The sequence below is a fragment of the uncultured Bacteroides sp. genome, assembly GCF_910578895.1.
GTDB lineage: Bacteria > Bacteroidota > Bacteroidia > Bacteroidales > Bacteroidaceae > Bacteroides.
Genome location: NZ_CAJTSC010000009.1, coordinates 1 through 57,671 on the forward strand (window position 1 = coordinate 1; position 57,671 = coordinate 57,671).

Annotated in this window: 35 protein-coding genes and 1 riboswitch (1 of these 36 running past the window's edge); of the genes, 13 read left to right on the forward strand and 22 right to left on the reverse strand. The window is 51.7% G+C overall.

Annotated features, from left to right (window positions below; all coding sequences use genetic code 11):
• Positions 1–684: 684 nt before the first annotated feature.
• Complete coding sequence (locus QZ327_RS03735) at positions 685–1,536, reverse strand: mechanosensitive ion channel domain-containing protein (RefSeq protein WP_294617318.1); 852 nt, start codon at positions 1,534–1,536, stop codon at positions 685–687.
• A gap of 122 nt (positions 1,537–1,658) precedes the next feature.
• Positions 1,659–1,755, forward strand: a riboswitch (TPP riboswitch).
• Between the two features lie 39 nt (positions 1,756–1,794).
• On the opposite strand from QZ327_RS03735, the gene QZ327_RS03740 reads away from it, so the two are divergent.
• The 3 genes from QZ327_RS03740 (at position 1,795) to QZ327_RS03750 (ending at position 5,369) form a co-directional block, all read left to right on the forward strand.
• Positions 1,795–4,029, forward strand: coding sequence for a TonB-dependent receptor (locus QZ327_RS03740; protein ID WP_294617237.1), 2,235 nt, complete (start codon positions 1,795–1,797; stop codon positions 4,027–4,029).
• 8 nt (positions 4,030–4,037) lie between these two features.
• Entirely contained in the window at positions 4,038–4,649 is a 612-nt protein-coding gene (gene pnuC, locus QZ327_RS03745; protein ID WP_294617239.1) for a nicotinamide riboside transporter PnuC, read from the forward strand.
• A 96-nt stretch (positions 4,650–4,745) separates the two neighbouring features.
• Entirely contained in the window at positions 4,746–5,369 is a 624-nt protein-coding gene (locus tag QZ327_RS03750) for a thiamine diphosphokinase (protein ID WP_294617240.1), read from the forward strand.
• Between the two features lie 228 nt (positions 5,370–5,597).
• Here QZ327_RS03750 and thrC read toward each other — a convergent pair whose 3' ends face one another.
• From thrC to thrA, 3 genes are read right to left on the reverse strand one after another with little or no spacing between them, the layout of a single operon-like run.
• The gene (gene thrC, locus QZ327_RS03755; RefSeq protein WP_294617242.1) at positions 5,598–6,899 is read right to left on the reverse strand and encodes a threonine synthase; all 1,302 of its coding nucleotides are present in this window, start codon (positions 6,897–6,899) and stop codon (positions 5,598–5,600) included.
• Complete coding sequence (locus tag QZ327_RS03760; protein WP_294617244.1) at positions 6,896–8,212, reverse strand: cofactor-independent phosphoglycerate mutase; 1,317 nt, start codon at positions 8,210–8,212, stop codon at positions 6,896–6,898. Before QZ327_RS03760 ends, thrC begins: the two co-directional genes overlap by 4 nt.
• A gap of 42 nt (positions 8,213–8,254) precedes the next feature.
• Positions 8,255–10,687 carry a bifunctional aspartate kinase/homoserine dehydrogenase I gene (gene thrA, locus QZ327_RS03765; RefSeq protein WP_294617245.1) on the reverse strand — a complete coding sequence of 811 codons (2,433 nt, stop codon included), beginning with the start codon at positions 10,685–10,687 and terminating at the stop codon, positions 8,255–8,257.
• A gap of 450 nt (positions 10,688–11,137) precedes the next feature.
• Between thrA and QZ327_RS03770 the strand changes: the two genes are divergently transcribed.
• The 5 genes from QZ327_RS03770 to QZ327_RS03790 all read left to right on the forward strand — a co-directional run bounded on the left by QZ327_RS03770 (position 11,138) and on the right by QZ327_RS03790 (position 19,020).
• Entirely contained in the window at positions 11,138–12,175 is a 1,038-nt protein-coding gene (locus QZ327_RS03770; protein ID WP_294617247.1) for an asparaginase, read from the forward strand.
• 561 nt (positions 12,176–12,736) lie between these two features.
• The gene (radA, locus tag QZ327_RS03775; RefSeq protein ID WP_294617249.1) at positions 12,737–14,104 is read left to right on the forward strand and encodes a DNA repair protein RadA; all 1,368 of its coding nucleotides are present in this window, start codon (positions 12,737–12,739) and stop codon (positions 14,102–14,104) included.
• A 67-nt stretch (positions 14,105–14,171) separates the two neighbouring features.
• The gene (locus tag QZ327_RS03780) at positions 14,172–15,797 is read left to right on the forward strand and encodes an NAD(P)/FAD-dependent oxidoreductase (protein ID WP_294617251.1); all 1,626 of its coding nucleotides are present in this window, start codon (positions 14,172–14,174) and stop codon (positions 15,795–15,797) included.
• 49 nt (positions 15,798–15,846) lie between these two features.
• Positions 15,847–16,455 (forward strand): response regulator transcription factor, encoded by a 609-nt coding sequence (locus QZ327_RS03785; protein ID WP_294617253.1) that lies wholly within the window; start codon positions 15,847–15,849, stop codon positions 16,453–16,455.
• Between the two features lie 90 nt (positions 16,456–16,545).
• Complete coding sequence (locus QZ327_RS03790) at positions 16,546–19,020, forward strand: TonB-dependent receptor (RefSeq protein WP_294617254.1); 2,475 nt, start codon at positions 16,546–16,548, stop codon at positions 19,018–19,020.
• Between the two features lie 320 nt (positions 19,021–19,340).
• On the opposite strand, the gene QZ327_RS03795 is transcribed toward QZ327_RS03790, so the two are convergent.
• The 3 genes from QZ327_RS03795 to metA all read right to left on the reverse strand — a co-directional run bounded on the left by QZ327_RS03795 (position 19,341) and on the right by metA (position 23,309).
• On the reverse strand, positions 19,341–20,393 hold the full coding sequence (locus QZ327_RS03795) for a hypothetical protein (protein ID WP_294617321.1): 1,053 nt from the start codon (positions 20,391–20,393) through the stop codon (positions 19,341–19,343).
• A gap of 104 nt (positions 20,394–20,497) precedes the next feature.
• On the reverse strand, positions 20,498–22,354 hold the full coding sequence (locus QZ327_RS03800; RefSeq protein ID WP_294617256.1) for a U32 family peptidase: 1,857 nt from the start codon (positions 22,352–22,354) through the stop codon (positions 20,498–20,500).
• Between the two features lie 37 nt (positions 22,355–22,391).
• The gene (gene metA / locus QZ327_RS03805; RefSeq protein ID WP_294617258.1) at positions 22,392–23,309 is read right to left on the reverse strand and encodes a homoserine O-succinyltransferase; all 918 of its coding nucleotides are present in this window, start codon (positions 23,307–23,309) and stop codon (positions 22,392–22,394) included.
• Positions 23,310–23,643: 334 nt separating this feature from the next.
• Here metA and QZ327_RS03810 point away from each other — a divergent pair, with 334 nt between their 5' ends.
• From QZ327_RS03810 to QZ327_RS03830, 5 genes are all read left to right on the forward strand, one after another.
• Positions 23,644–25,569, forward strand: a complete 1,926-nt coding sequence (locus QZ327_RS03810; protein ID WP_294617260.1) for a fimbrillin family protein — start codon at positions 23,644–23,646, stop codon at positions 25,567–25,569.
• A 92-nt stretch (positions 25,570–25,661) separates the two neighbouring features.
• A complete protein-coding gene (metF, locus tag QZ327_RS03815; protein ID WP_294617263.1) occupies positions 25,662–26,615 on the forward strand; it encodes a methylenetetrahydrofolate reductase [NAD(P)H] in 954 nt (317 codons plus the stop codon).
• A gap of 163 nt (positions 26,616–26,778) precedes the next feature.
• On the forward strand, positions 26,779–27,903 hold the full coding sequence (locus QZ327_RS03820) for a DNA polymerase III subunit delta' (RefSeq protein ID WP_294617265.1): 1,125 nt from the start codon (positions 26,779–26,781) through the stop codon (positions 27,901–27,903).
• Positions 27,904–28,014: 111 nt separating this feature from the next.
• Positions 28,015–29,349, forward strand: coding sequence for a regulatory iron-sulfur-containing complex subunit RicT (locus tag QZ327_RS03825; RefSeq protein WP_294617266.1), 1,335 nt, complete (start codon positions 28,015–28,017; stop codon positions 29,347–29,349).
• Entirely contained in the window at positions 29,327–29,812 is a 486-nt protein-coding gene (locus QZ327_RS03830; RefSeq protein ID WP_294617268.1) for a gliding motility lipoprotein GldH, read from the forward strand. The genes QZ327_RS03825 and QZ327_RS03830 overlap by 23 nt, the downstream gene beginning before the upstream one ends.
• A gap of 98 nt (positions 29,813–29,910) precedes the next feature.
• Here QZ327_RS03830 and QZ327_RS03835 read toward each other — a convergent pair whose 3' ends face one another.
• From QZ327_RS03835 to QZ327_RS03905, 15 genes are all read right to left on the reverse strand, one after another.
• Positions 29,911–31,068 (reverse strand): OmpA family protein, encoded by a 1,158-nt coding sequence (locus QZ327_RS03835; RefSeq protein ID WP_294617322.1) that lies wholly within the window; start codon positions 31,066–31,068, stop codon positions 29,911–29,913.
• Between the two features lie 66 nt (positions 31,069–31,134).
• On the reverse strand, positions 31,135–33,858 hold the full coding sequence (locus tag QZ327_RS03840) for a hypothetical protein (protein WP_294617270.1): 2,724 nt from the start codon (positions 33,856–33,858) through the stop codon (positions 31,135–31,137).
• Positions 33,859–34,746: 888 nt separating this feature from the next.
• Positions 34,747–36,204, reverse strand: a complete 1,458-nt coding sequence (gene rodA, locus QZ327_RS03845; protein WP_294617272.1) for a rod shape-determining protein RodA — start codon at positions 36,202–36,204, stop codon at positions 34,747–34,749.
• Between the two features lie 106 nt (positions 36,205–36,310).
• Positions 36,311–38,176 (reverse strand): penicillin-binding protein 2, encoded by a 1,866-nt coding sequence (mrdA, locus tag QZ327_RS03850; RefSeq protein ID WP_294617274.1) that lies wholly within the window; start codon positions 38,174–38,176, stop codon positions 36,311–36,313.
• A gap of 67 nt (positions 38,177–38,243) precedes the next feature.
• Positions 38,244–38,747: a rod shape-determining protein MreD gene (gene mreD / locus QZ327_RS03855; protein WP_294617275.1), complete on the reverse strand. Its 504-nt coding sequence runs from the start codon at positions 38,745–38,747 to the stop codon at positions 38,244–38,246.
• Positions 38,744–39,586: a rod shape-determining protein MreC gene (gene mreC, locus QZ327_RS03860; RefSeq protein WP_294617276.1), complete on the reverse strand. Its 843-nt coding sequence runs from the start codon at positions 39,584–39,586 to the stop codon at positions 38,744–38,746. The genes mreD and mreC overlap by 4 nt, the downstream gene beginning before the upstream one ends.
• 2 nt (positions 39,587–39,588) lie before the next feature.
• A complete protein-coding gene (locus QZ327_RS03865; RefSeq protein ID WP_117712959.1) occupies positions 39,589–40,611 on the reverse strand; it encodes a rod shape-determining protein in 1,023 nt (340 codons plus the stop codon).
• Positions 40,612–40,724: 113 nt separating this feature from the next.
• Positions 40,725–42,248 carry a bifunctional phosphoribosylaminoimidazolecarboxamide formyltransferase/IMP cyclohydrolase gene (gene purH, locus QZ327_RS03870; protein ID WP_294617279.1) on the reverse strand — a complete coding sequence of 508 codons (1,524 nt, stop codon included), beginning with the start codon at positions 42,246–42,248 and terminating at the stop codon, positions 40,725–40,727.
• A gap of 361 nt (positions 42,249–42,609) precedes the next feature.
• Positions 42,610–44,646, reverse strand: coding sequence for a M13 family metallopeptidase (locus tag QZ327_RS03875; RefSeq protein WP_294617280.1), 2,037 nt, complete (start codon positions 44,644–44,646; stop codon positions 42,610–42,612).
• A 19-nt stretch (positions 44,647–44,665) separates the two neighbouring features.
• Positions 44,666–46,636, reverse strand: coding sequence for an ABC-F family ATP-binding cassette domain-containing protein (locus QZ327_RS03880; RefSeq protein WP_294617282.1), 1,971 nt, complete (start codon positions 46,634–46,636; stop codon positions 44,666–44,668).
• A 200-nt stretch (positions 46,637–46,836) separates the two neighbouring features.
• On the reverse strand, positions 46,837–46,974 hold the full coding sequence (locus QZ327_RS03885) for a hypothetical protein (RefSeq protein WP_294617284.1): 138 nt from the start codon (positions 46,972–46,974) through the stop codon (positions 46,837–46,839).
• A gap of 492 nt (positions 46,975–47,466) precedes the next feature.
• Positions 47,467–48,378: a nucleotidyltransferase gene (locus QZ327_RS03890; RefSeq protein WP_294617286.1), complete on the reverse strand. Its 912-nt coding sequence runs from the start codon at positions 48,376–48,378 to the stop codon at positions 47,467–47,469.
• Positions 48,379–48,547: 169 nt separating this feature from the next.
• On the reverse strand, positions 48,548–50,902 hold the full coding sequence (locus QZ327_RS03895; protein WP_294617288.1) for a BamA/TamA family outer membrane protein: 2,355 nt from the start codon (positions 50,900–50,902) through the stop codon (positions 48,548–48,550).
• A gap of 1 nt (position 50,903) precedes the next feature.
• The gene (locus QZ327_RS03900; RefSeq protein ID WP_294617290.1) at positions 50,904–55,445 is read right to left on the reverse strand and encodes a translocation/assembly module TamB domain-containing protein; all 4,542 of its coding nucleotides are present in this window, start codon (positions 55,443–55,445) and stop codon (positions 50,904–50,906) included.
• Between the two features lie 234 nt (positions 55,446–55,679).
• On the reverse strand, positions 55,680–57,671 hold the 3' portion of the coding sequence (locus QZ327_RS03905) for an ATP-binding protein (protein WP_294617292.1). 345 nt of this gene lie beyond the right edge of the window; the window shows 1,992 of its 2,337 coding nt (coding positions 346–2,337); the start codon falls outside the window, past its right edge; the stop codon is at positions 55,680–55,682.

The following is a 57,671-nucleotide window of genomic DNA, read 5'->3' on the forward strand; positions in this document are numbered from 1 at the left end:
GTTCGATATAATTCAGAACAATGACGGAACACTATCCATCTTTTCGCAAAGACAGCTGTTTTGTTTATCATTATTTTTTATCAAAAGAAAGGAATCCCGACGCCCTCTCTCTTACCCCCTCTACAACCCCTTTCCGAGCGGGGTTCTGTCCGGCACCGAGGAACGGGTCGTTCCCCACCGGGGAACACCGCCTTCGGCACCGGGGAACCTTGCCTTCCTCGGTGCCGGACAAAAGGGGGCGGCTACGAGGAAAATGAGGATGTAAAGAAAGAAAACTATAATACATCCATTTATATAGTTTATCAAACAATTATCAGGATAATCTTTAATATTAAATAGTTTAACGTGAGTTCGATTAATGTTGTTATCGCTATGGTCCTAATTTACAAACGAATCAGTTTAGTCCTTATATCCAATTCACGTTAAATAAATCTCGCTAACTTCTGTAAATGAAAAAGCCGTGAAGCCGCATCACCTAAAACATGAAACCACAATGGTGGGAAAACGTTCCCAACAAGCCGGGAACAAACATGACACGCGTGTATGGAAAAAGCCGGCCAGCCATGGCATTCCATAACTGACCGGCTTCCGCCAAATAGCACATCGAACCTGCGCCGATATAAAACAACGAAAGAAGATGGCCGAAAACGAACCGCTCCGAAGAAGAGCGGAACGGCAACTTGATTAATCCTTTGCCTGGTGCACCGTCAACTGCGGGAACGGAAAGCCGATTCCCTCCTCGTTGAACACCGTGTAAATGGTCTTGTTCATATCAAAATAAACTCCCCAATAGTCACCGCTGTTCACCCAAACACGGATAACGATATTCACGCTGCTGGCATCCAAAGCATGAAGGGCGACAAAAGGCTCGGGCGTGTTCAGGATGCGGCTGTCGGCTGCAAGTATGCGGCGCACGGTGCTCTCCACCTTGTCGTAATTCTCGCCATACTCCACTCCGATGACCCAATCCACGCGACGGGTATCTTCACGGCTGTAATTGGTCACAGTGCCGCTGCTCAGAGCGCCGTTGGGAATATAAATCACCTTATTGTCGGCCGTGGTAAGGATGGTATGGAAAATCTGGATTTCACGTACCGTGCCGGACACCCCCTGGCTTTCAATGAAGTCGCCCACCTTGAACGGACGGAACAACAGGACAATGAGTCCGCCTGCAAAGTTCTGCAAGTTTCCGGACAACGCCATACCAATCGCCACACCGGCAGACGCCAGCAAGGCAGCAAACGAGGTAGTCTCAACCCCCAGCTTGCCGATAACGGCAATAATCAGCAATACCGTCAGCAGGATATTCACAAGGCTCTTGACAAAGGTCTGGATACCCGCATCGATGTGCCGCTTCATAAGAAGCTGGGAAACCACCTTCTTGATAAAGGAAATAAGGAAGCGTCCTACCACAAAGATGATAACCGCCCCTATGATACGGCCGCCGGCTCCCACTCCCCAATCTATCAGTTGTTGCATAAGAATCTGAAGCTTGCTGAATCCCTCTTCAGTAGCCTGAATGGCAAATGCCGTCATTAACAATGATGATAACATAATGATTATAGTTTATAAGTTTATGGATGCAAAAGTAACAAATAAATTCATTTTCTGTTCGCATCGCTTGCACCTTTCAACCAAAAGAGATACTTTTGCTGCCGATTTCAACTGAGGGGTGCCCTAATATGACGGGCTGAGATCATACCCATTGACCTGATCTGGTTAGTACCAGCGTAGGGAAAAGAGAAGAAAAGTTCCCCTTTTCTGTATTAATCTTTTAATAAATTAAATTGCAAAATGAAAAAGTATGCAATGACGGCATGCCTGTTTATGGCAGTGCTGAATGTCTGTGCGCAGACAAAGGAAAAGGACAGCCTGCGGGTGATAGGCCTGCAGGAAGTAGAAATTATCTCCACACGTGCCACAGGGACTACCCCGGTGGCTTTTACCAACATCAACAAGGAGCAGCTTCAGAAGCAGAACTTCGGCCAGGACCTGCCGTATCTGCTGAGCATGACACCCTCCGCCATCACCACCAGTGATGCCGGAGCGGGCATCGGTTACACCACACTGAGGGTACGCGGCACAGACGGAACGCGCATCAACGTCACCGCCAACGGCATTCCCGTCAACGATGCCGAGAGCCACAACATGTTTTGGGTGAATCTGCCCGACTTCGCGTCTTCCGTGAAAGACGTACAGATACAGCGCGGCGTCGGAACGTCCACCAACGGAGCGGGCGCTTTCGGAGCCAGCATCAATATGCAGACCGGGGACTTCTCGACAAAGCCGTATGCCGAGTTGAACGCTTCGTACGGCTCGTTCAACACGCACAAGGAGACGGTGAAGGCGGGCACGGGACTTATCGGCAACCATTGGTCTTTCGATGCCCGCCTGTCCAACATCAGCACGGACGGATACATCGACCGCGCATCGGTGGGGCTGAACTCCTACTACCTGCAAGGCGGATACTATAACGAAAACACCTCTGTCAAGCTGATAACCTTCGGCGGCAAAGAACGCACCTACCATGCCTGGAACTATGCCAGCAAGGAGGAGATGGAAAAGTACGGCAGGCGCTACAACTCGTGCGGATATATGTATACCGACGACAACGGCACGGACCACTTCTACGAAGACCAGACGGACAACTACGTGCTGAAGAACTACCAGTTGCTCTTCAACCACAACTTCACCAACGCCTGGAATGTGAACGTAGGCCTGCACTATGCCAAAGGAGACGGTTACTATCAAGAGTATAAGGACGGACGCAAGCTGGCGGAGTATGGTTTGCTCCCCTACGAGCACGACGGCAAAACCATAGACGAAAGCGACCTTGTCCGCAAGAAGGCGATGGACAACTGGTTCGGCGGCGGCATCTTCTCCGTAAATTACAAGGGCGAACGCCTGCACGCATCCCTTGGCGGTGGACTGAACCGCTACGACGGCGACCACTTCGGCAAAGTGCTATGGGTGAAGAACTATATCGGCTCCCTTGACCCCGACAAGGACTACTACCGCAACAATGCCGCAAAGAACGACGGCAACCTGTATCTGAAGGCGGATTATGAACTGTGCCACGGCCTCAACGCATACGCCGACTTGCAGTACCGCCACATCTCCTACAAGATATACGGGCAGAACGACAAGTGGAACAGCGTCACCAACGACGGACTGCAACAACTTGCCATTCACGAGAAGTTCGACTTCTTCAATCCCAAAGCCGGATTGTCGTGGCAAATCGACCGTCATAACCGGCTGTACGGCTCGTTCAGCGTGGCACACAAAGAGCCTACACGCAACAACTATACGGACGGCAAGTTTACCGAACGTCCCAAAGCGGAGCGTTTGTCCGACTACGAGTTGGGCTATACCTTTGCCAATTCTCGGCTGAGCCTCGGTGCCAACCTGTACTATATGGACTACAAAGACCAGCTGGTACTGACCGGCGAGCTGAACGAAATCGGCGAACCCGTAGCCGCCAACGTGCCCGACAGCTACCGCATGGGCGTTGAGCTGATGGCGGGATTGAAGTTGCCTTGCGGTTTCCAATGGGATATCAATGCCACGCTGAGCCGCAACCGGGTAGAGCACTTCACCGAAACGCTTTACGAAAACGAAGATGCCGCAGGCGACAAGTGGAGCACTTATCTGGGCGACACACACATCGCCTTCTCGCCCGACTTCCTGCTGAACAACCGTTTCGGATATACATACAAGGGGCTTGAAGCATCTTTGCAGTCGCAATACGTCAGCAAGCAATATATGAGCAACCTGGATTGCAAAGACCATATCCTGGACGCCTATTTCGTCAGCAACCTGAACGTATCGTACACCTTCGCATTGCCTAAAATCAAGTCGATAACCGTGGGCTGCACCGTCTACAACCTCTTCAACGAGGAGTACGAGAATAACGGTTATGCAGGCAGTGGCTTCTATTACGACAACGGGCAGAAAGTACGCTACAACTACGCAGGATATGCCGCCCAGGCGGGCACCAATGTATTAGGTCATATCTCTTTACGTTTCTAAACCGGTTTATGGAACAAACACTCGAAATTATCGGAACACTTGTCGGACTTCTCTACCTCTGGCTGGAGTACCGGGCAAGTATCTATCTCTGGATAGCGGGCATCATCATGCCCGCTATCTACATCTTCGTCTACTACAACGCGGGGTTGTATGCCGATTTCGGCATCAACATCTATTATCTCGGAGCCGCCGCCTATGGTTGGATGATGTGGAAGTACGGGGCATTCCTGCGCCGGACAATCCTGAGAAGGAGAGCCTCGGATGCGGACAACCGGCAACAGGCGTCATTGCCCATCACCCACATGCCCGTACGCTATGTGCTGCCGCTCGCTGCGGTATTTGCCGTTACTTTCGTCGGCATCGCATGGGTGCTTATTAACTTTACGGACAGTAATGTCCCGTGGCTGGACTCCTTCACCACCGCACTCAGCATCATCGGCATGTGGATGCTGGCACGCAAATATGCAGAACAATGGTGGGCATGGGTGGGCGTAGATGCCATGAGCACGGGGCTATACATATATAAAGGACTCGATTTTACCGCCGCATTATACGGTCTTTACACAATAATCGCTATCTTTGGCTACTTTAAATGGAAGAAAAAGATTTCAGATGTATGATTTCAGTTGCCAGATGCCAAACTGATTACCGGCAGATGACATCCTATCAATCCGAAATCTGAAATCATAAACCTGAAATCCCGAAGTTCATTGATTATGGAAGTGGAAGCTGTGGTTTTAGCAAACGGGGAATACCCTGCCGCCCCCCTGCCCTTGCAGGTATTGGCGGATGCGCCCTACGTGGTCTGTTGCGACGGCGGAGCGGACGAGTATATCCGTAACGGACATGTCCCCAATCTTATTATCGGCGACGGAGACTCTATCAGCAAGGAGAACCGGAAGAAGTACGGACACCTGCTTCAGCGCATCTCCGAACAGGAGACCAACGACCAGACTAAAGCCGTCAGTTACCTGCTGTCGCAAGGCAAACGCCGGATTGCCATTGTAGGCGCCACCGGCAAACGCGAAGACCATACCTTAGGAAACATCAGCCTGCTCATGGACTATATGCGTGCCGGAGCCGAAGTACGCACGTACACGGATTACGGCGTTTTCATCCCCTGCCGGGATACATGCACTTTCGCCTGCCTGCCGGGGCAACAGGTATCCATCATCAACTTCGGCGCCCGCAAACTGCACGGACACGGACTGGCATATCCCCTAAGCGATTTCACCAACTGGTGGCAAGGTACACTCAACGAATGTAACGGAACGGAATTTACGATTGAAGCGGAAGGGGAGTATCTGGTGTTTCTGAATTTCCCCCGGGCAGAGAAATGATATGCAGGAAGACCATCCGTTTTCCGCAGAAAGTAAATTCATCTGTACGCGGCGGTTGCTTTATCAGCTCCGGATTCCAAGAAGAGAAAAAGGGGTGAGAAGAGGAAAGAGGGAAGGATACGGATAAACCTCACATTCTGTCATTCAGAGTTTCATTTCCCCTCTGAAGACAGAATGATAAAGTTATTTTCAATTTTGAGTTTTCATTCCACTGCAACGGATGGGACTTTAAATACCCATCAGATAATGCTTGAAGTCTGCAAAGTCTTTCGACATCGGCAGGCTTTTCTTTTCACCACGCATAAAAGCCTGCAATTTCTCGGGTACCTGCACCGCTTCGCCGATGATATCCTCTACCGTTTCCTTGAACTTGGCGGGATGGGCTGTTTCCAAAAAGACACCCGTCTCGCCCGGCTGCAAGCCCTCTTGCAATGCACGGAAGCCGCAGGCGCCGTGAGGGTCGAGCAGGTAATGGCTGCTCTGCCAAACATCTTTCACGGTTTCGGCAATCTGCCCGTCCGTATAGGTGGCACCGCTTATTTCGGCAGAGATAGCCGCATGGCTGCCGCCATAGAGGTCGAGCACACGGGCAAAGTTGCTCGGGTCACCCACGTCCATAGCGTTGGCAATGGTGGCAATGCTGGGACGCGGTGTATAAACGCCCGTCTGCAAATATTGATAGAAGATATCGTTGCGGTTATTGGACGCGATGAAGCGCTTCACCGGCAAGCCCATACGCTTGCCAAACAAGCCTGCCGTTATATTGCCGAAGTTACCGCTCGGCACACATACCACGGCATCGGACGCCTTTCCTGCCCGCTTCAATTGGGCATAGGCATAGAAATAGTAGAACGCCTGCGGCAGGAAACGCGCCACATTAATGGAGTTGGCACTGGTAAGTTGCAAGTGCCCGTTCAGTTCCTTGTCCATGAAGGCGGCTTTCACCAATGCCTGGCAGTCGTCGAACGTACCGTCCACCTCAAGTGCCGTAATGTTCCGCCCCAACGTGGTAAACTGCTTCTCCTGGATTTCGCTGACCTTGCCTTTCGGATAGAGCACATATACATGGATACCTTCCACTCCAAGGAAGCCGTTCGCCACGGCACTGCCCGTATCGCCCGAAGTGGCAACCAATACGTTGACCTGCTTCTTGCCCTCTTTCTTGATGAAATAGCCCAGCAGGCGCGCCATGAAACGCCCACCCACATCCTTAAAGGCAAGCGTAGGTCCGTGGAACAGTTCGAGGGAGTAGATGTTCTCCGTCACTTTCACCAAAGGGACATCAAAGTTCAACGTGTCGTACACAATCTGCTTCAATGTATCCGCGGGAACATCTTCGCCGAAGAAGGCATCCGCCACCCGGTAGGCTATCTCCTGGAAACCGAGCGTGTCAATCGTGTCGTAAAACTCCTGCGGCAACGGTTTGATAGCAAAGGGCATGAAAAGCCCTTTGTCCGCTGCAAGCCCTTTCACCACGGCTTCTTCGAGGGTGGCGTCGGGGGCTTGTTTGTTGGTACTGTAATATTTCATAACTCTTTCATAAATTCATTTATAAACTCATCTTCTTTCATCAGACCGTAGCTGCCGTTGCAGGCGGCAACCTCATCGAAGGTCTGTACCCCGTCCGGCTCGATGCTCGGATACCAAATGAGGAAAGGTACCGGTTCGTTGGTATGCGTACGAAGCTCGCAGGGAGTGGGATGGTCGGGCAATACGGCAATGGAAACCGGCTCTTCCCAATCTTTCACCGCCTCATAAATCGGACCTACGGCACGGCTGTCCAGGTTTTCAATGGTCCGCATCTTCAAGGCGATGTCGCCTTCATGGCCCGCCTCATCGCTGGCTTCGATATGCAGATAGACGAAATCGTCCGTCCGCAGTGCATCGAGGGCGGCGGCAACTTTATTCTCATAATTGGTGTCGTACAGTCCGGTGGCACCTTCCACCGTCAGGCGGCGTAGTCCGGCATAATAGCCGATGCCGTTAATCAGGTCCACGGCAGAGATAACAGCGCCTTGCCTTACTTGGGGGAACTTATCCGAGAGCTTTTCCATCTGCGGACGATAACCCGGGCTCCACGGCCAGATACTGTTTGCGGGGTCTTTGCCTTCGGCTATGCGTTTGTTATTGACGGGATGCGCTTTCAGCAGCTCCTGCGAGCGCATTATCAGGTCATTAATCAGGTCGGCGGTCTGTTGCGGGGTCATGTCGGCTTCTCCCTCGGGAGCGGTGATATGCTCCGTGCCCGCCATAGGCTTCACCAGCAACGGGCGGTAGGGTTGCAGCGGAACATCGTGCGGGGGAGTGCAATCTATGCGCTTGTCTCCGCCTTTTATTACCAGCAGATGCCGGTATTGCACGCCGGTATGAAAGCGCACGCGCTCATCTCCCAACTGCTCTTGCAGATATCGGACCAGCACATCGGCTTCTTCGGTGGTGATATGTCCTGCCGAATGATTCTTTATCACATCGCCTTCGATGCAGATGATGTTACAGCGCATCGCCATCTCGCCCGGTTTCAGGTCCACACCGATGCTTGCCGCTTCCAAGGGACCGCGTCCTTCATAGACCTTCGGCAGGTCGTAGCCCAAAACGGACATATTGGCAACCTCGCTGCCCGGATGAAAACCGTCGGCAACCGTTTTCAGTCTGCCTACACGCCCCATTCGGGCGAGCTTGTCCATATAGGGGGTTGCAGCGGCTTGCAGCAGGGTCTTTCCACCCAAAGAGGGGACTTGCCAGTCTGCCATGCCGTCGCCTAAGATGATGAGGTGCTTGGTTCTCCTCCTTGCCTTCTCCCTCGCAGGAAGGGGAGATAAGTTGATATTTGTCTCTATCTTCATATTCTAACTACCGATAACCGATTATTTGTTTCAGAAAGGCTTTTATACATTCGCAATGCTCATAATATCCGCAAACACTCCCGCAGCCGTCACACCCGCACCGGCTCCGTAACCTTGTATCATCATCGGATACTCCTTATAACGTTCGGTTGTCAGCAAGATGATGTTGTTGCTGCCTTCCAGTCCATAGAACGGATGATTGACGCCGACTTCCTGCAATCCCACGGATGCCTTGCCGTTCTCCAACTTTGCCACGAAACGCCAATGCTTGTTTTCGGCTTCCAACACCCGGCGGCGTGCCTCAAAACCGGCATCAAGCCCCGGCACTTTCTTCCAGAAATCGTCCAACGAACCTTCAAAGAAATCATCGGGCACAAAGAGGTTCTTCTCCACATCGCTCTGTTCGAGACGGTAGCCCGCCTCACGCGCCAGAATCACCAACTTACGGATGACATCCTTTCCGCTCAGGTCGATACGCGGGTCGGGTTCGGAATAACGCTCTTCCTGCGCCATCCTGATGGTCTTGCTGAAAGGAATGTCCGCACTGATTTTGTTGAAGATGTAATTCAGCGTACCGCTCAGCACGGCTTCAATCTTCAGTATCTTGTCGCCGCTATGGATAAGGTCGTTGATGGTATTGATGATAGGCAGGCCTGCACCGACGTTCGTCTCAAACAGATACTTCACACCACGCTGGCGTGCTATCTGCTTCAACTCACGGTAGTTCTCGTATTCCGAAGAAGCCGCAATCTTATTGGCGGCAACAACCGATACATTGTGCATCAACAGGTCTTTATAGAGCGAAGCGACACCCGCATTGGCGGTACAATCCACAAATACGGAGTTGAAGATATTCATACCGATAATCTCGTCACGGAGGGTATCGAGCGAGCTGGGCTTTCCTTTCTCCGCCAGTTCCTCACGGAAGTGCCCCAAGTCGAAACCTTCCCGACTGAACATGGCTTTGGAAGCATCGGCAATGCCCACCACATTCAGTTGCAGACCGTTCTCCTGCATCAGTTTCTGGCGCTGGCTGTGGATTTGCTCTATCAGGCTGCCGCCTACCGTGCCTATGCCGCAGATAAAGAGGTTCAGCACCTGGTATTCCGACAGGAAGAAAGAGTCGTGAATAACGTTCAGCGACTTGCGCAACGACTTTCTGTCCACCACAAACGAGATATTTGTTTCCGACGCACCCTGCGCGCAGGCAATCACGTTGATACCGTTGCGCCCCAGCGTACCGAACAGTTTGCCGGCAATACCCGGCGTATGCTTCATGTTCTCGCCTACGATTGCCACCGTAGCCAAGTCCTTTTCCGCCTGTATGGGCGAAATCTCTCCCATTTCAATCTCTTTGGCAAACTCCTCGTTCAGTACTTCGCAAGCCAGGTCGGCGTCGGCATTGCGCACACCGATAGAGGTGGAGTTCTCCGAAGACGCCTGCGACACGAGGAACACGCTGATGCCGTTCTTCGCCAACGCTTTGAAGATGCGGTAATTTACACCGATTACACCCACCATGCCAAGTCCCTGCACCGTTATCAGGCTCGTATCGTTGATGGACGAGATACCTTTAATCGCCTTGCTCTGCGGATTGGACACTTCCTGCTTGATAACCGTGCCTGCCCCCTCCGGGTTGAAAGTGTTCTTTATTATAATAGGTATATTCTTGTGGCACACCGGATAGATGGTAGGCGGATACACCACCTTAGCCCCGAAGTTGCAAAGCTCGGTAGCCTCCACATAGCTCAGTTCGTTGATGGTATAAGCGGTGGAAATCACACGCGGGTCGGCAGTCATGAAGCCGTCCACGTCCGTCCATATCTCCAGCGCATCGGCATCCAGCGCTGCGGCAATAATGGCAGCCGTATAGTCGGAACCGCCGCGACCGAGGTTGGTGACTTCACCCGTAGTCTTATCCGTAGCGATAAATCCCGGCACCAATACACGTTTGGGCAACTCCTTGAATGTCTCACGGATTAGGGATGCGGTAAGTTCCGCATCCAGCACATGTTTGGAGTGTTTCTTCTCCGTTTTGATGAAGCGGCGCGAATCGAACCACTCGGCATCCGTCAGTTGCGCCGCAATGATGGACGAAAGGCGTTCGCCGTAGCTCACAATCGTATCGGATGTCTTCTGCGATAGGTCCTTTATCAGATAAATACCCTGGAAGATATCTTTCAACTCATTAAGCAACTCTCCCACCCGCCGCTGCAACGACACTTGCGCCTCGCCTGCCGGAATTACCTCCTTTATCATTTCCACATGGCGATAGACAATCTCACGAAACTCGTTTTCGTAAGAGGAATCTCCGGATGCCGCCATTTTCGAAGTATTGATCAGCTTGTCCGTAATGCCGCCCAGCGCGGATACTACCACTATCAGAGGTTCATTGACGGCTTCTACAATTCTCTTTACGCTTAAAATGCTGTTCGCGGAACCTACGGATGTGCCGCCGAATTTTATTACTTTCATTTCTTTTTATCGGATTGAAACGGTTGATACAATAATGTCGGAAACAGGCTGCCATCGCCCGCACTGACTTTAATTAAAGAAGAAAAACTGCTGAAAACTGGTGTAACACGTAGAAACACAAAATACTATCCCCAACCCCTAAGGGTCATGGTGCACATGGATGTGACTGTATGTTGATAGTACTTCTTCATAGTCTCTTATTGCTATCGTTCATGATAAGTGTTGCAAAAGTAACAATAAAAACATACAATCTATCACTTTTTGCGACTTTTTTGCGATAAAAACACATTCCCGCCCTGTAAAGGAGAGAAATATGTCCATGCCCCGACTGACATTTTCATGCTTTTTGCTGCGAGCAGGCAGGCAAGCGCACGCTATTTCATAACATTTTGCTATTATTTCAGAGATATATTACTATCTTTGCAGGGTAATGATGTAAGAATTGAGCGTATGTCCCCAAATAATACTTCCGTTTTGTTAATTTACACCGGTGGCACTATCGGCATGATAGAGAATGCAGACACCGGGGCTTTGGAAAACTTCAACTTCGAACAGTTACAGAAGCATGTGCCCGAGCTTCAGAAGTTCGCGTTCCGCATCGACACCTATCAGTTCGACCCGCCTATGGACTCTTCGGATATGGACCCGGATGCCTGGCGCAAACTCGTGCGCATCATCAGCGACAACTACGACCGGTATACCGGCTTTGTCATCCTGCACGGCACGGACACCATGGCATACACGGCATCCGCCCTTAGCTTTATGCTCGAATGCCTCAACAAACCCGTCATCCTCACCGGTTCACAACTTCCCATCGGCGTGCTCCGCACCGACGGCAAGGAAAATCTGCTGACAAGCATTGAAATAGCCGCCGCCCGGCATCCCAACGGACGTCCCATCGTGCCCGAAGTATCCATCTTCTTTGAGAACCATCTGATGCGCGGCAACCGTACCACCAAGATAAATGCCGAAAACTTCAATGCTTTCCGTTCATACAATTATCCCGTGCTTGCTTCCGCCGGCATACACATTAAATACAACCATGTACTGATACATCCGGAGAACCCGCAAGGGAAACTACGCCCGCACTACCTTCTGGACACGAACATAGCCATATTAAAACTGTTCCCCGGCATCCAGGAGAACGTAGTAAACGCCATTCTCTCCATAAAAGGACTGAAAGCCGTGGTACTGGAAACATACGGTTCGGGGAACGCACCCCGGAAGGAGTGGTTTCTCCGCCGCCTGCACGATGCTTGCCGGCAGGGCATCGTCATTGTAAACGTCACCCAATGCAGCGCCGGCACGGTAGAGATGGAGCGTTACGAAACGGGTTACCGGCTGATGCAGGCGGGCGTGGTATGCGGATACGACAGCACCACGGAGTCTGCCGTGACCAAACTGATGTTCCTGCTGGGACACAACTACCCGCCCGAAGAAGTACGCGAACTGATGAGCCGCCCCATTGCAGGCGAAATCACCCTATAACAAGCGTATCCGGCAACGAAAAGCCATGCGGCAAGTACGGCTTTTTCATTTACAGGAGTTAGAGGAAGCCGTCCTTCCCCCTCTGGCTCCTGATAATTCCCGTAAATAAAAGCCCCGTAACTGACAGCTTCTTTTTCTTCCGATGTTCCCACTTAATTGGGAACGTGTTCCCAGCAAGTTGGGAACATATTCCCTGTACGCTGGGAACACATTCCCTGCGGGCTGGGAATAAAGTTCCACCAAGCAGAAAACGACTGGCACTCATATATCACTGATAATAAGCGCTTGGCGGGAATATTTCGCCAACCTGTTCTTATCCGTTTGTTCTTCACCGGTTCGTTTCCGTTTGTCCGCTTCCGCCTGTCTGTTTGTGCGGTCTCTCCGGCCGTATGCCCCGGTATAGTTGCCGGCTTCTAACTCCTATCCCGAAGGGAGATAACTCCCTTTAGCTCCTGTAAATGAAAAAGCCGTGCGGCTCTCCCAAAAAACTTTGCGGCATACCATCGGTCCTGAAACGAAAAGTCGTACCTTTGGGCAATCATTCTAAAGGAAGTTCTTTTTATGGCAAAAGAAAAGACGGTATATGTATGCAGCAACTGCGGACAGGACTCGCCCAAATGGGTAGGCAAATGTCCGTCGTGCGGAGCGTGGAACACCTACGTGGAAGAAGTGGTGCGGAAGGAAACCGTGAACAAACGCCCCGTATCGGGCATTGAGACCACCAAGGCGAAGCCGCTGACACTGAACGAGATTACCGCCGGAGACGAACCCCGAATCGACCTGCACGACGCGGAACTGAACCGCGTGCTGGGTGGCGGACTGGTGCAAGGCTCGCTTGTACTGATAGGCGGCGAACCGGGCATCGGCAAATCGACCCTGGTGTTGCAAACCATACTCCGGATACCGGAGAAACGCATCCTCTACGTATCCGGCGAAGAGAGCGCCCGGCAATTGAAACTGCGTGCCGACCGCCTGTCCGGCACATCGGGCGACTGCCTGATTGTCTGCGAGACCTCATTGGAGCAGATTTACGTACACATCAAGAACACACATCCCGACCTGGTCATCATAGACTCCATACAAACCATATCGACAGAGACGCTCGAGTCGTCGCCCGGCAGCATCGCCCAAGTCAGGGAGTGCTCCGCCTCCATCCTGCGCTTCGCCAAAGAGACGCATACGGCGGTCATCCTCATCGGGCATATCAACAAAGAAGGGAGCATCGCCGGTCCTAAGGTGCTGGAACACATCGTAGACACCGTGCTCCAGTTCGAAGGCGACCAGCACTATATGTACCGCATCCTGCGCAGCATCAAGAACCGCTTCGGAAGCACTGCCGAACTGGGCATTTACGAAATGCGGCAAGACGGGCTGCGGCAGGTAAGCAACCCTTCGGAACTGCTTCTCAGCCAAGACCACGAGGGAATGAGCGGCATCGCCATCGCCTCCGCCATAGAGGGCGTACGCCCGTTCCTGATAGAGACGCAGGCACTCGTGAGCAGCGCCGTATACGGAAACCCGCAACGTTCCGCCACCGGCTTCGACATCCGCAGAATGAATATGCTGCTGGCAGTACTGGAGAAGCGCGTCGGCTTCAAGCTTGCCCAAAAGGACGTTTTCCTGAACATTGCCGGCGGACTGAAAGTAAACGACCCCGCCATCGACCTGGCAGTCATCAGCGCCATTCTGTCCAGCAACATGGACACTGACATCGAACCGGAAATCTGCATGGCGGGCGAGATAGGGCTGTCCGGCGAAATCCGCCCCGTAAACCGGATTGAACAGCGTATCGGCGAAGCTGAAAAGCTGGGCTTCAAACGGTTCATATTGCCTAAATATAATCTGCAGGGACTGAACACCTCCAAACTGAAAATCGAGCTGATACCGGTAAGGAAAGTGGAAGAGGCTTTCCGGACGCTGTTCGGATAAGGACAAGAGCAGACCGAATAAGATATGGACATACTTCAAGCACTTACTTAGCACAGAAAGAAGACCAATGATACAAGAATACCAACTGCGCGTACTGCCCGAGGTTGCAGCCAACGAGCAACGCATCAAAGAGTACCTCATACAGGAAAAAGGAGTGAACGCACGCGACATTACAGCCACGCGCGTGCTGAAACGCAGCATCGACGCACGCCAACGCACTATCTTCGTGAACCTGACCGTGCGCGCCTACCTCAATGAGCAGCCGAAAGAGAAGGAGTATCGGGAGACTATATATAATAATGTGTCGGAGCGTCCGCAAGTGGTGGTCGTGGGAGCCGGTCCCGGCGGACTGTTTGCCGCCTTGCGCCTGATAGAACTCGGGCTGCGCCCCATTGTAGTGGAGCGCGGGAAAAATGTGCGCGACCGCAAGAAAGACCTCGCCCTGATAGGGCGCGAACAGAGCGTCAACCCGGAGTCCAATTACAGCTTCGGAGAAGGGGGCGCGGGGGCATACTCGGACGGCAAGCTCTATACCCGCAGCAAGAAACGGGGAAACACGGACAAGATACTGAACGTATTCTGCCAGCACGGCGCCTCGCCTTCCATACTTGTAGACGCGCATCCCCACATCGGAACAGACAAACTGCCACGCGTGATAGAGAATATGCGGAACACCATCATCAACTGTGGCGGCGAAGTGCACTTCGAAACACGCATGGACGCCCTGATTATCGGACATGACGAGGTGAAAGGCATCGAGACCAATACCGGAAAGACGTTCCTCGGTCCCGTGATACTCGCCACCGGACACTCCGCACGCGATGTGTATCGCTGGCTGGCAGCCAACCGGGTGGAGATAGAAGCCAAAGGCATCGCCGTAGGCGTTCGTCTGGAGCATCCCGCCCTGCTGATAGACCAGATACAATATCACAACCGCAACGGGCGCGGCAAGTACCTGCCCGCCGCCGAATACAGTTTCGTGACCCAAGTGGACGGAAGAGGGGTCTACAGCTTCTGCATGTGTCCAGGCGGGTTTGTAGTCCCGGCAGCCAGCGGTCCACGGCAAATCGTAGTCAACGGCATGAGCCCCAGCAACCGGGGTTCGCGCTGGAGCAATTCGGGAATGGTGGTGGAGTTGCGTCCGGAAGACCTTGAAACAATCGACATCGGCGAACCGACTGTCGGCAATCCCGAAGAGTATTCGGCAAAGGACGGAGATTGCGCAGCTGCCAACAGCCAACTGAGAATGCTCTACTTTCAGGAAGCCCTGGAGCAACTTTGCTGGCAGCAAGGCAACATGAAGCAGACGGCACCCGCACAACGCATGGCGGACTTTACCAAGAAAAAGCTCAGCTACGACCTGCCCGAGAGCTCGTATGCGCCGGGATTGGTCTCCTCGCCCCTGCACTTCTGGATGCCGCCATTCATCGCAAACCGGCTGGGCAAAGGTTTCCAGCAGTTCGGGAAATACGCCCACGGCTTCCTGACCAACGAAGCCACCATGATTGGGGTGGAAACCCGCACGTCCGCCCCGGTCCGCATCGTCCGGGATAAGGACACGCTGCAACATATCCGCCTGAAAGGGTTGTTCCCCTGCGGTGAAGGAGCGGGATATGCGGGCGGCATCGTCTCGGCAGGCATTGACGGAGAAAGATGTGCTGAAGCCGCAGCCAACCTGTTGCTGGGCATGTGACGGATTACCAAAAATAATCCTTACTTTTGCAGACAAACCCCGCAGTTTTATGACAGCTCCCGAAATAGCAATCGTCTCGCCCGACACCCTCGCCTCGTTGGGATTGCAGCATCTCCTGCAAGAGATTATCCCGATGGCTACCATCCGTGCGTTCCGTTCCTTTGCCGAACTCATGGATGATACGCCCGACATGTATGCACATTACTTTATCTCTTCACAGATTTATTTCGAGCACACCTCGTTCTTCCTGCCCCGCAAGCCCAAAACCATCGTGCTAGCAGGCGGCGACAACCAGCCCCAGCTATCGGGAGTGCCCACCCTGAACATCTACCAGGACGAGAAAAGCCTTGTAAAAGACATCCTCCGGCTGCACCGTCACGGACACCACCACGGACATCCCGGCAAGCAACCGGACGATTCCCGTCCCGCCACGCCGCCTTATGCCGACAGCCACGACCTTTCCGCCCGCGAAATAGAAGTGCTGGTGCTTCTCACCAAAGGGCTTATCAACAAGGAGATTGCCGACAAGCTGAACATCAGCCTTACCACCGTCATCACCCACCGGAAGAACATCGTAGAGAAACTGGGCATCAAGTCCGTATCGGGACTGACAATCTACGCCGTGATGCACGGCTATGTCGATGCGGACAGGATATAAGGAATCATCGGGAGTTAGAATAATCCTCATTAATTAGGATTGCACAGACTGGAGATTTCGCATTACTTTGCAGCCGAAATAAAACCAGTTATGAGACAAAACAAGATTATCACCCTGATTCTGACGCTCCTCACTGCCGGCAATGCACTTGCGGCAGAGGCGGACACCCTGAAAGTAGTAGACGTGGAAGAGGTGCTCGTCATTGCGGCACCCAAAGAGAACCGCAAGTTGCGCGAGCTGCCCGCAGCCGTCACCCTGCTGTCGCAACAAGACATGCAGGCAGCCCAAGTAAATTCCATCAAGAACCTGACAGGGCTTGTCCCCAACATGTTCATCCCCGACTACGGTTCACGCCTGACCTCTGCCGTCTACATCCGCGGCATCGGTTCGCGCATCAACACGCCGTCCATCGGGCTGTATGTAAACAACATCCCCTACATCGACAAGTCCGCCTTCGATTTCGACTACTCCGACATCGAGCGCATCGACGTATTGCGCGGTCCGCAAGGCACACTGTACGGACGGAACGCGATGGGCGGCCTGATTAAAATCCACACCCGCTCTCCCTTCTCCTACCAAGGCACGGACTTCCGCATAGGTGCAGGCACGCACAACACTTACAATGCCTCGCTGACGCACTACCACCGCGCATCCGAACGCTTCGCGTTCTCTACCAGCGGCTTCTACGACTACGAAGGCGGTTTCTTCCGCAATGCGGCGCTCGGCAACAAGAAGATAGACAAGACCCGGGCTACCGGCGGACGCTTCCGCGGCATCTACCTGCCTTCCGAAGACTGGAAAGTAGACTTGAACGTAAGCTACGAATACAGCGACCAGGGCGGCTATCCGTACTATTATACGGGCAGCGTCAATCCCGCCGCCCAAAGCGAAGAGCTAAAACCCTACATCGGCACCATTTCCAACAACCGCGAGAGCAACTACAACCGCAACCTGATGAACACAGGGCTGAACCTCGAATACCAGGCGCAACGCTTCACGCTGAGCGCCGTCACGGGCTACCAATTCCTGAAAGACCGCATGTTCATCGACCAGGACTTTACGGCAAAAGACATCTATACGCTTGAACAAAGGCAGCGCATCCACACCCTGAGCGAGGAGATTGTGATGAAAAGCAAGGGCAACGGCAGTTGGCAGTGGACCACAGGCGTCTTCGGCTTCTACCAATGGCTGAAAACCGATGCACCGGTAGTGTTCAGGGAAGACGGCATGAGCATGTTGCAGCAGATGCTGGGCGGCGTAATCCCTGCCAAGATAGAAATCCCCATGGGACCGGGCATGGGGCTCAACATTCTGCCATCCCTGCGGCTGGGCAGCAGCAACCTGCTTATCAACGGCAATTTCGACACGCCGCTGCTGAACGGGGCGCTGTTCCACCAATCCACCTTCAAAGACCTGTTCGGCGTGGCGGGCCTCTCTTTCACTGCCGGACTGCGACTGGATTACGAGAAGATAAAGATGGACTACGACTCAGGCACGGCAATGGACTATACGGTAGGCATCAAGGGAGAAATGACGCGGGGCGGACAGGTAATCCGTGAAATGGAGATGATGCCCGAAACGGCGCTCACCGTACACTCGCGCTATCAAGGTTCCATCGACAAAGACTACCTGCAACTGCTGCCCAAGTTCGCCCTTCAATACGACTTCAAGAACAACCGGGGCAATGTCTATGCCACCGTCAGCAAGGGCTACCGCTCGGGCGGATACAACATCCAGATGTTCTCCGACCTGTTGCAGTACAGCCTGCAGAACGACATGAAGCGGCAGACGAAAGAAGAGGTGCTGAAAGCCATAGAGAACTCTCCCGGCGCAGCCTATAAGGACATGATTAGCGGCAAGTTCCCCGACGCAGGCGAGAACCCCGATGCCCGCTCCGCCACCGAATACAGGCCGGAGCAAACCTGGAGCTACGAAGCCGGAACCCACCTGAACCTGTTCGGCAACCGCCTGCATGCCGATGCCGCCATGTTCTGGCTGGAGACGCGCGACCAGCAAATCTCACGCTTTGCAGGAGCAAGCGGCTTAGGACGCGAAACGGTGAACGCAGGTAAAAGCCGCAGCTTCGGCGCCGAACTCGCCCTGGCAGCCGCCCTCACCACCGACTTCACGCTGAACGCCAGCTACGGCTATACGTATGCCACCTTCAAGGACTACGTAACCAACGCCCGCGTAAACGGCGAACTTCAGGAGATCAGCTACAACGGCAACTACGTGCCCTTCGTGCCCAAACACACATTGACCGTAGGCGGGCAGTACATCTTCCGCATCAATCCGGGGCACTGGCTGGAACGCATCCAACTGAATGCCGGATACACCGGTGCCGGACGTATCTACTGGACGGAAGGAAACAACATCAGCCAGGCTTTCTACGGCACGCTGAACGGACGCATCAGCTTCCAGAAAGGCCGCGGACAGGTAGACCTTTGGGTGCGTAATGCCTTGGACAAGGATTATGCCGCCTTCTACTTCGAGAGCATGGGCAACGGCTTCATGCAGAAAGGACGCCCCATCCAGGCAGGAGTCGAACTGCGTTGCAGATTCTAAGTAATAGAGCCCGCCGCCATTCCGCAAACCGGGAAGGCTATGTGGCGCGTTTGTTCCCAGCTTGTTGGGAACGTATTCCCTGCCCTTTGGGAAAACGTTCCCGGCAAGCTGGGAATACTTTCCCAACAAGGAGGGAACAAATGGAACACCGTAGTGTTACGTTTCAGGCGGGGTGCTCCTTGAACTTGCCTGCAAGCACGGTCGCCCCCGGTCAAGTACAAAACAGATTGAAAAGAAATCCGAGAAGAAACTGAAGATAAACTTCTTGAAAAAAATTCAAACAGCCCCCGTACACTGCATGGCATTCCTGCCGGCAACGCCTATTCGTTGATTGCCCCGCAATGCGGGCAGGCGCCTTTCGACCCTATCTTCCGCCCGCAATTGCCGCAACGGTAGCGGGATGCGGCCAGCGATGAGCGCAGTTTCCTGAAGAACACCCACACCAATACGGCAAGAAACAGATAGCCGACGTATATCTGCGTAGTCAATATAAAGAAGAAGTAACAGAAGATGCAGCAGGAAGCCAGCCCCAACAGATAGAATACGGCTGCTTCCGGAGCGAGCAGGCGGAACAGGTCGTCGAGCACCGCCAGCAGCACGATGACAAACAGCCAGAGACTCATAAGGAAAACCGAAAGCACCGGCGGCACCCTGAACGGCGAGAGCGTGGGGTTGAAGTAGAAGTGTTGCCACGTTTCGGGCACAAACACCTGCATGGACTCGTACACAGTGGCGCTGAACGCCAGCAACAGGCACAGCAGCAGCGGATAGACGCTGTCTATATCATTGAAGCAGACCATCTGCAACTGTTTGCGCCGGAACGCGCGGAACAGCCATACCGCCACAAACAATGCAAAGATAACGATGAAGTAGGAAGCATGCGTCTCGCTGAACAGGTAAATGGCTTGCGAAACACTGTCCGTAGGTACAAAAGCCCGCATCATGTCCTTCTCCCGAAGCCAGCCCTGCACCTCTTGGGAATGGGCAAGCTTCACCCACACGCTGTCCACACTGTCTGCCGGATGAATGGCAAATTCCGCTACCACCACCCTGTCTCCCCGATACAGCGTATTGTAGCGGTCCTTCACGGGCAGGCAGGCTATCGCGACCGAATCATCCTCCACCTCGAGGTTCGTATTCCATGTGTAATGACGCTCGTAGAGATAGGCAAGCGAGTCGCGGGTCTTTGCCGGCAGGTTCTCGTCTTCCAAATCGGGACGGGGATAATGGCAAGAGGAAAGAACGAGGAGCGCGAATATAAAGCACAAGGCACAGCGGACGGGGAATGAAGCGCGTGTCGCACCCGGCAGAGTGACGTTGCGCTTACGACGACATATATGCAGTTTCTTCTTATTCTTATCCATATCCCACATTCCAACAGGCTCCAAGTGCTGATGATTGCTTCTCTTACACTCTCCGCCTTATGCTTTATAACTTATATCCTATGTCTTACAACTTACATCTTATACCTTATGCTTTATAATTCATACCTCACTTTCATCTGGCAGTTCTTGCAGTCGAAATCCAGGCGGAAGCGTTTGCCGTCCGTACCTATCAGGTAATAAGGCTCCCGGTACGGGGAATGCCCCTTCTGATGCGTAGGACACCACCCCATGCTATAGCGCAGGCAATGCTTGCAGAACATAAGCACGGCTTCCGGCACCGCCTGTTTCTCGTATGCCGGTTCCACGGAAGCCACTCCGTGGTCGTGGTAAAAACTGCGGGCGGCACTATTCATCACATTGCCCAGATAGGTAAGGGATGATGCCGGAAAACGGTGGCGGGTAGGTTGCCACACATGCAACTCGCGACGGTAAGTGATGCGGCGGGCGGCAATCAGCCTGTCTATTGTCCGGCGGCGCCAGTCGGCTATTGCCGAAGCCGGTATGAACCAATTCTGCGACAGGTTGACGGCAATGGCGGGACTGTCTTCCGATGGAACGTCCATAACCTCGAAAGGAGTATTCCCTAACTTGCCAAGCTGGGTGCGCAGGTTTTCCTGTTGCGGGGTGCGGGCAAGCTCTTTCGCACAGGCAAAAGACATGGTTACGCGGTTGCCGTCTTCATCGGCTGCCGTCAGGGCAAATCCCGAAGGGATGTCCGCCAACTCCCACTTGATGCCGATTTTACGCTCGGCAGACTTACGGGCAAGGAGACGTTCGAACTCCTGGTCGAAATTGCGGTACAGGCGGGTGCGCGGTCGGATGCGGGGCATATCGCCTGCCGGATAGAGTTTGTTGCCGTCCACGCGGTTGATGCGGAAACCCTGCAAACGCCCCTGCTCGTCGAGGAAGCAGACACCGTCTCCGTTGTGGAAAGGTTTCACTCCTGCCACGGTAAGGAAGTTGCCGCGCTGCTCCTTCATCGTGCCCATCTCCTCTCCCAAGGATTTCGGCGTGTCGAAAGAGGAGATTTCCCGTTCGCGCCCCTGCAGGAAGTAATGGGTGAAGCCACGGCTGAAACTCTTGTCCAATTGGGGAACGAAGTCGAAACGGCACGTGCCCGAAGAGGCGCGTACATACTCCTTGCGGCGGGCAAAGAGGGCATCCAGTTTCCAGCGGTAAGCGGCTGTGACGTTCTTCACATAGGAGACATCCTTCAACCTTCCCTCTATCTTCAGGGAGGAAGCGCCTGCATCCAGCAGTTGCTCCAATACCTCGCTTTGGTTCAGGTCTTTCAGGGAGAGCAGGTGCTTGTCGCGGACGATGGTTTTTCCATCGGCATCCACCATGCTGAACGGCAGGCGGCAAAACTGGGCGCACTCGCCCCGGTTGGCACTTCTGCCGAAACACGCCTGGCTGACGTAGCACTGCCCGCTGTAGCCTACGCAAAGCGCTCCATGCACAAAGACTTCCAAAGGAGTCTCCGGACATGCTTCATGGATGGCGCGTATCTGCTGCAAGGAGAGTTCGCGCGCCAGCACCACTTGGCGGAAACCGGCATCTGCCAGGAAGCGTACTTTCTCCGGCGTGCGGTTGTCCATCTGCGTACTACCGTGCAAAGGTATGGGTGGCAGGTTCAAGCGGGTGATGCCCATGTCTTGCACAATCAGCGCATCTACCCCGATGCGGTACAGTTGCCAAATCATCTTTTCCGTTTCGGCAAGCTCTTCCTCTTTCAGAATGGTATTTACCGTGACGTAGATGCGCACATTGTACAAATGGGCATACGACACCAAGGCGGCGATGTCTTCCAAAGAATTAACCGCAGCAGCGCGTGCGCCGAACTTCGGCGCTCCTATATATACGGCATCGGCACCGTGGTTGACCGCCTCGATGCCACACTCCAGGTTCCTGGCAGGAGCCAACAGTTCTATTTTTCGTTGTTTTATCATTGTTTCAGTCAGGAGTTATGAACTACGGGGTTGCGACTTATCTTATCTCTTCAATATTGAACGGCGTTTCCTGATATACAAAGTAGTTCAGCCAATTGGAGAACAGCAGGTTGGCATGCGCCCGCCAACGCACCGACACGCCCTTGTCCGGATTATCGTCCACATAATAGTTGCGGGGCATTGCGATAGGGAGTCCCTTGTCCAGGTCGCGGCGATATTCCGTGTCGAGCGTCAGGGGAGAGTACTCGGAATGGCCGGTCACAAAGAACTCGCGTCCGCCACGCGCCATCACCATATACACCCCCGCATCGTCCGACTCCGAAAGCATCGTCAGCGCGGGAACTTTCAGGATATCCGCCTTGCGCACTTCCGTATGGCGGCTGTGGGGTACATGGAACATATCGTCAAAGCCACGGAAGATGGGATGCAAAGGTTGCAGGACACGATGCTCGAATATGCCGAACATCTTCTCGGCAAGCGGATATTTGGGCACGCCGTAATGGTGGTAAAGCCCGGCTTGTGCCGCCCAGCAGATATAAAGCGTGGACGTCACGTGCGTACGCGCCCAATCGAAAATGGCGGTTATCTCGTCCCAATAGGTCACTTCCTCAAAATCCATCTGCTCCACAGGGGCGCCGGTGATAATCATGCCGTCGTACTTCTCGTCGCGCATCTTGTCGAAATCCGTATAGAAAGCCTTCATGTGCTCTATCGGGGTATTCTTGGAGGTATGGCTCTTTATTTTCATAAACGAAATCTCCACCTGCAACGGAGTGTTGGAGAGCAGACGGACCAAATCGGTCTCGGTGGTAATCTTCAACGGCATCAGATTCAGTATGGCAATGCGCAGCGGGCGGATATCCTGCCGGGCTGCCCGTGAGTTGTCAATGACAAAGATATTTTCCTCTTTCAGCAGCTCTATCGCGGGAAGTTTGTCGGGTAAGTTTAAAGGCATAAGTTCTGTGCTATGGTTTAACTGATTATTGTTTACGATTTTAGCGTGTAAAGTTAGGCAAAAATCAGAGTGGTGTGAACAATTTGCGGAAGTTTTTGTCGAATTGGCACAGGTAATACGAAATATCTGCCTACTTTTGCGCTATATACAGATATACAAATAAGAGAAGACAAAACGCCAAGTTGCCAAGCGTGGCAACCCAACAATAGGAATCTGGAAGCATCATAACTTTCTCATGACATTTGCGGCTCTGCTCCATCTGATATATCAATATGTGAGCCTTTAAATCGAACCAAAGGCGAAGATTGCTTCGCCTTTTTAAAATTATTATAACATGAATAGTATGAGAAACACCCTCGCAAGGGTAAGTAATGCACTGTACCTGTTCCTTGTTGTTGTGTCGGGTACATCTTGCGTAAACAAACTAAACGACGAAAACGATGAAGTCAAGGAGAGTGACATCCCCATCTCCTTCTCCGTGAAAACGGAGAAGAACACCACCAAAGTAACCCGGAACACGTTCGAAATCGGAGACAGAAGCGGAGTGTTCGCCATGCTGACGGGCAACACGCCGGACAAACAACGGTATATTGACAATCTGCTTTTAGAGTGTGGAGAGAACAACACACTGATACCTCAAAAAGAGGTCTACTATCCGGAAGGAGACGCCACACTGGACTTCATAAGTTACTATCCGTACCAGCCCGAAGGGGCATCCAAAGGAAGCGCCTTGCTGAATGTCCGGGTGCAAACCGACCAAAGCAAAGCCGATGCCTACAGCCTGTCCAACTTCATGACCGCCCGCACCGGACGCGTGTCCAACAGCGAGAAAACCGTAAAACTGGAATACAAGCACCAGTTTGCCAAAATAAAACTGACCCTTATGCCCGAAGAGGGAGAAAATGCGGACGACATGCTCAACGCAAATCCCAGGATTATAGCTACCGGCTTCAAGACACAAGCCGCATACGACCTGCAAACGGACCGGATAACCGAAGTTGACGACGCAAGCGAAACGGACATCATTCCTTTCGGCACATGGAAGAAAGAGGGCAATACGCTATCCGGCAAGGAGTTTATAGTCATTCCGCAAACGCATTCGGACAGCGGACAGGCTTTCACCCTGGAATGGAACGGCAAAATCTATACCTGCCCTCTCCCATTTGCCGACATCAAGGAAGATACGGAACTGGAGATTTGCATCAGCGCATTGCAAAGCACCAGCGAAACCCTGAGCGGAATCATTGCCAGCATCAAGGAATGGGGTTTCAGCGAACAGGGAGAAAGTGAAAACAGATACGACATCACCACCGTCCATACCGCCTCGCTGTCATTCAAGACATCGGATGTATACAGGATATACCATCAAGGCAAGCCTGTGGCGGAAGTGTGCCGGGAGTATCTTTACACCAATGCCGCCGATGCCGTTGCCACCAAAGCGATTGTGGCATACTCCGTGCAAGAGGACGAGCAAACGGACCTCACGGACGGGCTTGTCTTGCAGCTGCCGGACAAAACCGCCACGATACACGGCGGCAGGGTAAGCTGGAACAAAGCGGACAACTCGCTGACCTACATTGCCGGAAACTCGCTGCCCATCGAAACATTCTACATCGACGAAAACAAGAAGATTAGCACCGGAAAACCCGGTGCCGCAGCACTCGCCATCAATGTCAGCAGCTACGAAATCAGGGACATACGGAACGGGATATTACATACCTATCCCATCGTAAAGATAGGGGCGCAGTACTGGATGAAGGAAGATTTACGCGCCACTTGCTATAACGACAGCAAAAGCATACCGCTCAAGAAAACCCTGGAAAAAGGTGCCGGCTATTTCCACTGGGCGGATAAGGATACCTATCTCTACAACGGCGATGCCGTCCTTAGCGGGAAGTTGGCCCCGGCAGCGTGGAGACTACCGACGGAAAACGACTGGAACAGACTGACAGAATATGTCGGCAATAACGCTTCCGTACTCAAAAAAACGGCTGCATGGAGTTCCGATGCCTATCCCGCAACCAATGAAACCGGCTTCGGCGTCCTGCCCCAAGGGTTACTTTTGGAAAGAGAAGGCAAAACAACTTTAGTGAATGCCAACTTCTCTACCGCCTATTGGGTATATGACGGCACACAAGAACAAGTGGACAAAGTCGTGATGTTTGCGAACAGCAACAACGACATCGATTTTAAAACCAGCGTCAAGCCGGACGGCAAAGATTACTATAACGCGTTTTCCGTCCGCTGCCTAAAAGAATAGCCCGCCGAAAAACAGCATTTCTCATTTCTTTTTCGTATTTTTGTTCCCAATGTGCAGGCTTTTGCCAATAAGACAAAGACAACGAAGAAGAAATGAGAGTCATCGACCTGATAAACAGTAACGAAAAAACAGCTTTTTCTTTCGAAATATTGCCTCCTCTGAAAGGTACGGGCATTGAAAAGTTGTATGAAACGATAGATACGTTACGGGAATTCGACCCTAAATACATCAATATCACCACCCACCGCAGCGAATACGTCTACAAAGACCTGGGCAACGGGCTGTTTCAACGGAACCGGCTTCGCCGCCGTCCGGGAACCGTATCCGTGGCGGCAGCCATCCAAAACAAATACAACATAACGGTGGTGCCGCACATCCTTTGCAGCGGCTTCAGCCGGGAGGATACCGAATATGTATTGCTCGACCTGCAATTCCTGAACATCACCGACCTTTTGGTGCTGCGCGGAGACAAGGCAAAACATGAGTCCGCCTTCACTCCCGAGGGTAACGGCTATCACCATGCCATCGAACTGCAAGAGCAAATCAACCAATTCAATAAAGGTATCTTCGTAGACGGTTCCGAAATGAAGATTACCAATACGCCTTTTTCGTACGGGGTAGCCTGCTATCCGGAAAAGCACGAAGAGGCTCCTAACATTGATACGGACATCTATTGGCTGAAAAAAAAGATGGAGAGCGGTGCGGAATATGCCGTAACCCAGCTCTTCTACGACAACCGGAAATACTTCGACTTCGTAGAACGTGCCCGCAAAGCGGGAGTCACTATCCCTATCATACCGGGCATCAAGCCTTTCAAGAAACTGTCGCAACTCAGCATGATACCCAAAACGTTCAAAGTGGACTTGCCCGAGGAATTGACAAAGGAAGTATTGAAATGCAAGACCGATGCCGAAGCGCAGCAGGTAGGCATCGAATGGTGCGTGCAGCAATGCAGGGAACTGATGGAGCACCACATTCCCAGTATCCACTTCTACTCCATAGGTGCGGTAGACAGCATCAAGGAAGTGGCAAAACAGATTTATTGACGCATAACAGAGGCAATTCATGAGATGCCCATTCGGTATAAGAATGTATATGCAACGGTTTATATAGCCGTAAAACAGTCCTGTCAAGTGCTGTAATATTATTTATTAATAAGACCGAGACAACAGCCAAACGCTGTTCCTCGCCAAACCAAATAACGAGACCGTGTTTTTCAAAGATGTAATCGGGCAGGAAGAAGCCAAACAGCGATTGATACAAGAAGTGCAGGAAGGACGCATTCCGCATGCGCAACTGTTCTGCGGTCCGGCAGGAGTAGGAAAACTTCCGCTGGCTATGGCATACGCCCGTTACCTTTGTTGCCCGAACCGCACGGAAACCGATGCCTGCGGCACGTGCCCCTCGTGTGTGAAGTGGAACAAACTGGTACATCCGGACGTACACTTCGTATTCCCCATTGTGAAAAGCGCCAAAGGGAAGAAAGAAGTGTGCGACGACTACATAGCCGACTGGAGACATTTTGTACTGGGCACCCCCTATTTTTCATTGAATCATTGGCTGAACGAAATGGGAGCTGAAAACGGCCAAGCGATTATCTACGCGAAAGAAAGCGATGAAATTACCCGCAAGCTCAGCCTGAAATCCAGTGAAGGCGGATACAAAGTGAGCATCGTATGGCTGCCGGAAAAGATGCACGAAGTATGTGCCAACAAATTGCTGAAACTATTGGAAGAACCGCCCGAGAAAACAATCTTCCTGTTGGTTTCCGAAGCTCCCGAAATGATATTGTCTACCATACTGAGCCGCACGCAACGTTTCAACATCCGTAAGATAGAGGAAGCGGACATGGCAAATGCGCTGCAACAGAAGTACGGCGTACAGCCGATAGATAGCCAAACTATCGCGCATCTGGCAAACGGAAACTTCATCAAGGCATTGGAAACCATCCATCTGAACGAAGAGAACGAACTATTTTTCAATCTGTTCGTCAGCCTGATGCGCTTGTCTTATCAACGGAAGATACGGGAAATGAAACAATGGAGCGAGCAACTTGCAGCCATGGGACGCGAACGACAGAAAAACTTCCTGGAATATTGCCAGCGCATGATACGGGAAAACTTCATCTACAACCTGCACCGGAAAGAGATGAACTACATGACGTTGCCCGAACAGAACTTCGCCACCCGTTTTGCCCCTTTCGTCAACGAACGTAACGTGATGGGTATTATGAACGAGCTCAGCGAAGCACAGATACATATCGAGCAAAATGTGAATGCCCGTATGGTTTTCTTCGACTTTTCACTGAAAATGATTGTACTGCTGAAACAGTGAAAAAGGAGTTATCGCAGGACGGCAGTAATGCCGGACGATGAGACAAAAAGACCAAAGAATAAGATTAAGATAAAGAGAGAAAGAGAATTTGAATTATAAAGAAATAAAGATATGGAATTTAAACTACATAACGGAAGCGGTGGTCTCTGCTGCAAAAGTTGCGGCAGGCAAGACAAGCAACTGAACACCTACGACTGGCTTGCCGACATACCCGGCAATGCCGAAGAATCGGATATGGTGGAAGTTCAGTTCAAGAATACCCGCAAGGGATATTTCCGCAACAGCAACAAAATTCCTTTGGAAAAAGGTGACATAGTGGCGGTGGAAGCCACCCCCGGACATGACATAGGCGTAGTGACCCTCACGGGACGGCTTGTCCCGCTACAGATGCGTAAAGCCAATATCAAGTCGGAAGCGGACATCAAGCGTATCTACCGCAAAGCAAAACAGGTGGATATGGACAAGTATAATGAAGCAAAAGCACGTGAACACAGCACGATGATCCGTGCCCGCCAAATAGCCCTCGACCTCAATCTGAACATGAAAATCGGAGATGTGGAGTATCAGGGAGACGGTAACAAGGCAATCTTCTACTACATTGCCGATGAACGTGTGGACTTCCGCCAACTGATCAAGGTACTTGCCGATGCCTTCCATGTACGCATCGAAATGAAACAAATCGGCGCACGTCAGGAAGCCGGCCGTATCGGCGGTATCGGTCCCTGCGGTCGCGAACTGTGCTGCGCCACCTGGATGACATCGTTTGTCTCCGTTTCAACCAGCGCCGCACGTTTTCAGGATATCTCATTGAACCCGCAAAAGCTTGCCGGGCAATGTGCCAAACTGAAATGTTGCCTCAACTACGAGGTAGACTGCTATGTAGAAGCACAAAAACGGTTGCCTTCCAAAGAGATTGAATTGGAAACCAAAGACGGTGTTTTCTACTTCTTCAAAGCCGATATCCTCAGCAACCAGATAACCTACTCCACGGACAAGAGCATTCCTGCCAATCTGATTACAATCAGCGGAAGACGGGCTTTCGAAGTCATCGGTCTGAACAAGAAAGGTATCAAACCGGAAAGCTTGCAGGAAGATGCCCGCCGCACCGAGCCCAAAAAACCGGTAGACTTGCTGGAACAGGAAAGCCTGACCCGTTTCGACCGTAACCGTAAGAACAAAAACAGTGGCGAGGGAAACAACGGCAACAATGGCGGCAACCGCAACAAGAAGAAGAAAAAGAGTCCGAACAACCGGCCGCAGCAAGGTGGCGAACAGCCTGCCGCTCCGCAGCAGCCCAAGCAACCTAAGCAGCAGGGAGACGACAAACGTCCGCAAGGAGAAGAGAGACGCCCGCAACGGAACAACAACCGTAAGCGTCCTCAGAACAATAAACCCAAATCCCAAGGCGATAAACCTGTTCAAAATGACAAACCGGTTCGAGAATAAAATAGCGTTCCTGAAATCTATCATACTGCTGTTTATCGTAGGCGCAATGGGTGCTTGCGATAAACAGACCGTATATCACACGTTTCAATCCGTCCCGCAGGGGGGATGGAAACGGCAGGACACGCTGTTTTTCCATGTCATGGTCCCCGATTCGCAAACTTACTACAAACTGACCGTAGAAATCCGTAACCGTAACACCTATCCTTATCAGAATATTAACTTATCCGTTGGCTACGATGGTCCGGGAGTGAAAAAAACGCAGGCGGACACACTAAAAGCAGTGCTGGCGAATGAAGAAGGCGTCTGGCAAGGAGACGGTTGGGGCGGATTATACCAATCTGCATTCTCCGCCGGCAGCGTCAAAATAGAGCAACCCGGGGAGTACCTCTTCAAAGTGGCATACACACTGCCCGATGACACGCTGCCCGGCATCAACGATGTGGGAATCAAATTGCAGCGATAGCATTAATCCAAGTAACAAGATATAATAACCAAGACTTGTTCTGACAGTTCCATACTATCGTACAAGAAACTGCCAAAATAAATCTTGGCTATCACAGTTTACGGAATATAGTTCCAATAATCCGTATTAGTAATTACTTCAACTATAATTTTCCGGTCACCTCTTCTTATTTGGTCGGATGCGGTCTCCGACGCATACGAGATTTTCTTGCCCACTCCTCTGGATTTTAAGACAGCTGCCGGAACTCCTTTCTTAATCAGCGCGTCAACCACCGCTGCCGCACGTTTCTCCGACAGTCTATGATTGTATTCGGACGAACCTTTCGCATCAGCATAGCCGGTTATCAGAAATTTGCACGAGCTATTGTCTTTCATTAACCTTGCTATTTTATCAATGACTGCCATAGATTCCGTTGTAAGTGTCCACTTATCGAAGTCGAATGAAATGTCATCAAACAATCTCCATTGATTCCTGTCCGGAGTTGTCTTCTCCACCACCTTTTCTATGACGACAGGCTTTTCCACAATATTCTCTACGGTTCTTTCCCGATACAGGATTTCCGGTTGTGGCTTTTTCGACTTACCTCCTATGCGCCACATCAGACGTACACTTCCTTGCCAGGCATTGGCGACATGCCTGTAAGGCATGACCAGATAATCTGCTTGCAGCCCCAGCCCGAAACGGTCATTCAGCCACATATTTACACCCGCTCCTAATGAAACCGGTATCAGATGTTTCTTGTCCGCTCCGTCTTTGTTATAGTCATTGGTAAAATTCCAGCCCATCTCTTCCTCATCGAACTTTTCAAGACCATTGTAGGCAATCGAAAAATTCTTGTACATGTAATTGACACCGACCCGCAGGAAAGGATCAATATAGGGTGAGTGGAAATATTCGCCGAGCCTCCATTGCAGCCCTATCCCCGCCATGCCTATCCACCGGGATTCCTTACCGTTATATACCGGATCTCTCGCATATTGCACTTCTCCCTGCATATCCAGGTAGAAATGTTCGTTCAATTCACGTGCGGCATAAAGCTGTCCGCCGAAAAGCATTTCTTTCATACTCGTTTCCACATTATATCCGCCTTTGCTGTTTTTATAAAACCCTATCACGTTAAAACGAGTCATCTGCAATCCCGTCACACCGATTCCTATTTCCCATGCTTTTTTCTCATGTATTCCACGGGAACCGTTTCCATCTCCGGAAATCCCGAGAGTTTCCTGGGCATGAATGCACGTTTCTCCACATGTCATAAGCCCCAAAAACATCACAAATGATATATAAACAATTCTTGTTTTCATTATTTCTATTCTTTATAGTTAAGGTTCGTAAATAACATTGGGTATCGCGAAAGTCGTATCACCGTTGTATCTTTCAATATAGAAGGCGTTCGTTCCTCCGGCTTTCGCCTTTAAAGTTCCTATTTTCAATTCGTTGTAAAAAACATAGGCATTGGAAGAAGCAGTCTCTATTGTAATCACCGCATTCAGGAACGGACCCAGCACCCTATATGCCGGTTCATTAAAAGACGATGACTTGTTTGAGCTTGTAGCTTCCTGGCTTCCCTGTGAGGAGGAATATTTGAACTTGACATACGCAACCTTCAGCGGTTCCATTTCAGCTTCCGTATACAATGCCGCTTCCACATATTCCGGCTTATCCGTATCCTTTACTGTTGTAAAACTGTTTGACTTATAGATTTTAGCCATATCTACGTTCGAATAGTCCAGCTCCCCTTCCGCATAGGAGAAAGAAGGCTCATCGCCCCCGATAAACGTTTTCAGCTTGATTGTTTTGAGCGTAGGTCCCATCTGATAAGGAGGCAGAAAGGCAGTACCGTTCCATAAGATAGACTCTCCGTAGTAGGATGCCGCACTCTTCACCGTATAGTAGACATTGCTTCCGTCCCAGAAATTATCCCAATTGTTCTTGTAGTTGCCATTATTCCGTATTACGGGGCGATATGTTTCCAAACAGATATAGGAATATACATTCCCACTGGTGGAAACACCTGTGTTTCCATTTATTTTTTTGTCAGTAAGAATACTTGCGGGATTTTCCTTGTCCCTCACCTGATAGGCTTCTAACGTTCTGACGAAGTTAGGCAGATAAGTCGGCAGTTGTTTCCATTCATCATCCGGATTCATCTTCCTTTGAATATCAAAATAAATCCTTTGATAACCATAATTCAGATATGACCCGTATTTACTAAGCTTGATTCTCATGCGGATACGGTTGGGCACATACGTGTTCATTGCCGACTCTTTGGGAGTTCCGCCGGCTATGGTGACACTTTTTGTCTTTCCCCACCGTGCATCCACTGCCTGAATTTCCGGCAAATCTTCTTTGGGAACAATAAACTTGCCTTCGCTGTCTGCCGTGTATTCCTTTTCCGGAGCAATACCCGGCATTCCCTTTACCACCGCTCCCGGTGCAACCTGCCCCTTCTCGTCATATACGGTATAACGTACGCCACCATCGGTCGTGCGGACATATTCCCCAAATTCCGGTTGGGAATATTCAGCGATTACATTCGGAACACCATAGACGACCGTGACTTCCACCCCCGGCTTTCCCGGTTCACCGGGTTTTCCGTCAGTCCCGTCCGTGCCGTCTTCGCCGTCCTTTCCGCGCAGATAACTGTAAAAGTCATCCAGGGTATTTTTATCACAATCCCATTTTCCTCCTGTTTTGTAATCCAATATCGGATTATCCGTACCACAACGTTTCGCGAGGTCCTCTTTCCAAAGTTGGTATGCCGATAACCCGTCTGTGCCGTCTTCTCCGTCATCACCTGCCAGGAAACTGTAGAAATCAAGTTCCGAGACTTTATCTGAAGGCCATTTTTCACCGGGTTTGTGCGGATTGTCCAATTGTCCTGTTACCGCTGTCGATTTCCACAAGTCATAGGCAGACTGTCCGTTTTTACCATCATCTCCCGACAAGTAGTCGTAGAAGTCCGACATGGTGATTTTATCCGTTGGCCATGCAGTTCCGTCCTTGCCGGTAATTTTCCCGGCTTTTACATCCTCCAGCCACAATTCATACGCTGAAGCACCTGCCGAACCGTCTTTTCCACTCGTTCCTTTTGCCGGGACATTCGTGTCCGTATCTCCTAACCACCAATTACCGTTTTCACCAATATAGGGTGACTCTCCCGACAAGCCGTCATCGCCCTTTTCTCCTTGCGCCTTTACACCGGTGTTGGTTTCGCCAATCCACCAGTAACCATCCTTGATGCTCGGGGTTACGCCATCTTCACCCTTATCTCCTTTTTCTCCTTGTGCGGCAATGCCTGTATCGGTTTCGCCAATCCACCAATTACCGTCTTTTATGACCGGTGTCTCTCCATCTTTTCCTTTTGCCGGTATTTGGGTATCTGTGTCTCCCAACCACCAGTTGCCGTTGTTTCCGACATAAGGAGTAAGACCGTCATCACCTTTTTCACCCTTGGCTGACACTCCCGTATCTGTAGAACCGACATACCAGTTTCCATTAGCACCTACATGGGGTGTTATTCCGTCTACGCCGTCCTTTCCCTTGAGGTACATAAAGAAGTCGCTCTGAGTTATCTGGTCTTTCGGCCAGTCTACTTCTTCTTGTGCCACCATCTGTTTCCAAAGTTCATAAGCGGACATGCCGTCCTTACCGTCAAGACCGTCCCTGCCGGCTGCCTTTATTCCGGTATCCTGGTTGCCAATCCACCAATTGCCGTTTTCGCCGACATGAGGAGTTTGCCCGTCCCTGCCGGTAAGAAAGTCCCAGAAATCTTTTTCCGAATTTTTGGAAGCAGGCCATGTCTGTTCGGGGTTGTGCGGATCAGCCACATCCCCGTTTGCAATGAACTCTTTCCACAATTGATAGGATGAGAGACCGTCTTCTCCCTTATCTCCTTTTTCACCCTTGATGTAAACAAGGAAATCCGTCAGTTCGGTTTTATCTTTTGGCCAATCAATATTTCCCGCCACTACTTCTTCTTTCCACAAGTCGTATGCGGATTTGCCATCGTCTCCTTTAGGTCCTTTCGGTAATTCAAAGTTCATGTCACTACATGAGATTACTAATAGCCACGACAGCATTAGTAAAAAACAGGTATTTATTCTTTTAAGGTTCATATACGCTAAATGTTAATTGAATTGTGAATCTTTAAGTATCGGTTAAAATAAGCGGCTTGCAAAACACAGCCGTTGCAGATAACACCCCCAAACGGAGTATGAACATTTCCTTGCCATATTCATCCGTGGGTAATTCTTGCGATAAGTAAAAATGATACACGGATGATTGGTACGAACAACAAAAAACATTTTCATTATTATTACAAGGAATTGTGTAAAATAGTACTCGAAGCCTTTAGAAATACATATACTTCGATTACCCGTCTATACCGTTTCTTGACATAAGAACGAAAAACAACACGTGTCATGACAAAAAACAACTGTACATTTTAAAAAGTTTGGCACTCAATATCGCCGTTCAGATTGGCAGAAGCAATTAATGTTAAAACACCCACATACTGCAATATCAGCATAATATGTTTTTGGCTTATATGGGAAAATAACGAAAGACATGGTTGTATCGATTATTACAATGCATAATCGGTCTTTGCCTGCCGTTCCAGACCTGACAGGCACGAACCGAAGCGAGCAACCGAAACAAAGGCTACCGGTATATAATTAATATAATAGATATCAATATATTGAATAAACCGGAACGTGCGTACCGGATATCTATATGAATGTGAAAGAAGATATTCTTATAAGAAAACAATAGTCGATAGGAAAATGATTTATTGTCAAAATACCGAAAGCAGCCACACATGAATTCCGAAAAATGCAATCCGTTCCTGACGATTTGCACTTCTTCTCCCTTGTTGACGTTTTTTTATATTGAAAATCAACCGTCAACCCAACTACAACAAGCTAAGAGACATATTATGCCAACCTTCTGTTTCTCCCCGCATCGATGCGCAAGAAGATAAACAGCAGTATCGTGAATCCCCACAACGAAGAACCGCCATAGCTGAAGAAAGGCAACGGAATACCGATAACAGGCGTCAGTCCGAGCACCATCCCTATATTGATGAAGAGATGGAACAGGAAGATACTAAGCACCGAATATCCGTATACCCTACCGAATGCGGACTGCTGCCGTTCTGCCAGTGCTATCAGGCGAAGTATCAGAACCAGGAACAAGAGCAGCACTGCCGTCGAACCGATGAACCCCTCCTCTTCGCCCACGGTACAGAAGATAAAGTCCGTATCCTGCTCGGGCACATATTTAAGCTTGGTCTGCGTACCGTTCAGGAAGCCTTTTCCGGTCAGCCCGCCCGACCCGATAGCAATCTTCGATTGATTGACGTTATAGCCTGCTCCCGCCAAATCTTCTTCCATACCAAGCACAACCTTGATGCGGATCTGCTGGTGGGGTTCCAATACCTTATTGAAGAAATAGTCGCTGGAATAGAGAAAACCGATGGAACCGACGGCAAACAAGCCTATGAGAAGATAGTTCCAACGACGTTCGCTCAGGGAGAGGAAAAGCAGATAGCCCGTTACCACCACACACAGTCCCCATTGCACCCACACCAAATTAAAAGGAACGATATATTCCGAAACAAGATAGGCAACAAGCAACGCCGCAAAAGAACCGCCGATGATGTTACGCACAGGCTCCCATTTCCTGTCATACACCCACACCATTCCACCGGCAAAAAGCAACACCATCGACAGGACGGCAAACTCCCCGATAGGGGTCGGAGTGTCTGCTATGAAAACCTGATCGAAACGAATGCCTACCACAAAATATACCACCGCGCAAATGCCCGAGAAGAGCACTACCCCGGGCATACCCTCGCGATAGAGCATCAGAAAGAAAGCCATATAAACCAATGCCGACCCCGTCTCCCGCTGAAGGATAATCAGCAGCATCGGCAGCAAAATAAGGAAAGCCAGCATCGATGCACTCTTCCAGTTTTTCATGGTGAAGGAATAGGCACTCATATACTTCGCCAACGCCAATGCCGTGGCGAACTTGGCAAACTCGGCAGGTTGCAGGCTCACAGGTCCCAAAATCAGCCATGAACGAGAGCCTTTCGTATCGGGGGCAATGAAAATGGTCACAACCAACAAGAGGATAAGCCCTATATATATAATGTAAGAGAACATATCATAGAGCGTGTCTTCCAGCATCAGCAGAACAAATCCCAACCCGAATGAACAGACAATCCACATGAATTGCTTGCCGGAACGGGTGGAGAAATCCAGAAAGTCGCGGTCGCCATAGTCGTAACTTGCCCCGCAGACGCTGAACCAGCCGAACACAATCAACATCAGGTAGACTACAATCGTCACCCAATCCAATGATTTCCATATATTGTCTCTTCTTACCATCTATATTGCCAATATCAGCCTGTTTGTCAGCCTATTTACTTATTCGTTCATTTGTCTCCTCGTTCACCCGCATACTTATTCACCCGTATACCTGTTTTCCGGTTTCCTACCTCTCCTCGTCTCCGTACAGAATGACGCGGTTGCTGAACTCTTCCGCACGCAACTCGTTCTCCGGCGACAATTTGCCATGCAGGTACTGGTCCATCATCATCGCACCGATAGGAACACCATACGTAGCACCGAAACCGCCATTTTCCACATATACCGCGATGGCAATCTTCGGATCGTTCATCGGTGCAAATCCCATAAACACCGAATGGTCTTTGCCACGGTTCTGTGCCGTACCGGTCTTGCCACACGCCTCCACACCCGGCAGGATGGTACCCACCATACGGCAGGTGGCGCTACCCGTACTTCCCGTGACGGCGGCACGCATGCCCGCCACCACTTCATCATAATACTCCCTGCCTATCGAGGTGACACGCGGAGTACGATAGAGGCTGTCCAGTTCATTGTCCTGTATCTCCTTCACAATATGCGGAGTTATGAAATGCCCCCGGTTGGCAATGGTCGCACCTAAATTGGCTATCTGCAACGGGGTTGTAAGAATTTCTCCCTGCCCGATAGAGATACTAATCACCGTAAGCCCGTTCCATGAACCCCGGTAAGCTTTATCGTAAAATTTGGCATTGGGAATCAGCCCGCGCTGCTCTCCCGGAAGGTCGATACCGAGACGATAACCGAACCCTTGCGATACCATGTGGTCTTTCCACACGGTAATGGCATTTTGAGGAGAACCGTATTTCTTGTCGCCGAACATACGGAACAGCCCCCAGCAAAAGTATGAGTTGCACGAGGTGGCAATCGCCGGAATCAATGGCAAGGGAGAAGCATGGCCGTGGCAACCCACGTGCAGACTTCCATAATTGAAACCGTGCGCACAAGGGTAGGTAGGATAATCTTCATGGATAATTCCCTCTTGCAGGAACGTCAATGCCTGTGCAGTCTTGAAAGTAGACCCCGGCGGATATGCTCCCATGATTGCACGGTTCAGGAGCGGTTTCCGTTTGTCTCCCTGCAGTGTCCGGTGATTCTTTCCGCGTTGACGCCCAATCATCAGATGAGGGTCGAACGTAGGGGAAGAAACCATGCAAAGTATCTCGCCCGTAGCAGGCTCAATGGCTACGATAGCCCCGATTTTATGTTGCAGCAAACGCTCGCCCAACTGTTGCAATTCAATGTCGATACCCAGCGTAAGGTTCTTGCCGGGCACGGAAGTCCGGTCGAGCTTTCCATCCATGTAATGTCCCTGGATACGCCCGTGCGCGTCACGAAGCAGAATCTCCACCCCTTTCTCTCCACGGAGATACTTCTCGTACGACTTTTCAATACCCTGCTTGCCTATATAGTCCCCACGGATGTAATAGTTGTCCGCTTCAATGTCTTTCTTCGACACTTCGCCGATATCGCCCAACGCGTGTCCCGCAGCATCGTAAGTATATTGCCGGATGGTGCGCCGCTGAATATAGAAACCGGGAAACTTGAACAGTTTCTCCTGAAACACGCCACACTCCTCTGCCGAAAGCTGTGTCATGAACACCTGATGCGTATATTTGGAATAACCGGGGTTCATCCAGCGGTTCTTCACATCCTTCATCCGCTTTTGAAACTGATCGAGCGTGATGTTCAGCGCACGGCAGAAGTCAAGTGTATCAAGTTCGGTCACTTCGCGGGGCACGAACGTGATGTCATACGCCGGCTGGTTAAAAACCAGCAGCTTTCCGTTGCGATCGTAAATAGCGCCACGCGAAGGATATTGGATTTTATTCAAAAAGGCATTGCTGTCCGCATTCTTCTTGTAATCATCCGTCATGATTTGCAAGTCGAACAGGCGAGTCACGTAGATAAGCACAATGACGACAGCCGCCATGCCTATCACATATTTTCGTTTCTCCAGCGTATAATCCTTCATTGAAAGTTATGAGTTATGAGTGATTAGTGATTGATGATTGGGAATTGGGGATGGTCTTTACCCGCGCCTATTCCTTCTTCCTTATCCCCTCTACCGCCATGATGCAACTTACGGTCAGCAAAGTGCTCGTTGCAATTCTCAACAATAGCGTACCGAAATGGGCAAATGAGAAAAACTCAAGGGTAAGCAACATGCCATGATGCACCAGAACACTGACAACCAGATATTTCAGGAAAGGGAAAAAGCCCATCGTACGGACTGCCGGCACCAACGTATCCAGCGTATCGCGCGGCACAAACAGACGCAAGAACACGGGACGCAGAAATGCCAGCAACACCGTGGCGCCCGCATTCATTCCCGGAGTATCGGAAAACACATCAACCGTCAGTCCAAGAAAGAACGCCCATACCATCAGCGCATTACGGGACACATCCGACTCGAACTTCAATACCATATATATATATAAAAACGGAGTGGCATATCCGGCAATATGCACATTATTCAGTATCAACACTTGCAACAGTATCAAACCGGCAAACCATCCTATCTTATGCAAATAATTGATTATCATCTTTCTCCCTCTATTTCCAACATTTTCTGCTCTTCTTGTCCGCTGCGCGAAATGACGCGCACATTGCTCACCTTCCCGAAATCGGTGGCGAGTTTTATCTTCAACAGGTACGAAAGCCCGTCGTGAGAATCGGACATGTCGTCAACCGTCCCTACCATGACCCCTTCGGGAAACACCGTAGAATAGCCGCTGGTCACCACCGTATCGCCCAGATTAAATTCCGCATGACGAGGCAAATCTTTCAAATAGGCAAAACGCGAATCTCCGCCCTCCCACTTCAGATAACCGAAGTAATCGCTGCCCACAATCTTGCAACTGATACTCGACTTGCTGTTCAGCAACGGAATAACCACCGAATAGCGAGAAGAGGTCTTATATACAATGCCCACCACGCCGTTGGCATCCACCACGCCCATCTCCGGACGGATACTGTCTGCCGAACCGCGGTCCAGCGTTATATAGTTATCCGCCTTATTCAGACTGTTCTTGATGACATTCGCCTTGAATATACGGTAATCGGCAGGTGCAAGACGCTCCAAACTATACAGTTTTACGGAATCCAGCCCCCGTTCTTGCAGGCTTTTCTCGAGCAAGGCGACTCGTTGTTCCAGCCACATGTTCCGGTCGAGCAGGTCTTCGTTGACCGATTTCAGGTGGAAATATGAACTGACACCTCCCGAAACCTCATAAACTTTCCCCGCCACTCCGTTTGCCGAAGTAAAATACACACTCTGCTGGTAATGGTTGAAACGGAATAATAAAACAAAACTGGTAACCTCCAACAGCAGAAAGAGGAACCAGTAATTGTATTTAATAAGAAAGTTCAGTAAATTCCGCATACCTATCTCATCAGGAACGAGAAGCGGTCAACGTTCTTCAATGCAACGCCCGTACCTTTGGCAACGGCATGCAAGGGGTCTTCCGCAATGTGGAACGGTATGTTGATTTTATCGGTCAGACGCTTGTCCAGTCCGCGCAGCAAAGCACCGCCACCTGCCAGGTAGATACCGTTGTGCACGATGTCGGCATACAGTTCGGGCGGCGTATTCTCCAATGCGCTCAAGATGGCGGTTTCAATCTTGGAGATTGATTTCTCCAGACAGTGCGCCACTTCCTGATAGCATACGGGCACTTCCATAGGAAGCGCAGTGATACGGTTCGGGCCATGAACGATGTAGTCTTCGGGGGCATCCTCGCCCAGTTCGGTCAAGGCTGCGCCAACGTTAATCTTGATACGTTCCGCCATACGCTCGCTGACCTTCACGTTGTGCTGGCGACTCATGTACTCCTGGATATCGGCAGTCAGGTCGTCACCGGCAATACGTATGGAGTTGTTGGAAACGATACCGCCCAGTGAGATAACGGCAATCTCCGTAGAACCGCCCCCTATGTCAACAATCATATTGCCTTCCGGCGCTTCCACATCAATACCGATACCGATAGCAGCGGCCATCGGTTCGAATATCAGGTAGACGTCACGCCCGCCGGCATGCTCGGCAGAGTCGCGCACGGCACGAAGCTCCACTTCCGTACTGCCCGAAGGGACACCTATCACCATACGCAGTGAAGGAGAGAACAGGCGGTTGCGGTTGTTTACCATCTTGATAAGCCCGCGTATCATCTGCTCGCAGGCATAGAAGTCGGCAATCACCCCATCGCGGAGCGGACGGATAGTACGTATGTTCTCGTGGGTCTTTTCGTGCATCATCTTTGCCTTCTCGCCCACGGCAATCATCTTGTCCGTGCGACGGTCCAAAGCCACCACCGAAGGCTCGTCCACTACTATCTTACCGTTTGTGGTAATGATGGTATTGGCAGTGCCGAGGTCCATCGCTATTTCTTGTGTAAAAGAGAATAATCCCATTTGTTCGAATTTTGAATTATGAATTTTGAATTGCGAACTGTGAATCATGAATTCCGAATGACCTGCCATCCCTTCCATTCATAATTCAAAATTCACAATTCAAAATTAAAAAATTAATGTTTAAAGTGCCGGAACCCTGTTATCACCATTGCGATGTCGTGTTCATTGCAATAGTTGAACGAGAGTTCGTCCTTGATACTTCCGCCCGGCTGGATAACAGCCTTGACACCTTCATTGCCCGCAATCTCCACACAATCGGGGAAGGGGAAGAAAGCATCGCTCGCCATTACGGCGCCGTTCAGGTCGAAACCGAAGTTCTTCGCCTTCTCGATGGCTTGCTTCAAGGCATCCACACGGCTGGTCTGGCCCACACCGCTTGCCAGCAGTTGCTTACCCTTCGCCAATACGATGGCGTTAGACTTGCTGTTCTTCACAATCTTGTTGGCGAAAAGCATATCCTCCACCTCTTCGGCAGTAGGAGCCTTGGTGGTTACCGTCTTCAAATCCTCGGATGTTTCCACTTTCAGGTCACGGTCCTGCACCAACACGCCGTTGAGCAACGAGCGGAACTGCTTCTTGGGCAGAGCAGCCTGCTTGCGGACCAAGATGATGCGGTTCTTCTTCTGACCGAGGATTTCCAATGCGTCCACATCATAATCGGGAGCGATAATCACCTCGAAGAATATCTTGTTGATTTCCTCGGCAGCCTCCTTGTCGATTACGGAATTTGTGATGAGCACACCGCCGAATGCGGAAACCGGATCGCCGGCAAGCGCATCTTTCCAAGCCTCCAACACAGTGGGGCGCGAAGCCAGGCCACAGGCATTGTTATGCTTCAGGATGGCGAAAGTGGTATCCGTAAATTCATCGATCAGGTCAACGGCAGCGTTGATGTCGAGCAGGTTGTTATAAGAGATTTCCTTACCGTGGATCTGGTCGAACATGGCATCAATGTTACCGTAGAAGTATCCTTTCTGGTGCGGGTTCTCACCATAGCGCAACGTCTTCTGGTTGTTGGCAGACTGACGGAAAGCAGAACCTTCTTCACCATCGAAGTGGTTGAAGATAGCCGAATCGTAATGCGAAGAGACGGCAAACGCCTCTTTGGCAAACCAGCGGCGCTCTTCGAGCGAAGTGGTGGCTCCATGCTCCATAAGCATGTCGCGGAGCGGCTGGTACTGAGCCTGTGAAGCAACGATTACCACATCGTTGTAGTTCTTGGCTGCGGCACGTATCAGGGAGATTCCGCCTATGTCGATTTTCTCGATGATAGCCGATTCTTCGGCACCGCTCGCCACGGTTGCCTCAAACGGATACAAGTCAACGATGACAAGGTCTATTTCGGGAATTTCATATTTCTCAATCTGTTGCATGTCTTGTTCCAACCCGCGACGGCAAAGGATACCGCCAAACACCTTCGGGTGCAAAGTCTTTACGCGTCCGCCCAGAATGGAAGGATAAGTCGTAAGATCCTCCACTGCCTTGCAGGGATAACCCAAAGATTCGATAAACTGACGAGTTCCACCGGTTGACAGGAACTCTACACCTTCTTCATGCAGTTTGGTGATGATTTCGTCCAAACCTTCTTTATGGTAAACGGATACCAGAGCTGTTTTAATTCTTTTTGTTTCAGACATGGATTTGCGTATTAAAATAATGCGTATATTATACTGTTCAATGGTGCAAAGTTACGAATTTTGTTTATTCACACATACATTCATATACAATAAATTAGGTATAATTAAAAAAGGAACTTATTATTAATCATCCGTTAGCGAAACCGGCGCCTGTTTCACCCTGCCGAAAAGCACTCCTCCCGGCAAACGCCCGCCACCGGCACGATGATGGCGAAACGGCAGAAACATAGAAGCGGAAGGAAGATGCCAAAACACCCCCAAATACACCAATCACCCCTGCCACAGATATCTGCGACAGGGGTGATTTTGTTAATAAGAGAGTTTTGACAACCCTCCCGTCTATTCCATATCGTGCGTTCCGTTACCAGATAGAAACCCGTTCCTCCACCGGCACAAACATCGGATCGTTTTCAGTAATGCCGTAAGCCTCGTACCAAGCACCGATTTGCGGCAGGGCACCGTTCACACGCCACTTGCCCAATGAGTGGACATCGCTCTTGGTGCGGTTCAGCACCTCTTCGGGACGGATGTTGTTGCCCCATACGCCTGCATAAGCCAGGAAGAAGCGCTGTTCGGGAGTGAAGCCGTCCAGTACCGGCAGCGGAGCGGCAGCCGTGGCTTTCCTGAATGCCTGATAAGCAACCTGCAAGCCACCGTGGTCGGCAATATTCTCGCCCAACGTCATGCGGCCGTTGCCATGCACGCCCGGAGCAACCTCGATGCTGTCGAACACGTTCACCATAACCTGGGCACGTTCGTCGAAACGTTTGGAGTCTTCCTCGGTCCACCAGTCTTTCAGGTTGCCGTCCTTGTCGTACTGGCGGCCCTGGTCGTCGAATCCGTGCGTCATCTCATGACCGATTACCACACCGATAGCGCCGTAGTTGAACGCATCGTCCGCATTCATGTCGAAGAACGGATATTGCAGGATACCGGCAGGGAAGCAGATTTCGTTCGTAGTCGGATTGTAGTAAGCATTCACGGTCTGCGGAGTCATCAGCCACTCTTCCTTATCTACCGGCTTGCCGGCTTTCGCCACCATTTCGGCATGTTGCCACTCGTTGGCGCGCTCCATATTCGCCCAGTAAGAGTCGTTTTTGATTTCCAGGGTCGAGTAATCCTTCCAGGTATCGGGATAACCTATTTTCACATGGAAAGCAGCCAGTTTCTCCAGCGCCTTCACCTTTGTGGAGTCGCCCATCCAGGCAAGGTTCTTGATACGCTCGCCCAGGCTCTCCTGCAAATTCTTCACCAGAGTCACCATGCGCTCCTTGGCGGCGGCAGGGAAATATTTCTCCACATACATCTGCCCTACAGCCTCGCCCAGCGCAGAACTTACCGTGCCTACCGCACGCTTCCAGCGGGGTTGCATCTCTTGCGTACCGCTCATGGTGCGCTGGTAGAAGTCGAAGTTCTGTTCCGCCATCGCGTCATTCAGCATGCCGGCGGCAGCGTCAATCAGCTTCCATTGCAGGTAAAGCGCCTGTTGCCCTACGGGCAGGGTGTCCAGGATGTCGGCGGCGGCTTTCAAGGAAGCGGGCTGACCCACGATAATCTCCTTCACATCTTTCAGGTCCATGGCAGAGAGATAAGCGTCCCAGTCGAAAGTAGGATAATTCTTATTCAGCTCTTCCATGCTCATCTTATTGTAGTTGGCACGCGGGTTGCGCAGCTCCGTACGCGAGCGGTAAGCCTTTGCCAGGCGCGTCTCCACATCCATCACCACTTCCATGCCTTTCTTGGCGGCAGCTTCGTCGAAGCCCGCCAGCCCGAACATCTTCTGCACATGCGTGCGGAACGCTTCGCGGATTTTGGCGGTAGCCTCATCGTCCTCCAGATAATATTCGCGCTCGCCCATGCTCAAACCTGCCTGATAGGTCTGTGCGGCGTTCATGCTGCTGTTCATCTCGTCGGCACCTACATACAGGATATTGTAAGCCACGATGCCCTTCTTCTGCATCTCGCCCAGCAACGCATACAACTCTTTTTTGTCCTTCAATGCGCCCAAACGGTCGAGTTCCGCCCGGATAGGAGCGATACCGTCGTTGTTCAGCTTCACGCTATCCATTACAATCTTGTACAAATCGCCCACTTTCTGCGCCACGCTGCCGGCTTCGTGCTGCGTGGCAGCCAGTTCCTCGATAAGTCCCTGTATCTGCTTGCGGTTGTTTTCAGCAAGAACGGTAAAGGAACCATACTGCGAGTACTCGGCAGGAATGGGATTGTTCTTCATCCAGCCTCCGCAAGCGTACTGGTAGAAATCCGTTCCGGGCAAAGCCGTTGTGTCAAGGTCGGCAAGCCGGACGCCCGCCGTAAGTCCGGGCTGCTGCTTGCCTGTGCTGCAGGCACCTGCCATCAGGCAGAATGCCGCAATGGGTAAAAAATAAGATACTTTCATGCTTATATTAAAATAAATGTTACTGTCCTCTTGCTTCCTCCAGTTCCATCGAAGCCGCGTCCCACTCTTCCATTACACGGTCGAGCTGTTCCTTCAGCTTCCGGTGCTGTTCGTAGAGCGCCATGTCCGAAGCTCCCTCCGGCGTTGTCATCTTGGCTTCAAGGATAGAGATAGCCGACTCCGTCTGCTCTATCTCCGCCTCGCAGTCCGCCACGCGGCGTTCCATCTTCTTGAGCCGCTTGTTGAGCTCCTTCTGCTCCTCGTAAGAGAGTTTTGCGGCAGAAGGCTGCGCCGTCGTTCCGGCATTGCCGCCGGCAACCGCCTTTCCCGCAACGGGAGAGGGCGACAATGAAGGAGACTTCTGCAAGTCGTTCAGGTTCTCTATCTGCTTCTTCTGCAAGAAATCGTAGATGCCTCCAAGGTGCTCCCTCACCAATCCGCCGCCAAATTCATATACCTTAGTCGCAAGACCGTCCAGAAAATCACGGTCGTGGCTCACAATTATCACCGTACCGTCAAAATCGCGGATTGCCTCTTTCAGCACATCCTTCGAGCGCATGTCAAGATGGTTGGTCGGTTCGTCAAGGATAAGGAAGTTCACCGGTTCCAGCAGCAATTTAATCATGGCAAGGCGGGTACGCTCTCCGCCGCTGAGCACTTTCACTTTCTTGTCCGAAGCCTCTCCGCCGAACATGAACGCTCCCAGGATATCGCGTATCTTCAGCCGGATGTCGCCCACCGCCACACGGTCGATGGTGTCGAACACCGTCCGGTCCTCGTCCAGCAGTTGCGCCTGGTTCTGCGCAAAGTAGCCAATCTGCACGTTGTGTCCCAGCGTAAGCTTGCCGGCATAGTCCGTAATCTCGTCCATGATGCACTTGACGAGCGTGGACTTGCCTTCACCGTTCTTGCCCACAAACGCCACCTTGTCGCCACGGTTGATGGTGAGGTTTACGTCGTGGAAGACGACATGGTTGCCGTATGCCTTCGCCACATCCTCGCAGATGACCGGATAGTTGCCGCTGCGGCTGCTGCAGACGAACTTCAACCGCAGCGAGGAGTTGTCTTCCTCGTCCACTTCGATGCGTTCTATCTTCTCCAGCTGCTTGATGCGGCTCTGCACCTGCACGGCTTTGGTGGCTTTGTAGCGGAAGCGTTCGATGAACTCTTCCGTGTCCTGTATCTGCTTCTGCTGGTTTTCGTAGGCACGCAGTTGCTGTTCGCGGCGTTCCGCGCGGAGTTGCACAAACTCATCGTACTTCACCTTATAGTCGTAGATGCGCCCGCAGGTTATCTCGATGGTGCGCGTGGTGACGTTGTTCAGGAAGGCGCGGTCGTGGCTGACCAGCACCACAGCATTGGCGCGGGTGGCGAGGAAATTCTCCAGCCACTGGATGCTCTCGATGTCGAGGTGGTTCGTGGGCTCGTCGAGCAGCAGCACGTCGGGACGGCGGAGCAGCAGTTTGGCAAGCTCGATACGCATGCGCCAGCCACCGGAGAACTCGCTCGTGGGGCGGTCGAAATCGGCACGGCAGAAACCCAACCCCTGAAGCGTGCGTTCTATTTCGGCACGGTAGTTGGTACCGCCCATCATCAGGAAGCGTTCGTTCTCGTGGGTGAAGCGGTCTATCAGTTTCTGATACTCCTCGCTGTCGTAATCGGTGCGTTCGGCAAGCTGCCGGTTCATGCGCTCGATGTCCGCCTGCATCTCGAAGATGTGCTCAAAGGCAAGTTCCGCCTCCTGCATCACGGTGCGCTCGTCACTGAGTATCATCACCTGCGGCAGGTAGCCGATGGTGCACTCGCGGGGAACGGCGACAACGCCGGAAGCGGGTTGCTGGATGCCTGCCAATATCTTGAGCATGGTGGACTTGCCCGCGCCGTTCTTGCCGACAAGGGCTATGCGGTCTTTCTTGTTGATGACATAGGAAACGTCTTCGAACAGGGGGGTGGCATTGAACTCCACCTTCAGTCCTTCTACAGCTATCATAGTGTCAATGGATTAATCGTTTAAGGCTGCAAAGGTAGCGATATTATTTTTATTTACGCGCAATCGCACACCCAAAGCTTTTGCGGCGGCAACGGCTCTTTCACTTTCTGACAATCTGTATTTTCCGGTGCCGCAGAATCGCTTGTTTCCGCCCCGATGTGCTGCCGGCGGAAAAAAACGGAACGGAAAGCAGTTATCTTTCACACATACAGCGCAATAGCAAAATCCTTACAAACTAACCGGCGCGGAAAAGCGCCGGAAATGCCGCGTACGGGCATCCCGTTTGCCGGATATCGGTGTTTGCGGCGAGCGGCATTAATGCCGCTCGTGATGGACATTAGTGTCTATCGCGACAGACATTAATGTCCATCACGTCAGACATTAACATCCCTCGGCCGAAACACTGGTGTCCAACGGAAGAAAAAACGGATTTCTGCATAAACGGTGCATTTTTATCGAAAAAAGAAGCATATCCATCCGCGGTTTATGCAGGACGCTTCTATTTCGGAAGCAAGGCGCAGGGGCGGAAGTAAGCAAAAAGGCGGTTCCGTTGCCTTTTTGTCACGAAAACGCGCCTAAATGGAAAGTCCGTGATAATAGCCGGGCACGGATTGCACGGAACCCACAGGTCTTTCTTTTATCAATCCGTGTATTCCATGCAATCCGTGCCTGAAAGGGAGAGGTGTGCGGAAACGCTCTTATCAAAAAAATCGTCCCTGCCACGGACATCTGTGGCAGGGACGATTTATATATTCGGGGTATTTTGACACACCCTCAAGGAGAAGAGGGAATGTGCTTTACAGGAGAGCCGCCGTGCGGCAGTCCGTTTTTTAGAACAATTTGGCGGGATACTCGCCTGCGTCTACCAGCGCCTTAATCTTGTCGACTACGCTCTGGCGGTCTTCGGGATAGGTCACGCCGAACCATTTGCTGTTCGTGTCGAGCACCTCGACCGTCGCCGTGCCGTCGTTAATCAGCTTGTCTACCATCAAAGGGATAAAGAACTCGCTCTTCAGGTTCTCCATGTTCTTCGGGTCGCTGAGGAAAGTCTTGAAGAACTCCCGGCTGTATGCGAAGTAATCGGGGGTAAAGCCCCAGAAGTTCATGCTGACGGGGGTAGTGTCGGGAGTGGCTGTCCACTCGCCGTTGTCATCGATGTATTTCACTTCGCCGTCCATACGTTGGATTTTGGTGCGCTCCACAACGGAAGTCAGCAGGTGGTTGTTGTCCGTGCCGCAAAGACCGCGAGACACGGTGCCGCTCTCGCTCAACGTATTTCCGATGCGGAAACCTACCATGGAATATACGTTCTCGGAGCCTTCGGGAAGTTCGGACAGGAACTTGCCCATCACCCGGAAAGAGTCGCAGCCATAGAAGTCGTCGCAGTTGATAACGGCAAACGGCTCTTTTATCACATCGGCACCCATCATCACGGCATGGTTGGTGCCCCACGGTTTGGTACGCTCTGCCGGGCAGGTAAAGCCTTCGGGAAGCGCATCCAGTCCCTGAAACACCAGTTCGCACGGGATGTGTCCTTCGTATTTGGAGATGATTTTGTCGCGGAAATCTTGTTCAAAGTCTTTGCGGATGACGAAAACGAGCTTGCCGAAACCTGCCTTGATAGCATCGTAGATAGAGTAATCCATAATAGTTTCGCCGTTGGGACCCAGTCCGTCCAACTGCTTCAAGCCACCGTAACGGCTGCCCATACCGGCCGCCAGTAAGAATAAAGTTGGTTTCATATTAGTTTTTATTTAAAAAGGTTAGTGTATCATGGTTGATAACAGACGCAAAAATAGGAAAAATTAGCACAGGAAAGGGAAGATATCAATTCAATATTTGCCATTATCGTACAAAATCATTGTTTCAAGAACCGTCTCCGCACTCACGGCAACTTCCCCAAGGCAATCCCTAAAACGGATAGCCGATGGCAAAATGCAGGGCAAGGCTGTCCTTGAACTTGGGTATGTTGTAGTAGCCCGGCTTACCGGTATCATACGGGTTGTGCAGCCCTATTCCGCAATCCAGGCGGAACACCAGGAAGTCCATATCGTAGCGCAAACCCGCTCCCGTGCCCAAAGCCACCTGTCCGGCAAAATTCTTCAGCGTGAACTCACCGCCGGGACGGGAGTCGTCCTTACGCATCAGCCACACGTTGCCGGCATCCAGGAACACCGCTCCGTGCAAATCGCTGATGATGCGGAAACGGTACTCGATGTTGGCTTCCATGCGTATGTCGCCCACATGGTTGATGAAGGAGTATTTGCTCTCCTTGTCCGGGATATATCCGCCCGGACCGATGTTGCGGGCAGAGAAAGCACGCACGCTGTTTGCCCCGCCGATATAGAACTGCTCGGTATAAGGAGCCGACAACGCATTTCCGTACGACCATATCACTCCACCGGCAATGCGGGTGGCGATTGTCTGGTTCTTGTCTATCTTGTAATGGTAGCGGAACTCACTGTTCACTTTCAGGAACTGGGCAAAAGGCACGCCCAGCAGTTTCTTGTCCTTCTCGCCAAACGATTTTCCGAAAGCGCTATAAATACACGAGGTCAGGTTGCCTGCCGAGCTCACCGTTGTCTGCCACCAGATGGGATTACGCACACGTGCCAAAGAGGCGTTATCGTAGGTGTACATATATTCCATGACAGGGATAAACTGGTCGCGCAGGCTGACATAGAGCGCCGGATTCTCCGCCTGCAGTTCCTTAAAGGCTTCCGTAGGGTTGCGAAGCACATTAAACGTCAATTTGAACGGCGTGAAACTGTGCTTGCTGGTACGCTGCGGCTGAAAGTCGTACGTGGCGTTTCCGCCAAACGCCAGGAGCTTATAGTACTTGGCGCGGTTCAGCTGGTTGATGTACAACTTGAACGTGGTGGTTGCCGGAAAGTCATACTCCCTGTCGCCGAAACGGGGAAAGACCACACGCGGGAACATAAGCGAAGTGGAGAGCCCCATTTCGTAGCTGTTCATCAACGAAGAGCGGTTCTTGCCCGTCTGCCACTCATACGAACCGTCCAGCTTGACGTTCCAGGACTCACCGCCGCCAAACACATTGTTTTTTGTCACGGTAAACGAAGCTCCCGGTCCGGTCTGGTTGTTGCTTTTCATCTTTATGTTGAAATCCAGTTCGGCATCGTAAGGCTTGTCGAGTGACGCGTGGATATTCACGTCCAGCGTGTCGCATACGAATGTCGTATCGCGCGGCGTGTACTGCATCTCAAGGTAACGGAAGATGCCCACATTGTTCAAACGCTCCTGCACACGGGTCTGGCGATACAGACTGTAAAGGTTCTGCATGGATTGCCTGCGGGAGATACCCGTACTGTCCTGCACCTGACGTTTCTGGCGGTATGCCTGGTAGTTCAGCCATCTGTAAATCATGTTGGGGCGTACCCGCAGTTTATCGTGATAGTAGATGCGCATTCCCTTGTAGTCCGTACTGTCATTGGGGGCTTGCCCCTGCTTGCCATACAGGTAAAACGACCGCTTGCCCACGAAAAAAGGTTTCTCGGCAACCGAAGGCATGCCGGAAGCCGGCACCATGCGCATGGCTACGTGGCCACCGGGCACCAAAGTCGTATCCGCCTGATAAGTCAGATAGTCGGGACGGAAATAGTAGCACCCCACATTACGCAGCAAAGTACTGATACGGGTGCGCTCTCCATCGAGGTCGGTCACATTGAACTGCTCTCCCGGACTGATGAGCGAGCGGCGGCGGCTCATGTTCATGATACGCATAGTGCGTTCGCTGAAACCGTGATAATAGACCGTATCTATGAAATAGGGATTGCGCATATCTACCGTATATTGCAGCTTCGCCTTCAGCGAATCTTTCGGGTCGGTGAAGGTCTTATAGCTGACCGTGCCGTTGAAGTAACCGTAGTCGCGCAACAAATTGGCAGCGGCCTTCTGCCGGATATCGGGATTGACGGACGACATCAGCACCGGATTTGCCGCAAAGCGGTTGAATATCCACTTGCCAAGGCCTTTCTCGTATTTCACAAACCCGTTGTAAATCCATAATCCCATCGGGAACGGTATGCGGATAGTGGAACTGCCCAGCAAAGAGTTGTTCGGAGCAGTGGCGAGCGCCGCTTCAACCTCTTCCATGGCAGTCTCTCCTACCGGAGTGGTACTGCGGTTCTCGACAATCATCGGTTTCTGTCCCGTATACAAGATTTCACCTTCCGGCAAATGCTTGGTTGTGGAACATCCTGCCAGAAACAGCACACCTGCCATATACAATATCAGTCGTTTCATATCATTCTACAGTTTGTTTCTTCTTTTTCTTGAAGATGAAGAGTTCGCCCAGACGGTCCATCTTACGGCGAAGCACAAGTCCGACTCCGGTTTCCGTTATTTCCCCATCAAGCACACTCTCATAATTCTTGGCATGGAACACACGGACATAGCGCGTGCCGGACGTATCCAGCCTATATTCCAGTGAGATATTATCAATAAACGATTCCGCATTGTTCGTGGCGTTGGCACCGGTAGTCACCTTGCCGCCGATGACAATCTGTACGCGGTCGTTGAAAAGGCGTTGCGAATAGCGGAAGCTATAATCCGTCTGCTTGTCGCCCGTTTCGGCAGCGGTACGGTCTTCCATGCCCATCGTGAAACTTGCATTGATGCTTTGAAAAGCCGAACCCGCCAACGAATTGATTTGGCTTTGGATAACGCTGTTCAAGGCGCTGCCCATCGTCAGTCCGCCGCCTTTTACACCGCTATTCATGTAAACGCCGGTTGCCAGCATGGCAATCGCCTGTTTGCTGCGCTCCTCGGCACCCATCGCCTGCAACTCGTTCTCGATGGTAGCATCATCCGGTGCAGTAATGTCGAAAATCAGTTCGGGAGCATCAAGGCGGTTCTTTATGGCTATGGACACATCGAAGTTCACCACACGCGAACCGCCGTTATCACCGTCTGCCACCGAAGCACGCATACGCTCCGTCGCTTTCAGGCTCAATGTCGGGTTCATGGGGTCGCCACGCCAGTCCACATAGCTTCCGTTGTTAATCTGGAACTCTTTCAGCGGAATGATAGGAAGCGAGTACTTCATGATTCCGCCCGAAAGCGTATAGCGTCCGGTAAGGCTGATATCACCTTGCGGGGTATATTGCATGTTCAGGTCGCCGCCGCCTTCCAGTTCGATAAACTTGCTGCGGTCGGGACTCAGGTCGGCACGCAGGCGTACGGCATTGTCGATATGTACGGACATAACCATGTCCATGCCGCCTAAAGACATGGCGGGAGCCTCATCGGCATTCACCGAAGTCGTGTCGGCAAAGGAAGTGAAAGTAACCAGCCCGTCAAGGCGGTCTTCCACCGTAAGCGGCGAGTCGGTCAGCACGTAGGTGACATCCGTGTTTCCCAACAAATTCATGTTGCCACGCATGGTCAAGGCGTTCAAAGGTCCCCGTACCGTGGCGTTCAGGTCGACAAACACCTTGCCGTATATAAGGCTTTCGCGGGTGCGCGGCGCATCCAGCAGTGTATAGTTCTCCGCCAACAGCTTCAGCTCCGCCGTAGGGCGTTCCATGTTGCGGAAGTCCACCTTGCCGTTGATGGTGAACGGATTCTTGCTGGTGGTATAGATGGCGAACTTATCAAAAATCAGCTGGTTGTCCTTTACCTGCACAGGACGGTCGTCAAACCAGTAACGGGCTCCTGCCTGACGGGCATATACCGATACGCTGTCCAGCATAATCTTTCCGTTTATCTTGGGTTTATCCAACGGTCCGTAGATATACATTCCGCCATCAAGGTCACCGGTAAACGAGACCATTTGGTCCGGCACAAAGGCATTGGCTATCTTCATCGGGAAATGTTCGAAGAAGGTATTCACTTCCAACGTATCCCTGCCGTTCTTTTGCATCAGTATGCCGTCGGCTGTCAGCACTTCCTGATTGTCATAACTGAGGTATGTATTCAGATAATGCGTGGTTCCCCTGTCTCCCGGCAGCCATGTGGCTCCCATACCGATGTCTCCTACCGGCTGACGCTCGTAGGTCAGCGCATCGATATTGGCTTCGGCGGATACCTGCAAGGAAGTAGGCGTCTGGATATACTGCGCCTCGGCAGAGAACAGACCGGTCAACCGGGGCATATAAGGAAGCACTTCACTCAACTCACCCAACTGGAGACGGCTCAACTCCACATTCATATTCTGCAACGAAATGCTGTCGTTCTTGTCCGATTGCATGCGGAAACACAAACCATCGTCGCTATCCATATCGATATTGGCATAGACGCGCATATTCTTATGCAGATATATCCAATTGCTGTTATCCACAAAATGGAACTTGCGGTATGCGATAACCGGTTCGGCAGGCGTCAGGTTCAGCAACACTCCATTGCCCTTGCCCCGCCCTTCCGTCAACGGACGGGCATTGACACCGAACAGCACTCCTGTCTGTCCCTTGCCGTCCACATAGTTCACGGTCAGTTCGGCATCTTCACTCCTGATTTCACCCGTGAGCGTGCTGCGGAATACGAACTGCGGGTTCTTCGGCCCGTTAATCACGCCACTTTGCAACATCATCCGGGAAGTATCCTGTTTCACGGTAAAGAAAATGGTATCAAGCTGCAACGAGTCCACACGCAATCCGTGAATCGCCGTCCGCCCATTAATGCCCCGTGTCGGCGTGCTGCCGAAACGAAGGATAAAGTCGTTGAAAGTGACGTTCTTTGTTTTCAGGAAATAACTGACCGGATTCGCCTGCCCTGCCGTCAACTGCATGCCTGCCGAAGGAAGCACTTGGCGCAGAGCGGCATGGTCCAGCCGCCTTTCGTCAAGCTGTTTCGTAAGGATGGAGGCAAACTCGCCCGACTGTTCCAACAGTTCCTTCAAAGTGCTGCGGGCACGGAACTGCAAATCCATATCGCCGGCATCCAACCGCAACTTAATGGAATCATGACGCGCTTCCGCTCCCAGATTGAACGCAAACGAACGTTCCAAAGGCTTGGGCGCAATGCCCAGTTTATGCAAGTCCACATCCTCTACATTCATGTCCAGCTTGCCGTCCATGTATTTACGGTCAAGACGCAAATCCGCCTCGGACTGCATCTTCAACAGTTCGTTATCACTCGTCAGCCGCACGGAAGCCAGTGCAGACTTCAACCCCGCATTCAAATCCACACCCGATATGTTCCAGCGGGCATATTGCAATTCGTCCAACTTGGCCTCCACGCGTGCCACCGTCTTGGGGGAAACAATATCCACTCCCTGTCCCCAGGCGGCGACATGGGCGGTAAGCATGTAGATGGAATCCTTAGGCAGGAAATGATGAAGTTGCAAGGCATCTACGGCAAGGTCCGCATGATAGGCTTCGGTAGACAAGTTGTAGGCGGCATCCAGGTTCAGGCTGCCTTTGTCTTCCTGCACTTTGAGCAATGCAGTGCATTGCGGACCGTCAAGCCCGAGACGTGCCATGAGATTCATGCTATCGGGCACAACGACGGAACCGTCGGGCATCACACCGCTCAGCCCCGTCAGGAAATTGAGGTCTTGCGTCTGCATCTCAAAGTCAAGTTCTCCGCTGCGCTTCAAGCTGTCTGTAAGGTTCCACAACTCACCGCCGCCACTCAATGAGAAGGCGCCGGGCAGTTCGGCGGTGAAACGGGAAATCTGCATCTGTTTCAGGTTTCCTTCCGTACCGGCACGGATTACCAGCGGACGGAAAGGATAAGCCTCCTTGAAGGTTTCGGGCAACCCGCCGGCAAAGAGCATCACGTCCTGCTTGCCGATATTGGCATTGAAACGGGCTGTCAGGCGCCCAGTAGTGGGTATGTCGACCAGTTTCCAATAGGTTTGCGCCGTCAGGTCCATTTCGCTGTGCGGGGTCTTGAGTTGCAGATAAGGTATGCGGATAAGGGTTGAGTCGGCAGACAGGCGTCCCGTCAGGGAAGTTACGGAAAGCCCGGAACGGTCGTACATGGAGAGTTCGCGGATAACTGCGTTCATTTCGCGACCGCAGGTCATCACCGAGTCTATGCCGATGCGGATATCACGCAATGCAATGTGCGAGGCATCGAAACCCTCGACCGGAACAGCGGTACCCGAATCGTAATTCACGGCAGTGCCCGTAAGGGCAAACTTCCGCCAACCGTAAAACTGACGCCTGAGGTCGGCATTGGCGTCTTCTATGCTTGCATCACCAACGCGGGCTGCAAGCGTCATGGAGTCGAGCGGCATCCGCAAGTCTACGGAAACGTTTTTCAGCCTCAAATTGTGTAAAGCTATCTGCCAGTTCAAGGCGGTCGTGGCGGTATCTTTCGGAGTTTCGGTGGTGTCGGTAAGGACTACTTGCACATGGGTATCGTTCAGTTCCACATTATTCAGCACGGCATTCTCCTGCTTCAGGTCGATGCCGTGGCTCTCCAGGAAAAACCTTCCGAGATTTCCCTTCACATGCATGCCTTCGAGTAAATTGGAAGAGTTCACCGCCACCTGTCGCAGGGTGATATCGTCCACCTCTACCCTGCCCTGTAACAAAGGCCATGCCTGCACGCGTACATTCAGGCTTCCGAGGTTCAGCAAGGTGTCGGGATGCTGCACGTCAACGGCATCGTTCTCCGACTGCACCACCTGCACGCCACGCACAAGCAGGTTCAAGGGAAAACGAAGGTCAATTCGCTCTACGGAGATGTCCATACCCGTAGCGTCCGACGCTATCGCCGTAGCCTGTTTCCTTATAAAACTCTGAACAGGCGGCACGTAAAGCAATACCATCAATATTACAAATAGGATAATAGGGGTAAGCAGCACCCAAAGTGCTACCTTGAACCATTTTCTTCTCATTGGAACGTCAGTCTGTCAACAATTAAGTAGATGTTTACAATCGGTTTATATCATCAGTACTTGTCCATTCTTTGCTACGCTCTGAATGACAGATAGTACAAGACAATCAATCATTGGTGCTTAAAGTCGTACAAAGTAAACAATTAATTTTGAGATAAGGTTCCCAAAGCAAGGAAAATACTGTACAATACCGGTATTTACGGCTATTTGCATCCCCCTCTTGCACCAACCTGCCTATGCCTGCAAACGAACAATGTCCTCAATCAGAGCAAGCACACGAAGCACCCGCTGCCCTTGTTCCGTCGTAAAGGGAGTGCCGCGCAAACCTTCCAGTATCTTGAGTTCCGCCACCAGTTCCGTAGCGCCAATCAGCGTAAAGAGAGGAATCATCTTATGCGAGACGGCAGCAGCCGCGTCCATATCTGCCGCGTCCACTGCCTGCCGCAAACGTCCGGCATTAAGACGGGTTTCGGTGACGAAGCTCTCAAGAATGGACTTTGCCGCCTCCGGGTCATCGCCGGAGAAAGCAGTGAGTGCCGAGAAGTCGTAAGAAGCGTTCGGGAATGGGATTTTAACCGCCGCTCCAACCGCAGCCTGTCGGGTAACGGCTGCCCCCTGTTGCCCAACCGTTTCTCCCTCTTGCGGAGCGGACACCTGCCCGATACCTGCCACACTCAGTTCCCGAAGCAATTCCGCTACCGTAAAGGGCTTGTACAAACAACCGGCAAAACCATGTTCCTTGAATGCTTCCGGCTTCATGTCACTGCGCGCGGTAACAGCTATCACAGGAATGGACTGCGCCTGAGGGAGGTTCGATGCACGTAACAGTTTCAACAGGTCGAATCCGTTGATGGCAGGCATCTGTACATCAGTAAGCAATACCTCGAAAGTATCGGAGCGCAAGGCGTCCAGCAACTCGTCCGTTTGCATACACGATACCGAAGCGATGCCGTTCTGCCGGAGCATGGATGCGGTAAGCGTAAGCTGAATGCGGTCGTCATCAATAAGCAACACGCGCAACGAGGATTGTACAGGAACGGATACCGGCTCAGCGTCCGCCGCTTCCGCTTGCTTGCCGGCATGCTCCGGCATCCGGATGGGGAACAACGGAACGCGTAGAGTAAACGTACTTCCCTTGCCCGGCACGCTGTCCACATCAATCGTCCCTTCGAGCAACTGCACAAGCATGCGCACGATGGACAACCCCAAGCCAAAGCCCTCCTTGCCCTGCGCACCGGGCAAGCGGGTGAACTCCCGGAAAATCCGCTCCCTGTCGGCAGGTTCCATGCCCTTGCCCGTATCGGCGATGGCAACAACCAGCCGGCTGTGCTCGTAATGCGCCGTCATCGTGACGCTTCCTTCGTCCGTAAACTTCACGGCATTGGAAAGCAGGTTGTTTATAATCTGGCGAAGCCGCAACGGATCGCTGATATAGGTACTCTCCAGTTGGGGCGCGATGTCGCAACGCAAATCCAGCCCTTTGGCAGAAGCCAGCGGTTCGAAGCAGACATGAATCTCCTCCAGCAAGCGGGCAGGATGAAAAGTGACCCGGTTGATTTCCGCCTTATGAAGGTCGAGCCGATGGAAATCAAGCAAATCGACCACCAACTTCAGCAGATGTTCCGATGAGGTTTTCATATTGTCCAGATAGAAACGCTGCCGTTCGTCCACCGTCAGTCGGGAGAGCAGGTCGGCATAGCCCATAATGGAACCGAGCGGCGCCTTGAAGTCGTGCGTGATGGCAAGCATCATCTTCTCGCGCGTGGCAAGCAGCTCTTCGGCACGGCGGCGAGCCTCTTCCAATTCGCGACGGTAGCGGTTGCTACGCGTAATGTCGCGTCCTATGATAAACAGGAAAAAGGCGGAAAGCAGCACCGCACCGGCTGCAATGCCGCTGATAATCCTGGCGGAATGGCGGCGCACGGACTGCCGGTAGTCCGCTTCCTCACGGGCACGCTGCAAGGTCTCCTGCTCATAGTCTTTCAGCAGACTGTCGATGCGGGCGGTCAGCATCTTGTCCATGCGCTGCAGCGTACGCCTGCGGCGGTGCATAACCGCCAAGTCTTCTTTCTTCTGCTGCGCCACGGCACGAAGCATTTCCTGAAGGGAATCCACCGGATTATAGATATCGATTACCGTATCCGTGGCATATTCAAGGGTGGTCTTTACCTGAATGGCACTGTCCTTCTTCGGCGGCACGAACACCTCGCCCAAACGGCGGAAGAA

What these genes read in the sequence shown, in the direction of transcription:
- QZ327_RS03885 (WP_294617284.1), bottom strand. Translation starts at nt 46,974, where the DNA reads ATGTCCATCACGAGCGGCATTAATGCCGCTCGCCGCAAACACCGATAT.
- QZ327_RS03835 (WP_294617322.1), bottom strand. Translation starts at nt 31,068, where the DNA reads ATGACATGTGGAGAAACGTGCATTCATGCCCAGGAAACTCTCGGGATT.
- QZ327_RS03795 (WP_294617321.1), bottom strand. Translation starts at nt 20,393, where the DNA reads ATGTGGGATATGGATAAGAATAAGAAGAAACTGCATATATGTCGTCGT.
- QZ327_RS03785 (WP_294617253.1), top strand. Translation starts at nt 15,847, where the DNA reads ATGACAGCTCCCGAAATAGCAATCGTCTCGCCCGACACCCTCGCCTCG.
- QZ327_RS03760 (WP_294617244.1), bottom strand. Translation starts at nt 8,212, where the DNA reads ATGAAGATAGAGACAAATATCAACTTATCTCCCCTTCCTGCGAGGGAG.
- QZ327_RS03800 (WP_294617256.1), bottom strand. Translation starts at nt 22,354, where the DNA reads ATGATAAAACAACGAAAAATAGAACTGTTGGCTCCTGCCAGGAACCTG.
- metA (WP_294617258.1), bottom strand. Translation starts at nt 23,309, where the DNA reads ATGCCTTTAAACTTACCCGACAAACTTCCCGCGATAGAGCTGCTGAAA.
- QZ327_RS03830 (WP_294617268.1), top strand. Translation starts at nt 29,327, where the DNA reads ATGACAAACCGGTTCGAGAATAAAATAGCGTTCCTGAAATCTATCATA.
- QZ327_RS03880 (WP_294617282.1), bottom strand. Translation starts at nt 46,636, where the DNA reads ATGATAGCTGTAGAAGGACTGAAGGTGGAGTTCAATGCCACCCCCCTG.
- QZ327_RS03895 (WP_294617288.1), bottom strand. Translation starts at nt 50,902, where the DNA reads ATGAAACGACTGATATTGTATATGGCAGGTGTGCTGTTTCTGGCAGGA.
- thrA (WP_294617245.1), bottom strand. Translation starts at nt 10,687, where the DNA reads ATGAAAGTAATAAAATTCGGCGGCACATCCGTAGGTTCCGCGAACAGC.
- QZ327_RS03810 (WP_294617260.1), top strand. Translation starts at nt 23,644, where the DNA reads ATGAATAGTATGAGAAACACCCTCGCAAGGGTAAGTAATGCACTGTAC.
- QZ327_RS03740 (WP_294617237.1), top strand. Translation starts at nt 1,795, where the DNA reads ATGAAAAAGTATGCAATGACGGCATGCCTGTTTATGGCAGTGCTGAAT.
- QZ327_RS03900 (WP_294617290.1), bottom strand. Translation starts at nt 55,445, where the DNA reads ATGAGAAGAAAATGGTTCAAGGTAGCACTTTGGGTGCTGCTTACCCCT.
- rodA (WP_294617272.1), bottom strand. Translation starts at nt 36,204, where the DNA reads ATGGTAAGAAGAGACAATATATGGAAATCATTGGATTGGGTGACGATT.
- QZ327_RS03735 (WP_294617318.1), bottom strand. Translation starts at nt 1,536, where the DNA reads ATGACGGCATTTGCCATTCAGGCTACTGAAGAGGGATTCAGCAAGCTT.
- QZ327_RS03825 (WP_294617266.1), top strand. Translation starts at nt 28,015, where the DNA reads ATGGAATTTAAACTACATAACGGAAGCGGTGGTCTCTGCTGCAAAAGT.
- QZ327_RS03770 (WP_294617247.1), top strand. Translation starts at nt 11,138, where the DNA reads ATGTCCCCAAATAATACTTCCGTTTTGTTAATTTACACCGGTGGCACT.
- QZ327_RS03865 (WP_117712959.1), bottom strand. Translation starts at nt 40,611, where the DNA reads ATGGGATTATTCTCTTTTACACAAGAAATAGCGATGGACCTCGGCACT.
- thrC (WP_294617242.1), bottom strand. Translation starts at nt 6,899, where the DNA reads ATGAAATATTACAGTACCAACAAACAAGCCCCCGACGCCACCCTCGAA.
- QZ327_RS03840 (WP_294617270.1), bottom strand. Translation starts at nt 33,858, where the DNA reads ATGAACTTTGAATTACCGAAAGGACCTAAAGGAGACGATGGCAAATCC.
- QZ327_RS03875 (WP_294617280.1), bottom strand. Translation starts at nt 44,646, where the DNA reads ATGAAAGTATCTTATTTTTTACCCATTGCGGCATTCTGCCTGATGGCA.
- pnuC (WP_294617239.1), top strand. Translation starts at nt 4,038, where the DNA reads ATGGAACAAACACTCGAAATTATCGGAACACTTGTCGGACTTCTCTAC.
- QZ327_RS03750 (WP_294617240.1), top strand. Translation starts at nt 4,746, where the DNA reads ATGGAAGTGGAAGCTGTGGTTTTAGCAAACGGGGAATACCCTGCCGCC.
- QZ327_RS03890 (WP_294617286.1), bottom strand. Translation starts at nt 48,378, where the DNA reads ATGAAACCAACTTTATTCTTACTGGCGGCCGGTATGGGCAGCCGTTAC.
- mreD (WP_294617275.1), bottom strand. Translation starts at nt 38,747, where the DNA reads ATGATAATCAATTATTTGCATAAGATAGGATGGTTTGCCGGTTTGATA.
- QZ327_RS03780 (WP_294617251.1), top strand. Translation starts at nt 14,172, where the DNA reads ATGATACAAGAATACCAACTGCGCGTACTGCCCGAGGTTGCAGCCAAC.
- mreC (WP_294617276.1), bottom strand. Translation starts at nt 39,586, where the DNA reads ATGCGGAATTTACTGAACTTTCTTATTAAATACAATTACTGGTTCCTC.
- purH (WP_294617279.1), bottom strand. Translation starts at nt 42,248, where the DNA reads ATGTCTGAAACAAAAAGAATTAAAACAGCTCTGGTATCCGTTTACCAT.
- radA (WP_294617249.1), top strand. Translation starts at nt 12,737, where the DNA reads ATGGCAAAAGAAAAGACGGTATATGTATGCAGCAACTGCGGACAGGAC.
- mrdA (WP_294617274.1), bottom strand. Translation starts at nt 38,176, where the DNA reads ATGAAGGATTATACGCTGGAGAAACGAAAATATGTGATAGGCATGGCG.
- metF (WP_294617263.1), top strand. Translation starts at nt 25,662, where the DNA reads ATGAGAGTCATCGACCTGATAAACAGTAACGAAAAAACAGCTTTTTCT.
- QZ327_RS03790 (WP_294617254.1), top strand. Translation starts at nt 16,546, where the DNA reads ATGAGACAAAACAAGATTATCACCCTGATTCTGACGCTCCTCACTGCC.